This is a genomic window from Massilia sp. 2TAF26, assembly GCF_052115005.1.
Classification (GTDB): Bacteria; Pseudomonadota; Gammaproteobacteria; order Burkholderiales; family Burkholderiaceae_D; genus Telluria.
The window spans coordinates 54,103-109,198 of the sequence record NZ_JBFRFV010000006.1 but is presented as its reverse complement, the minus strand read 5'-3'; the positions used below and the strand labels follow the sequence as shown (position 1 = coordinate 109,198).

The 55,096-nt window shown below is 64.5% G+C and carries 56 protein-coding genes (2 of these 56 running past the window's edge); 36 read left to right on the top strand and 20 right to left on the bottom strand.

Translation table 11 applies throughout. The features are described 5' to 3' along the window. On the bottom strand, positions 1-3 hold the beginning of the coding sequence (locus tag AB4Z32_RS08465; RefSeq protein WP_442121399.1) for a hypothetical protein. Its footprint begins 390 nt before the window's first position; the window shows 3 of its 393 coding nt (coding positions 1-3); the start codon lies at positions 1-3; its stop codon lies off the left edge, out of view. A gap of 167 nt (positions 4-170) precedes the next feature. Here AB4Z32_RS08465 and AB4Z32_RS08460 point away from each other — a divergent pair, with 167 nt between their 5' ends. From AB4Z32_RS08460 to AB4Z32_RS08445, 4 genes are all read left to right on the top strand, one after another. Beyond that, on the top strand, positions 171-1,022 hold the full coding sequence (locus tag AB4Z32_RS08460; protein WP_442121398.1) for a DNA/RNA non-specific endonuclease: 852 nt from the start codon (positions 171-173) through the stop codon (positions 1,020-1,022). After that, positions 1,019-1,285 carry a hypothetical protein gene (locus AB4Z32_RS08455; RefSeq protein ID WP_442121397.1) on the top strand — a complete coding sequence of 89 codons (267 nt, stop codon included), beginning with the start codon at positions 1,019-1,021 and terminating at the stop codon, positions 1,283-1,285. Before AB4Z32_RS08460 ends, AB4Z32_RS08455 begins: the two co-directional genes overlap by 4 nt. Before the next feature lie 92 nt (positions 1,286-1,377). Next, positions 1,378-1,803 carry a YsnF/AvaK domain-containing protein gene (locus AB4Z32_RS08450; RefSeq protein ID WP_442121396.1) on the top strand — a complete coding sequence of 142 codons (426 nt, stop codon included), beginning with the start codon at positions 1,378-1,380 and terminating at the stop codon, positions 1,801-1,803. Positions 1,804-1,825: 22 nt separating this feature from the next. Then, positions 1,826-3,526: a DUF2382 domain-containing protein gene (locus AB4Z32_RS08445; protein WP_442121395.1), complete on the top strand. Its 1,701-nt coding sequence runs from the start codon at positions 1,826-1,828 to the stop codon at positions 3,524-3,526. Positions 3,527-3,599: 73 nt separating this feature from the next. On the opposite strand, the gene AB4Z32_RS08440 is transcribed toward AB4Z32_RS08445, so the two are convergent. The 3 genes from AB4Z32_RS08440 to AB4Z32_RS08430 form a co-directional block, all read right to left on the bottom strand. Beyond that, positions 3,600-6,452 (bottom strand): M16 family metallopeptidase, encoded by a 2,853-nt coding sequence (locus tag AB4Z32_RS08440; RefSeq protein WP_442121394.1) that lies wholly within the window; start codon positions 6,450-6,452, stop codon positions 3,600-3,602. An 84-nt stretch (positions 6,453-6,536) separates the two neighbouring features. After that, positions 6,537-7,520: a diguanylate cyclase gene (locus tag AB4Z32_RS08435; protein ID WP_442121393.1), complete on the bottom strand. Its 984-nt coding sequence runs from the start codon at positions 7,518-7,520 to the stop codon at positions 6,537-6,539. Positions 7,521-7,691: 171 nt separating this feature from the next. Next, positions 7,692-8,174, bottom strand: a complete 483-nt coding sequence (locus AB4Z32_RS08430) for a hypothetical protein (RefSeq protein WP_442121392.1) — start codon at positions 8,172-8,174, stop codon at positions 7,692-7,694. A gap of 159 nt (positions 8,175-8,333) precedes the next feature. Between AB4Z32_RS08430 and queE the strand changes: the two genes are divergently transcribed. The 9 genes from queE to AB4Z32_RS08385 all read left to right on the top strand — a co-directional run bounded on the left by queE (position 8,334) and on the right by AB4Z32_RS08385 (position 16,410). Then, positions 8,334-8,969, top strand: coding sequence for a 7-carboxy-7-deazaguanine synthase (queE, locus tag AB4Z32_RS08425; RefSeq protein ID WP_442121391.1), 636 nt, complete (start codon positions 8,334-8,336; stop codon positions 8,967-8,969). Positions 8,970-8,998: 29 nt separating this feature from the next. Next, a complete protein-coding gene (queD, locus tag AB4Z32_RS08420) occupies positions 8,999-9,445 on the top strand; it encodes a 6-carboxytetrahydropterin synthase QueD (protein WP_442121390.1) in 447 nt (148 codons plus the stop codon). Beyond that, positions 9,438-9,935, top strand: coding sequence for a tRNA adenosine(34) deaminase TadA (tadA, locus tag AB4Z32_RS08415; protein WP_442121389.1), 498 nt, complete (start codon positions 9,438-9,440; stop codon positions 9,933-9,935). The genes queD and tadA overlap by 8 nt, the downstream gene beginning before the upstream one ends. A 173-nt stretch (positions 9,936-10,108) precedes the next feature. Then, positions 10,109-11,032 (top strand): alpha/beta fold hydrolase, encoded by a 924-nt coding sequence (locus AB4Z32_RS08410; RefSeq protein ID WP_442121388.1) that lies wholly within the window; start codon positions 10,109-10,111, stop codon positions 11,030-11,032. Beyond that, the gene (gene ldcA, locus AB4Z32_RS08405; RefSeq protein ID WP_442121387.1) at positions 11,029-11,946 is read left to right on the top strand and encodes a muramoyltetrapeptide carboxypeptidase; all 918 of its coding nucleotides are present in this window, start codon (positions 11,029-11,031) and stop codon (positions 11,944-11,946) included. Before AB4Z32_RS08410 ends, ldcA begins: the two co-directional genes overlap by 4 nt. Before the next feature lie 118 nt (positions 11,947-12,064). Beyond that, the gene (locus AB4Z32_RS08400; RefSeq protein WP_442121386.1) at positions 12,065-13,666 is read left to right on the top strand and encodes an ABC-F family ATPase; all 1,602 of its coding nucleotides are present in this window, start codon (positions 12,065-12,067) and stop codon (positions 13,664-13,666) included. Positions 13,667-13,769: 103 nt separating this feature from the next. Beyond that, on the top strand, positions 13,770-14,912 hold the full coding sequence (gene nadA, locus AB4Z32_RS08395) for a quinolinate synthase NadA (protein ID WP_442121385.1): 1,143 nt from the start codon (positions 13,770-13,772) through the stop codon (positions 14,910-14,912). Next, positions 14,909-15,787, top strand: coding sequence for a carboxylating nicotinate-nucleotide diphosphorylase (gene nadC, locus AB4Z32_RS08390; protein WP_442121384.1), 879 nt, complete (start codon positions 14,909-14,911; stop codon positions 15,785-15,787). Before nadA ends, nadC begins: the two co-directional genes overlap by 4 nt. A gap of 170 nt (positions 15,788-15,957) precedes the next feature. Beyond that, the gene (locus AB4Z32_RS08385) at positions 15,958-16,410 is read left to right on the top strand and encodes an NUDIX hydrolase (protein ID WP_442121383.1); all 453 of its coding nucleotides are present in this window, start codon (positions 15,958-15,960) and stop codon (positions 16,408-16,410) included. 3 nt (positions 16,411-16,413) lie between these two features. Here AB4Z32_RS08385 and AB4Z32_RS08380 read toward each other — a convergent pair whose 3' ends face one another. The 6 genes from AB4Z32_RS08380 to AB4Z32_RS08355 form a co-directional block, all read right to left on the bottom strand. Continuing rightward, the gene (locus AB4Z32_RS08380) at positions 16,414-17,430 is read right to left on the bottom strand and encodes an alpha/beta fold hydrolase (protein ID WP_442121382.1); all 1,017 of its coding nucleotides are present in this window, start codon (positions 17,428-17,430) and stop codon (positions 16,414-16,416) included. After that, positions 17,427-18,329, bottom strand: coding sequence for an NAD-dependent protein deacetylase (locus AB4Z32_RS08375; RefSeq protein ID WP_442121381.1), 903 nt, complete (start codon positions 18,327-18,329; stop codon positions 17,427-17,429). The genes AB4Z32_RS08380 and AB4Z32_RS08375 overlap by 4 nt, the downstream gene beginning before the upstream one ends. Positions 18,330-18,425: 96 nt before the next feature. Continuing rightward, complete coding sequence (locus tag AB4Z32_RS08370) at positions 18,426-19,325, bottom strand: DMT family transporter (RefSeq protein ID WP_442121535.1); 900 nt, start codon at positions 19,323-19,325, stop codon at positions 18,426-18,428. Between the two features lie 141 nt (positions 19,326-19,466). Further along, entirely contained in the window at positions 19,467-21,095 is a 1,629-nt protein-coding gene (nadB, locus tag AB4Z32_RS08365; protein WP_442121380.1) for an L-aspartate oxidase, read from the bottom strand. 208 nt (positions 21,096-21,303) lie between these two features. Next, positions 21,304-22,470: a glycosyltransferase family 4 protein gene (locus AB4Z32_RS08360; RefSeq protein WP_442121379.1), complete on the bottom strand. Its 1,167-nt coding sequence runs from the start codon at positions 22,468-22,470 to the stop codon at positions 21,304-21,306. 18 nt (positions 22,471-22,488) lie between these two features. Beyond that, positions 22,489-23,730: a glycosyltransferase gene (locus AB4Z32_RS08355; protein WP_442121378.1), complete on the bottom strand. Its 1,242-nt coding sequence runs from the start codon at positions 23,728-23,730 to the stop codon at positions 22,489-22,491. Between the two features lie 192 nt (positions 23,731-23,922). Here AB4Z32_RS08355 and AB4Z32_RS08350 point away from each other — a divergent pair, with 192 nt between their 5' ends. The 4 genes from AB4Z32_RS08350 (at position 23,923) to AB4Z32_RS08335 (ending at position 26,895) form a co-directional block, all read left to right on the top strand. Beyond that, positions 23,923-24,423, top strand: coding sequence for a pyridoxamine 5'-phosphate oxidase family protein (locus AB4Z32_RS08350; RefSeq protein WP_442121377.1), 501 nt, complete (start codon positions 23,923-23,925; stop codon positions 24,421-24,423). 104 nt (positions 24,424-24,527) lie between these two features. Next, positions 24,528-25,172: a nicotinamide riboside transporter PnuC gene (gene pnuC, locus AB4Z32_RS08345; protein WP_442121376.1), complete on the top strand. Its 645-nt coding sequence runs from the start codon at positions 24,528-24,530 to the stop codon at positions 25,170-25,172. Then, complete coding sequence (locus AB4Z32_RS08340) at positions 25,169-26,476, top strand: Xaa-Pro dipeptidase (RefSeq protein WP_442121375.1); 1,308 nt, start codon at positions 25,169-25,171, stop codon at positions 26,474-26,476. Before pnuC ends, AB4Z32_RS08340 begins: the two co-directional genes overlap by 4 nt. Before the next feature lie 74 nt (positions 26,477-26,550). After that, on the top strand, positions 26,551-26,895 hold the full coding sequence (locus tag AB4Z32_RS08335) for a four-helix bundle copper-binding protein (RefSeq protein ID WP_442121374.1): 345 nt from the start codon (positions 26,551-26,553) through the stop codon (positions 26,893-26,895). Positions 26,896-26,915: 20 nt separating this feature from the next. Here AB4Z32_RS08335 and AB4Z32_RS08330 read toward each other — a convergent pair whose 3' ends face one another. The 4 genes from AB4Z32_RS08330 to AB4Z32_RS08315 all read right to left on the bottom strand — a co-directional run bounded on the left by AB4Z32_RS08330 (position 26,916) and on the right by AB4Z32_RS08315 (position 28,402). After that, the gene (locus AB4Z32_RS08330) at positions 26,916-27,302 is read right to left on the bottom strand and encodes a hypothetical protein (RefSeq protein ID WP_442121373.1); all 387 of its coding nucleotides are present in this window, start codon (positions 27,300-27,302) and stop codon (positions 26,916-26,918) included. A 13-nt stretch (positions 27,303-27,315) separates the two neighbouring features. After that, positions 27,316-27,594: a hypothetical protein gene (locus tag AB4Z32_RS08325; RefSeq protein ID WP_442121372.1), complete on the bottom strand. Its 279-nt coding sequence runs from the start codon at positions 27,592-27,594 to the stop codon at positions 27,316-27,318. A gap of 112 nt (positions 27,595-27,706) precedes the next feature. Then, positions 27,707-28,192 (bottom strand): MgtC/SapB family protein, encoded by a 486-nt coding sequence (locus tag AB4Z32_RS08320; protein WP_442121371.1) that lies wholly within the window; start codon positions 28,190-28,192, stop codon positions 27,707-27,709. 3 nt (positions 28,193-28,195) lie between these two features. Continuing rightward, positions 28,196-28,402 (bottom strand): DUF2252 family protein, encoded by a 207-nt coding sequence (locus AB4Z32_RS08315; protein ID WP_442121370.1) that lies wholly within the window; start codon positions 28,400-28,402, stop codon positions 28,196-28,198. A 324-nt stretch (positions 28,403-28,726) separates the two neighbouring features. Between AB4Z32_RS08315 and AB4Z32_RS08310 the strand changes: the two genes are divergently transcribed. Continuing rightward, complete coding sequence (locus tag AB4Z32_RS08310) at positions 28,727-29,890, top strand: tyrosine-type recombinase/integrase (protein WP_442121369.1); 1,164 nt, start codon at positions 28,727-28,729, stop codon at positions 29,888-29,890. On the opposite strand, the gene AB4Z32_RS08305 is transcribed toward AB4Z32_RS08310, so the two are convergent. Continuing rightward, positions 29,818-30,864 (bottom strand): DNA-binding protein, encoded by a 1,047-nt coding sequence (locus tag AB4Z32_RS08305; protein ID WP_442121368.1) that lies wholly within the window; start codon positions 30,862-30,864, stop codon positions 29,818-29,820. The genes AB4Z32_RS08310 and AB4Z32_RS08305 overlap by 73 nt on opposite strands. 672 nt (positions 30,865-31,536) lie before the next feature. Here AB4Z32_RS08305 and AB4Z32_RS08300 point away from each other — a divergent pair. Together AB4Z32_RS08300 and AB4Z32_RS08295 are read left to right on the top strand one after the other, a co-directional pair. Beyond that, positions 31,537-33,099, top strand: coding sequence for a DUF4331 domain-containing protein (locus tag AB4Z32_RS08300; protein WP_442121367.1), 1,563 nt, complete (start codon positions 31,537-31,539; stop codon positions 33,097-33,099). Positions 33,100-33,123: 24 nt separating this feature from the next. After that, entirely contained in the window at positions 33,124-33,702 is a 579-nt protein-coding gene (locus tag AB4Z32_RS08295) for a PEP-CTERM sorting domain-containing protein (RefSeq protein WP_442121366.1), read from the top strand. Between the two features lie 88 nt (positions 33,703-33,790). On the opposite strand, the gene AB4Z32_RS08290 is transcribed toward AB4Z32_RS08295, so the two are convergent. The 3 genes from AB4Z32_RS08290 to AB4Z32_RS08280 all read right to left on the bottom strand — a co-directional run bounded on the left by AB4Z32_RS08290 (position 33,791) and on the right by AB4Z32_RS08280 (position 36,719). Further along, positions 33,791-34,924, bottom strand: coding sequence for a HupE/UreJ family protein (locus AB4Z32_RS08290; RefSeq protein WP_442121365.1), 1,134 nt, complete (start codon positions 34,922-34,924; stop codon positions 33,791-33,793). A 20-nt stretch (positions 34,925-34,944) separates the two neighbouring features. Further along, entirely contained in the window at positions 34,945-36,120 is a 1,176-nt protein-coding gene (locus tag AB4Z32_RS08285; protein ID WP_442121364.1) for a tetratricopeptide repeat protein, read from the bottom strand. Positions 36,121-36,338: 218 nt separating this feature from the next. Beyond that, positions 36,339-36,719 (bottom strand): hypothetical protein, encoded by a 381-nt coding sequence (locus AB4Z32_RS08280; RefSeq protein WP_442121363.1) that lies wholly within the window; start codon positions 36,717-36,719, stop codon positions 36,339-36,341. A 129-nt stretch (positions 36,720-36,848) separates the two neighbouring features. On the opposite strand from AB4Z32_RS08280, the gene AB4Z32_RS08275 reads away from it, so the two are divergent. Genes AB4Z32_RS08275 through AB4Z32_RS08245 form a run of 7 tightly spaced genes read left to right on the top strand, consistent with a single transcriptional unit; the run spans position 36,849 to position 42,329 of the window. Continuing rightward, a complete protein-coding gene (locus AB4Z32_RS08275; protein WP_442121362.1) occupies positions 36,849-37,748 on the top strand; it encodes an ROK family protein in 900 nt (299 codons plus the stop codon). Further along, a complete protein-coding gene (locus tag AB4Z32_RS08270) occupies positions 37,741-38,472 on the top strand; it encodes a copper homeostasis protein CutC (RefSeq protein ID WP_442121361.1) in 732 nt (243 codons plus the stop codon). Before AB4Z32_RS08275 ends, AB4Z32_RS08270 begins: the two co-directional genes overlap by 8 nt. Before the next feature lie 49 nt (positions 38,473-38,521). Further along, a complete protein-coding gene (locus tag AB4Z32_RS08265; RefSeq protein ID WP_442121360.1) occupies positions 38,522-39,181 on the top strand; it encodes an amino acid ABC transporter permease in 660 nt (219 codons plus the stop codon). 11 nt (positions 39,182-39,192) lie between these two features. Further along, complete coding sequence (locus AB4Z32_RS08260) at positions 39,193-39,864, top strand: amino acid ABC transporter permease (RefSeq protein ID WP_442121359.1); 672 nt, start codon at positions 39,193-39,195, stop codon at positions 39,862-39,864. Position 39,865: 1 nt separating this feature from the next. Beyond that, positions 39,866-40,600, top strand: coding sequence for an amino acid ABC transporter ATP-binding protein (locus AB4Z32_RS08255; RefSeq protein ID WP_442121358.1), 735 nt, complete (start codon positions 39,866-39,868; stop codon positions 40,598-40,600). Then, entirely contained in the window at positions 40,597-41,523 is a 927-nt protein-coding gene (locus tag AB4Z32_RS08250) for a N(4)-(beta-N-acetylglucosaminyl)-L-asparaginase (RefSeq protein WP_442121357.1), read from the top strand. The genes AB4Z32_RS08255 and AB4Z32_RS08250 overlap by 4 nt, the downstream gene beginning before the upstream one ends. Before the next feature lie 11 nt (positions 41,524-41,534). Beyond that, entirely contained in the window at positions 41,535-42,329 is a 795-nt protein-coding gene (locus AB4Z32_RS08245; RefSeq protein WP_442121356.1) for a transporter substrate-binding domain-containing protein, read from the top strand. A gap of 11 nt (positions 42,330-42,340) precedes the next feature. Here the strand turns inward: AB4Z32_RS08245 and AB4Z32_RS08240 are convergent, their stop codons facing one another. Next, complete coding sequence (locus tag AB4Z32_RS08240) at positions 42,341-43,624, bottom strand: hypothetical protein (RefSeq protein WP_442121355.1); 1,284 nt, start codon at positions 43,622-43,624, stop codon at positions 42,341-42,343. A gap of 119 nt (positions 43,625-43,743) precedes the next feature. Here AB4Z32_RS08240 and AB4Z32_RS08235 point away from each other — a divergent pair, with 119 nt between their 5' ends. The 7 genes from AB4Z32_RS08235 to AB4Z32_RS08205 all read left to right on the top strand — a co-directional run bounded on the left by AB4Z32_RS08235 (position 43,744) and on the right by AB4Z32_RS08205 (position 51,634). Further along, a complete protein-coding gene (locus AB4Z32_RS08235; protein WP_442121354.1) occupies positions 43,744-44,208 on the top strand; it encodes a hypothetical protein in 465 nt (154 codons plus the stop codon). After that, complete coding sequence (locus AB4Z32_RS08230) at positions 44,208-45,116, top strand: DUF2145 domain-containing protein (RefSeq protein ID WP_442121353.1); 909 nt, start codon at positions 44,208-44,210, stop codon at positions 45,114-45,116. The genes AB4Z32_RS08235 and AB4Z32_RS08230 overlap by 1 nt, the downstream gene beginning before the upstream one ends. Before the next feature lie 32 nt (positions 45,117-45,148). Further along, the gene (locus tag AB4Z32_RS08225) at positions 45,149-46,528 is read left to right on the top strand and encodes a serine hydrolase domain-containing protein (protein ID WP_442121352.1); all 1,380 of its coding nucleotides are present in this window, start codon (positions 45,149-45,151) and stop codon (positions 46,526-46,528) included. 48 nt (positions 46,529-46,576) lie between these two features. Next, positions 46,577-46,927, top strand: a complete 351-nt coding sequence (locus AB4Z32_RS08220) for a hypothetical protein (RefSeq protein WP_442121351.1) — start codon at positions 46,577-46,579, stop codon at positions 46,925-46,927. A gap of 88 nt (positions 46,928-47,015) precedes the next feature. Continuing rightward, positions 47,016-49,301, top strand: coding sequence for an FdhF/YdeP family oxidoreductase (locus AB4Z32_RS08215; RefSeq protein ID WP_442121350.1), 2,286 nt, complete (start codon positions 47,016-47,018; stop codon positions 49,299-49,301). A 17-nt stretch (positions 49,302-49,318) separates the two neighbouring features. Continuing rightward, on the top strand, positions 49,319-49,570 hold the full coding sequence (locus tag AB4Z32_RS08210; protein WP_442121349.1) for a DUF6582 domain-containing protein: 252 nt from the start codon (positions 49,319-49,321) through the stop codon (positions 49,568-49,570). A gap of 93 nt (positions 49,571-49,663) precedes the next feature. Next, complete coding sequence (locus AB4Z32_RS08205; protein WP_442121348.1) at positions 49,664-51,634, top strand: peptidase U32 family protein; 1,971 nt, start codon at positions 49,664-49,666, stop codon at positions 51,632-51,634. Positions 51,635-51,646: 12 nt separating this feature from the next. Here the strand turns inward: AB4Z32_RS08205 and AB4Z32_RS08200 are convergent, their stop codons facing one another. Next, on the bottom strand, positions 51,647-52,096 hold the full coding sequence (locus AB4Z32_RS08200; RefSeq protein ID WP_442121347.1) for a pyridoxamine 5'-phosphate oxidase family protein: 450 nt from the start codon (positions 52,094-52,096) through the stop codon (positions 51,647-51,649). A gap of 319 nt (positions 52,097-52,415) precedes the next feature. On the opposite strand from AB4Z32_RS08200, the gene AB4Z32_RS08195 reads away from it, so the two are divergent. Beyond that, positions 52,416-53,750, top strand: coding sequence for a sigma 54-interacting transcriptional regulator (locus AB4Z32_RS08195; protein WP_442121346.1), 1,335 nt, complete (start codon positions 52,416-52,418; stop codon positions 53,748-53,750). A 285-nt stretch (positions 53,751-54,035) separates the two neighbouring features. After that, positions 54,036-55,096, top strand: the beginning of a protein-coding gene (locus AB4Z32_RS08190) for a hypothetical protein (protein ID WP_442121345.1). It continues 1,183 nt past the right edge of the window; only the first 1,061 of its 2,244 coding nucleotides appear in the window; it begins with the start codon at positions 54,036-54,038; its stop codon lies off the right edge, out of view.

Genomic DNA, 55,096 nt, shown 5'->3' with positions numbered 1-55,096 from the left:
CATTACCAATATGTTTGCTCAAATGCACTTTAGCTTTTGGAAAGCGGGAATTCTATAACATTCCAGTTGGAAAGGCGTTTTCTATCGTGCGCGGCCCTGCACAGATCTTCTGACGCCCCGCAAGAGCTACTCGGCTACAATGGCGGCACGTTTGATCTTTGTACATCGCCATGCTTCAGAAGTTGTTCGCTCCGCTCGTTTTATCGTCCAGCCTCTTGATCCTCGGAGCCTGCGACCGGCACGCCGCGGACACCCACCGCACCGGCGCGCCCGTCGCGTCCCAGTCCGAAGCGCAGCGAGGGCCGGCGTCCTGCGCCGACCATTACCTCGACGGCCGCGCACCGCAGATCCAGAATCCCAAGCTGGCCCCACAGACCACGGAGTTGTGCTTCAACGTGTTCAGCGTGATGCATTCGGGTATCACGCGCACGCCGCTGTGGTCGGCCGAGCACCTCGAAGCCAATGAAGTGGAATCGGCCCAGCAGCTGACCCGCGAGAATTCCTTCCACGCGGAGCAGCGCCTGCCTGCCGGCCAGCGCGCCGAACTCGCCGACTACGCCCGCAGCGGCTACGACCGCGGCCACATGGCGCCGAATGGCGACATGCCCGACCGCGACAGCCAGCGCGACAGCTTCAGCCTGGCCAACATCGTGCCGCAGGACGGCGAGAACAACCGCCACCTGTGGGCCGGCATCGAGGGCGTGGTGCGCAGGATGGCGAAGAAGGAAGGCGACCTGTACGTGGTAACCGGCCCCGCCTTCCTGGGCAGCAACCTGCGCAAGGTCGGCAACGTGCTGGTGCCGACCCACCTGTATAAACTCGTATACAGTCCGCGCCAGAAGGCCGGCGCCGCCTGGTTCGTCGAGAACACCGCCGACGCCAAGCCGAACGTGATCCCGATCCCGGAACTCGAACGCATCATCGGCATCAATCTGCTGCCCGCCCTCAGCGACGAGGAGAAGGAACGCATGCTGAAACTGCCGAACATCCGCCAGAACAAGGGCGACAGGAGGAATTCATGAGCAAGAAAGAGGACGCACCCGCCTTCGTTCCCTACGCAAACGAAGCCGATGTGATCGAAATCGGCCGCCTGATGCTGGAAAACCGCCTCGACCGCATCACCATTTCCGGCGACGTCGACCTGACCGCCGACAAGCACGGCCTGGAGGCGGCGCGTCGCCTGCATGCGCTGCTGGGACAGGTCGTCGCCAGCCTCGAAAGCCGGGATCTGCCGGACCAGTTACCGCCACCGCCGGTGGAGACAGTCGATAATCCATTCGCATGATTGACGTTTGTAGATAGTCAATGGTGCGCGGGTTCAGACACCTTTTGCGGTAACCTCGATTGCTCTAGCGTCGTGATTCGAGGAGATCAACTGTGCAAATTGACCAAGCGCAACCAAACGGACAGGAGCCACTCAAGGTGCCGGTGGTCCGCGAGGAAGTGCAGGTCGACAAGCGGGTTGTCGATACCGGTCGCGGCGTTCGCATCCACAAGACGGTCGCCGAGCTTCCCTGCCACATCGACGAACGCCTGACGCGCGACGAGGTTGAAATCAGCCACGTCCCGGTGGACCGCATCGTCCCGCTCGACGCTGCGCCCGCCACGCGTTACGAAGGCGATACCCTGGTGGTGCCGATCCTCGAAGAAGTCCTCGTGGTCGAACGCCGCGTGCGCATCAAAGAGGAAGTCCGCATCACCCGAACCCGGCGCGAGGAGCACCACGCGGAAACCGTCATGCTCAAGTCCGAGCAGGTCAGCGTGGAGCGCTTCGACGAGGCCGGCGACCGCCCACCTGAATGATATGTCAATCGGAGGATCTATCATGCAACATACCCTAGTAGCGGTTTTCGACAACCGCAGCGACGCGCAGAATGCAATGGACGAACTGCTGGCCTCGGGCTTTACCCGCGCCGACGTCAACGTCTCCAGCGCCGATCCGACCGGACAGACCGACAGCCTGACCGGCACCACTCCCCATACCAGCGAAGTGCACGAGGGCTTCATGTCCCAGATCAAGCACTTCTTCACCGGCCTGTTCGGCTCCGACAACGGCGACCACGTCGAGCGCTATTCGGACGCCGTCACCCGCGGCCACCACGTGCTGACTTTCGTTACCCAATCGGAACCGGAAGTCGAGCGCGCGGCCGACATCCTCGAGCGCTTCGGCCCGGTCGACCTGGACGAGCGCCACGACCTGACCGGCTCTGCCAGCTCGCTGAACCCGGCGATGCTGGCGGCCGGCGCCACCTCGGGCAGCGGCATCCAGAAGTCCGCGCCGATCTCCTCCCAATCGGGCGAATACCACGAACCCTCTTACGGCGCCGGCTCGCTGAGCGGCGAAACCGGCGACCGTGTCCCCTTCGGCACCCAGACCCTCAACGATTCGGTGCCGGGAGGCCAGACCTACCAGGAGCCGATGCCCCGGACGACCTTGCGCTCGCATTCGATGCAGGCCGGTAATCGGCTGCGGGAAGGCGAATCCCTGCAAGGCAGTTCCTCTATCCGCGACGAGGAAGACGCTTCGCTGGGCGGCACCATCCAGACCGGCTCGATCCAGCGCGACGCCGGCCAGACCGGTTCGATGCAGCGCGACATGGGCGAAATGCTCAACGAACAGCGCAGCACGGCGATTCCGGTCGTGCAGGAAGACCTGCAGGTCGGCAAGCGTGAAGTCCAGCGCGGCGGCGTGCGCGTGTTCTCGCGCGTGGTCGAGACCCCGGTCAATGAAAGCGTCAACCTGCGCGAAGAACACGTGAACGTGGAACGCCGTCCGGTCGACCAGCCGATCTCGCCGTCCGACTCGACCGCCTTCAAGGAGCAGTCGATCGAGATGCGCGAAACCGCCGAGGAGCCGTTGATCCAGAAGACCGCCCGCGTGGTCGAGGAAGTCCTGGTCGGCAAGGAAGTCACCCAGCGCCAGCAGAACATCAGCGACAGCGTGCGCCATACCGAGGTGCAGGTCGAATCGCTGGACCAGGACCGCTCGTCGATGCGCGCGTCCAACCTGGAAGACGACGACAGCTACTACCGCAACGACTGGAACAAGAATTACTCCAGCCTGGGCGGCAGCTACGACGACTACGCGCCGGCCTACCGCTACGGCTCCGAGATGCGCCGCAACGCGAAGTACGGCAACCGCGACTGGAGCGACGTCGAGAACGACCTGCGCAGCGATTGGGACACCCGCTACAGCAATAGCGGTGTCTCGACCTGGGACAAGATGAAGGCCGCCATCCGCCGCGGCTGGGACAAGATCACCCCGGATACGGACAGCGACAGCGCCTACCGCAGCCACTACGACAGCAACTACGCCAGCTCGGGCAGCAGCTACGACGATTACGCGCCGGCCTATCGCTACGGTACGGAGATGCGCAGCAACGACCTGTATCGCAACCGCAACTGGAACGACGTCGAATCCGACCTGCGCAGCGACTGGGATACCCGCTACAGCAGGAACGGCGTCTCGACCTGGGAGAAGATGAAGGCGGCGGTGCGCCACGGCTGGGACAAGGTCACTTCGTGATCGGGGGCTAGTCCCATGAAAAACGCCGGCCGAGGCCGGCGTTTTTTTCGTCCGAAACGTCCGAACGGAGCGTTTACTGCGCAAACACCTGCACCGCCGGCGTAATCTTGACCGCCTCCGGACGAATGCCCAGCTTCATCGCGCCGATCGCCTTGTCCTCGTCCAGCAGGGCCTGCGGCTTGGTCGCGTCGTAGCTGATCGGCGAGAAGGCATCGCTCACCAGCTTGTCCTTCAGGCCGGCCGCATCCTTGGTGATGAAGACCACCGACAGGTTTTTCGCCGACAGGTGCTTGCGCATCGCGGCGTTGACGTCGGCCGCGCTCAGCTTCGACAGGCCGTCACGCATCATCTGCGTGAATTCCGGCGTGCGGTACCACTGCGAATCCAGGGCGTAGCCGAGCTGGGCGTCCTGGGTCGCCGTCATCACGAACACGTTCTTCATCAGGTAGTCGCGGGTGGCTTCGAACTGTTCCTGGGTCAGGCCCTGGTCGATCAGCTTGCCGAGTTCGGTGAGCGCGATGCGCAGCGCCATGTGGGCGTTCTGCGGCGCGACCGGACGGATCCAGATTTCGAAGATCTGCGACTTGCGGCCCAGGTTCGGGCTCGGGAAAAAGCCGAACATGCCGCGTGGGAAGGCTTCGATGTAGGCGTAGTCGCCGTAGTTCATGCCGCGTACTTCGCGGATCCGCTGGTACAGGTAGGAGTTCGAGGCGCGATGCTCGCCCAGCCAGGTCTTGGCCAGCCACAAGGCCGCGAAGTCCGGGTGTGCACGGTTGACCTCGATCGGCAGGCCGAAGGAAATCGCGGTGGCGCGGGTGTTCTTCTCGATGATCTCGACTTCCAGGCCTTGCGGCATGCGGCCCTGGGGCTTGGCGATGCGCGGCAGGCCGGCGCCTTCCGGCAGGCCGGCCAGGCGGGTCTTCAGCTGGGCGGTCATCTCCGGGCTGACGTCACCCGAGATGCCGACGCGCAGCGCGCCCTGCGCATAGGCCTGGCGGTAGAAGTTCTTGACGTCGTCCAGGGTGATCGAGTCGATGCCCTTGACCGTGCCCAGGACCGGATGCCCGTAGGGCGTGCCGGCGAAGATATTGGCCTGCAGGCGTTCTTTGCCGAACTCTTCCTCGTTATTGTCCTTCAAGTCCAGCACCAGTGCGTTCTTCTGGGCATCCTTCAGGCGGCGGAAGTCGTCCTCACGGAAGCCCGGCGTGAGCAGCTGGGGCAGGGCGATGTCGAGGAACTGGTTCCAGTTGTCCTTGTGGATGGTGCCGGTGAAGGTGGTCATTTCCTTGTCGGTCAGCTCGCCGAAGCCGCCGGCGATCGGGAACAGGGCCTTGGTCACCTCGTCGTACTTGCGATCAAAGGAGCCGGCGCGGGCGACCATGGCCGCGGTCAGGGCGGCCAGGCCTTCCTTGCCGGCAGGGTCCTGGCTAGCTCCCGCTTCGAACAGCAGCTTGAAGCGCACCTGCGGCAGGGCAGTCTTCTGCACCAGCACGTCGAACCTGGCGTCGGTGGCCTTGGGCGCCATGTCGGCCAGCTTCGGCAGGGCCTCGATGCCGGCCGGGAGGGCGTCGTGCGACAGGGTCGTCACCACCATCGCGTCGTCGACCAGGTATTTGCGCGCCGCCGCCTGCAGGTCGGCCGGCGTCAGGGTGTTGATCAGGCGGTAGTAGCGGTTGATGGTGCCGTAGGAACGGTCGTAGTGTACGTAGGAAGCCAGGGTCTGGGCGATGGTGTCGGTATTGTCCAGGCTGCGGATCAGGCCGTATTTTTCCGAGGACTGGGCATCTTCCAGTGCCTGCCTCGTGACCGGGACGTCGCGCAGCTTGGCCACCGTCTCGAGGATGGCATTGCGTACGTACAGTGCGTCTTCCGGCTTCTTGACGCGGGCGCCGATGGTCACCAGCGACGGGTCGACACGTGCCGGGGTGTAGTCGAACAGCTGGTCGACCTTCTGCTCGTCCTGCACCAGGCGTTTATACAGCGGCGAGGTGCGGCCGAACGACAGCGACAGCAGCATCGACAGCGCGGCCTGGTCCTTCTTCGTATCCGAGAAGGCCGGAGCGCGGAAGGCCACCGTCACCAGCGGCAGGGTCGGGCTCTGCCAGCTTACGTGGCGGTATTGCGCTCCCTGTGCGGCGGGCTCGGCCGGGACCGCGACGTTGTAGGAGCCGCGGCGCCAAGCGCTCCAGTATTTCTCGACCAGCGCCACCGCGTTCTTCGGATCGACGTCGCCGGCGATGATGATGGTGGTGCGCTCCGGGCGGTACCAGCGGTCGAAGAAGACCTTCGAGTACTGGTACTGGTTGGGCATGTCCTCGATGTCCTTCAGGAAGCCCATCGTGGTGTGCTTGTAGGTGTGGGTGTTGAAGGCGGCATCGCGCTGGACCTCGAACAGCTTCTGCATCGGATTGGCGCTGTTCTTGTTGTACTCGCCCAGCACGGCGCGCGATTCGGTCTTGAACGCGGCTTCGGAGTAATCCAGGTGCTGGAAGCGGTCGGCCTCGACCTTCAGCACGGTTTCGAGGTCCTGCTTGGCGAAGGTCGTGTAATAGTTGGTCAGGTCGTCGCTGGTGTAGGCGTTCTGGCGGGCGCCGGCCTTGGTGATGATCTCCTGGTACTTCTCGGGCGGGTAGGCCTTGGTACCGCGGAACATCATGTGTTCGAAGAAGTGGGCGAAGCCGGACTTGCCCGGCTCGACTTCATTGCGCGAACCGGTCTGCACCGGAATGGTGACCGAAACCAGGTTCGGGAAGCCGGTCGGCACCACGATCACCTTGAGGCCGTTGGGCAGCTGTTTTTCAGTGGCCTTGAACGGGAGGACGTCGGATTTCGATGGCGCCGAAGCGGGCGCGGCCAGGGCCGGCAGCGCCATGGACAGGGCCATGGGCAGGGCTGCCAGCGGGACGAACTTGGACAACTGAGTCACGCGATCTCCTTGGGAAAAATACTGTGCGCGACAGCATAGAGTATTCCCAAGGAAAGATATAGGACAATCAAGTATGTATGCGGCTCAGGCGGGTTCCGACTGCGGCAGGCTGATCCGGTTGCGGCCCATGTGCTTGGCGCGGTAGAGGGCGGCGTCGGCGGTGGCCACCAGGTCGGATGCGGAGGTATCCGGCGACGCCAGCGCGGTGGCGGCGCCGATCGAGACCGTCACGCGCTGGCCGGCCGCCAGGCGGTTCGGCACCTGCAACTGCTCGACCCGGGTGCGGATGCGCTCGGCCACGCTGGCGGCGCCCTTCAGCGACTGGTTCGGCAGGATCACGGCGAACTCCTCGCCGCCGTAGCGGGCCACCAGGTCGTTGGCGCGCATCTCGCTGGCGACGGCGGTGGCGATGCGCTTCAGGCATTCGTCGCCGCCGAGGTGGCCGTTGGCGTCGTTGAAGGCCTTGAAGTTGTCGACGTCGACCATCAGCAGCGACAGCGGCTGGCGCTGGCGCAGCGCGCGCGACCATTCGGCCTGCAGGGTGTCGTCGAAGCAGCGGCGGTTGGCCAGGCCGGTGAGGCCGTCGCGGATGGCCAGCTGCTCGAGGGCGATCTGGGCCATCTTTTCGGCGGTCAGGTCGCGCAGGGTTTCGACCACGGCGGCGAGGCGGCCGCGCTCGTCGTAGATGGGGCTGGCATCGGCGGCCAGGTAGCGGCGCCGGCCGACGCGCGGCATGTCGAACCAGCTTTCGGCCGACACATGGCTGGGCTGGCCGGAAGGGATGCCGTAGCCCTGGCGCGGATGGATGCTGGGAATCTCGCCGGCGCGGTCCTGCACCACCATGTCGGCCAAGGTGGGGCGCTGCTCGTCGAAGAAGCTGCGCCAGTGCTCGCGGGTGCCGACGACTTCACTGGCGGGCACGCCGGTCAGGTGCTCGCAGGCACGGTTCCAGATCATCACGCGGCAACTGGTGTCGAGCACGAATACGGGAATCGCCAGCATTTCCATGAGCTGGTGCGCGAAGGCGCGTTCACCGTTCGCGCTGGCGCCGTCCATGAGCCGTGGCATTGTCGTCGTGCCTGTCATAAGCCGTCCTCTGATCTGTCTGTTGAGCAATAAATTGATTGCTGACAAGATCCGATTGTGCGGGACGGCACTTCGCGCCCTATTGATTAAAGGCAAGAAGATTTCTAAGCAGGAATTTTCCTAGAAATGCGCGGCATGAGTCTGCCGCTGCTGTCACCCGGGCTCGGCGGCCCGGGAATTGCTGCGCAGGCTGGTGCCGAGGCGGTCGAGGCGGGTGCGCAGGAGTTCCAGGCGGCTGCGGATCGCCTGGTCGGCGGCGCAGCGCTGCTGGATCTGGGTCAGCTCGGCCTGTATGACGACCAACTGGCCCTGCGGATCGCCGGCGCAGTCGCCGCTCGCGCGTGCCGCCATGCGGGCCAGCAGCAGGTCGGCTTCCGCGAAAGCCTGGTCGGACCGGGTACGGGCCGATTCTTCGCGGCATAGCGCGGCCTCGAGGCCGGCGATCCGGTCTTCGCTGCGGACCCGCCGGAACAGGGCCGCGTACAACACGGCCATGCCCAGCAGGAGGACGGCGCCCGCACGCAGACGTTCAGGCAGCATGGCGTCGGCACCGGCGCCGGCACGCCACAGTCCCGCCAGCAGCAGGATGGCGCTCAGGGCGTAGACGGCGTAGCGGGCGTGTTGCATTGTCTTCATGGTCGGCCTCCTAAGGTCGTAGGAACTTTCCGCCATGAAAAGATACGACTTTCCGAACGGATATATTTTGCCGATAGTCAATAAATTCGGGGTCTACTGCAGTTGTACCCGCGCGCGGTATAATGGAAGGTTGACGAGGGGCTTAACCGGACTTTTACCGTGACTTACAGCATCAAAGAAATTTTCTATACCCTGCAGGGCGAAGGCGCGCACGCCGGCCGTCCGGCGGTGTTCTGCCGCTTTTCCGGCTGCAACCTGTGGACCGGGCGCGAAAGCGACCGCGCCAGCGCCGTCTGCCAGTTCTGCGATACCGATTTCGTCGGCACCGATGGCGAGCGCGGCGGCAAGTTCAAGGACGCGGCGCTGCTGGCCGACGAAATCGACGGCCTGTGGCCGGCCAGCTACCCGGCCAGCAAGTACGTGGTCTTCACCGGCGGCGAGCCCCTGCTGCAGCTCGACAAGGCCCTGATCGACGCCATGCACGCGCGCGGCTTCACCATCGCGATCGAGACCAACGGTACCCTGCCGGTGCCGGAAGGCGTCGACTGGATCTGCGTCAGCCCGAAGATGGGCTCGAAGCTGGTGGTCGAAAAGGGCAATGAAATCAAGGTGGTGATCCCGCAGGCCGGCCAGGATCTGGCTGCCTACGAACACCTCGACTTCGAGAATTTCTACGTCCAGCCGATGGACGGCCTGCTGGCCGCCCAGAACACCCGCCTGGCGATCGAGACCTGCCGCCGCAATCCGAAGTGGAAGCTGAGCATCCAGACCCACAAACTCCTGCAAATCCCCTGAGCGCTCCCGCGCCAGTACTGCCCACATTTATGCTGACCATTACCCGCAAGCTCGAATTCGATGCCGGCCATCGCATTCCCGACCACAAGAGCCAGTGCCGCAACCTGCACGGCCACCGCTACACCCTCGAGATCACGCTCACCGGCGCCGTCATCGATTCGGAAGGCAATTCCGACAACGGCATGATCATGGACTTCTCGGACATCAAGGCGCTTGCCAAGGAACACCTGGTCGACGTCTGGGACCACGCCTTCCTGGTCTACGAAAAGGACGAGAAGGTGCGCGATTTCCTGGCCAGCCTGCCGGGCCACAAGACCATCGTCATCGACCGCATCCCGACCGTCGAGAACCTGGCGCAGGTCGCCTGGAACATCCTGAAAGCCGCCTACACCGACCGCTACGGTACCGGCCTGCGCCTGCAGAAGCTGGTGCTGCACGAAACCCCGAACTGCTGGGCCGAGATCACCGATGCCTGATTCCTTGCCGCCGGAGCCGGCCGCAGGCGCCCGCGACAGCGCCTACATGGCGCTGGCGCTGCGGGAAGCGCGCAAGGCCTGGGAGGCCGGCGAAGTGCCGGTCGGCGCGGTGGTGGTCAAGGATGGTGAAGTCATCGCCACCGGCTTCAACCAGCCGATCGGGCGCCACGACCCGACCGCGCATGCGGAAATCGTCGCGCTGCGCGCGGCGGCCGAAAAGCTCGGCAATTACCGCCTGCCGGGCTGCGAGCTCTACGTGACGCTCGAGCCCTGCGCCATGTGTTCGGGCGCGATGATGCACGCACGCCTCGCGCGCGTGGTCTACGCCGCCACCGATCCCAAGACCGGGGTGTGCGGCTCCGTGCTCGACCTGTTCGCGCACGAGGAACTGAATCACCACACCGAAGTCGTCGGCGGCGTGCTGGCCGAGGAGGCCGGCGCCATGCTGAAGGGCTTCTTTGCCGAGCGCCGCGCGGCGCGCAAGGGCTAGTTCCGCCTCGTTCCGCCACATCGCGTAGCGCCCACTATCTGCCGAAAATGGTATGCTGGATCTACGCCACCCGCATAGTGGCGCGGAGACTCACGTGGACCATTCGAACGTCGCCCAGCACCCCCTCCGCTTCCGTTCCTTGCGCGGGCGATACCGGCGCGAGTGTTGCCGCCATGCCTAGCCTGAACGCCAACGGCATCCGCATCGCCTTCGACACCGCGGGCGATCCGAAAGCCGTGCCCTTGCTGCTGATCTCCGGCCTCGGCCTGCAGCTGACGGCCTGGCCGGACGAGTTCGTCGAAGGCCTGGTCGAGCTCGGCTTTTACGTGATCCGTTACGATAATCGCGATACCGGCCTCTCCACCAAGTTCGAGCATGCCGGCACCCAGAACCTGGTCCTGGCCTGGCTGAAGTCGCTGCTGCGCTGGCCGATCCGCCCTCCCTATACCCTGGAAGACATGGCCGACGATGCGGTCGGCGTACTGTCGGCCCTGGGCGTGGCGCGCGCCCACGTGGTCGGGATGTCGATGGGCGGCATGATCGCGCAGTTGATGGCCGCCAAATATCCTTCGCGCGTGCTGAGCCTGACGTCGATCATGTCCAGCAGCGGACGGCGCGGCCTGCCCGGACCGGCGCCCGCCGTGAAGCGCGCCCTGATGCGCCGACCCAAGCCGAACGATGCCGATGCGATGGTCGAGCATGGCGTCCAGTTGCTGCAGGCGATCGGCAGCCCGACTTATCCGACCCCTGAAAAGGAATTGCGCCGCCGGGTGGCGCGCGCACTGAGGCGCAATTGCTGCCCAGGCGGCGTGCTGCGCCAGATCCTGGCCGTGACCGCCAGCGGCGACCGCAGGACGCAACTGCACACCATCGTCGCCCCGACCCTGGTGATCCATGGCGCCGCCGACCCGATGGTGCCGCTGGCCTGCGGTGCGGACACCGCCGAGGCGATTCCGAACGCCCGCCTGGAAGTGATCGAAGGCATGGGTCACGACCTGCCGACCCAATTACTGGAGAGGCTGCTTGCCTTGATCGACGCCCATGCCCACGGTAAGATGACGCCCGACTCAACACCGCGGCTTTTCGTCAAACAGTGATCACTCCGAAAATTGGCATCGCGCTGGTCGCGCCGGGCGGCTACGCGCCCGATGCCGAAACAGTAGCACGCGGCATCGCCCGCCTCGAATCCCAGGGCATCCTGGTCCATAACTACTACGAGCACGACAAGCGCCACCTGCGCTTCGGCGGCACCGACGAGTCGCGCCTGGCGCAGCTGAACGCGGCCGCCGCGGATCCGGACGTGCAGCTCGTGATCGCGCTGCGCGGCCAGTACGGCATGACCCGCCTGCTGCCGCACATCGACTTCGACCGCATGGCCGACAGCGGCAAGATTTTCGTCGGCTTCTCGGACATCACCGCCTTCCACATGGCGCTCTACGCCCGGCGCGGCGCGATCAGCTACGCCGGCCCGATGTTCGCCGGCGATTTCAGTGCGGCGGAGCCGGACGAGTTCACCCTCGGCGATTTCTGGCGCTGCCTGGCGGGCCCGACCCACAGCGTGACAGGGGAGGGCAGGGAAAATCCGGCGCTGGACGTGAACGGCACGGTGTGGGGCGGCAACCTGGCGATGATCATGTCGCTGGCCGGTACTGACTACTTCCCGCGTATCGATGGCGGCATCCTGTTCCTGGAAGACATCGCCGAACACCCCTACCGCGTCGAACGCATGCTGCTCCAGCTGATGCAGACCGGCGTGCTGGCGCGCCAGCGCGCGATCGTGCTGGGCGATTTCTCGGGCTACCGGCTGGCGCCGGCCGATAACGGCTACAACTTCGACGAGATGCTGGCCTATCTGCGTGCGACCCTGCCGTGTCCGGTGCTGACCGGATTGGAGTTCGGGCATATCCAGCGCCGCGTGACGATTCCATTCGGGGCGCAGGGGCATCTGGTGTCGGCCAAGTCCGGCTGGCGCCTGACGATGTCCGATTATCCGACCGTTCGCGTCGGTTGAGAGGATTTCCCCGCCTTCATAGTGGCGGGCTGCTCACTCTGTAGCTACGCAATGGTAAAATGCACGGTTATTGAATAGAACCGCGCATGTCGCGTTAACTCCGCAGGAAGGTTACCAAGTGCTATCTACAGCCAACATCACGATGCAGTTCGGCGCCAAGCCGCTGTTCGAGAACATCTCCGTCAAATTCGGCGACGGCAACCGCTACGGCCTGATCGGCGCCAACGGTTGCGGCAAGTCGACCTTCATGAAGATCCTTGGCGGCGACCTCGAGCCGTCGGGCGGCAATGTCTCGCTCGACCCGGGCGAGCGCCTCGGTAAGCTGCGACAGGACCAGTTTGCCTACGAAGACGTGCGCGTGCTGGACGTCGTCATGATGGGCCACACCGAACTGTGGAACGCGATCGCCGAGCGCGACGCCATCTACGCGAACCCGGAAGCAAGCGACGACGACTACATGAAGGCCGCCGAGCTCGAAGGCAAGGTCGCCGAATACGACGGCTACTCGGCCGAAGCGCGTGCCGGCGAGCTGCTGCTGGGCCTGGGTATCGGCACCGACCTGCACCAGGGCCCGATGAGCGCCGTGGCGCCGGGCTGGAAGCTGCGCGTACTGCTGGCCCAGGCCCTGTTCTCGGATCCGGACATCCTGCTGCTGGACGAGCCGACCAACAACCTGGACATCCACACGATCAGCTGGCTGGCGGACATGCTGAACCAGCGTAACTCGACGATGATCATCATCTCGCACGATCGTCACTTCCTGAACTCGGTCTGTACCCACGTCGCCGACATGGACTACGGCACCCTGAAGGTCTATCCGGGTAACTACGACGATTACATGGAAGCCTCGACCCAGGCCCGCAACCAGCAGCTGGCGAACAATGCCAAGGCTAAGGAAAAAGTGGCCGAGCTGCAGGACTTCGTGCGCCGCTTTTCGGCCAACAAGTCGAAGGCCCGCCAGGCGACTTCCCGCCTCAAGATGATCGACAAGATCAAGATCGAGGAATTCAAGCCGTCCTCGCGCGCCTATCCCTTCGTGCGTTTCGAAGGCGAGAAGAAGCTGCACCGTCTTGCCGTCGAGGCCGAGGGCTTGACCAAGTCCTACGACCGCACGCTGTTCAAGAACTTCTCGATCATGGTCGAGGCCGGCGAGCGCATCGCCATCATCGGCGCCAACGGCGCCGGCAAGACGACCCTACTGCGCTCCATCGGTGGCCACGAAGTCACCGGCATGGACGCCGACACCGGCCGCATCAAATGGGCCGAGAACGCGAACCCGGGCTATATGCCGCAGGATCCGACCGAGGAATTCGCCACCGACCTCAACCTGACCGACTGGATGGGCCAGTGGACCAAGGAAGGCGACGACGACCAGGCCGTGCGCTCGATCCTGGGCCGCCTGCTGTTCGGCGGAGACGAGGTCAAGAAGTCGGTGCGCGTGCTGTCCGGCGGCGAGAAGGGCCGCATGATGTACGGTAAGCTGATGCTGGGCCGTCACAACGTGCTGATGCTCGACGAGCCGACCAACCACATGGACATGGAATCGATCGAGTCGCTGAACATTGCGCTGGACAAGTATGCCGGCACCCTGATCTTCGTCTCGCACGACCGTGAATTCGTGTCCTCGCTGGCGACCCGCATCCTCGAGGTGAAGGAAGACCGCGTGGTCGACTTCCAGGGCAATTACGAGGATTACCTGAAGAGCCAGGGCCTCGAATAAGTTTTCGTGACGCGAACAAGAAATAACGTGGGCACGGTGCGCCTACCCTACATTGCTTCGTAGGGTGGGCACACCGTGCCCACGAAACCATGGTGACATTGATATGAATACCATTGCTCCAATCAAAACCTTCGAGTACGACCGCCCCGTAGGCGGCGTGTGCTCGACCTCGGAAGCCTGGGCGCGCGCACCAATGCCCGTCGAGGCGGCCGAGAAGGAAGCCCTCAAGGACCGCATCCGGCGCCTGCTGAAGGAAAAAGAAGCCGTGCTGGTCGCCCACTACTACGTGGACGCCGACCTGCAGGACCTGGCCGAGGAAACCGGCGGCTGCGTCTCGGACTCGCTGGAAATGGCGCGCTTCGGCCGCGACCATCCGGCAAAGACCCTGGTCGTCGCCGGCGTGCGCTTCATGGGCGAGACCGCGAAGATCCTCAGCCCCGAAAAGACCATCCTGATGCCGGACCTGGACGCGACCTGCTCGCTGGACCTGGGTTGCCCGGCCGACGAGTTCGCCGCCTTCTGCGACCAGCACCCGGACCGCACCGTGGTCGTCTACGCGAACACCTCCGCCGCCGTGAAGGCGCGCGCCGACTGGATGGTGACTTCGTCGATCGGCCTGGACATCGTCGATTACCTGCACAAGCAGGGCAAGAAGATTCTGTGGGCGCCCGACCGCCACCTGGGTGCCTACATCCAGAAGAAGACCGGCGCCGACATGCTGCTGTGGCAGGGTTCCTGCCTCGTGCACGACGAGTTCAAGGGCATCGAACTCGACCTGCTGCGCGCCCAGTATCCGGACGCGAAGGTGCTGGTGCACCCGGAATCGCCGGCCAATGTGGTCGAACAGGCAGACGCGGTCGGCTCGACCACCCAGCTGATCGACGCCGCCCGCACCATGGATGCGACCACCTTCATCGTCGCCACCGACAACGGCATCCTGCACAAGATGCGTGCCGCCGCCCCGGGCAAGCACTTCATCGATGCGCCGACGGCCGGCAACAGCGCCACCTGCAAGAGCTGCGCCCACTGTCCGTGGATGGCGATGAACGGCCTGGTCAACCTGGCCGCCGTACTGGAAGCGACGGACGGACGCAACGAGATCCACGTCGATCCGGAAACCGGCCGCCAGGCCAAGCGCGCCATCGACCGCATGCTCGATTTCGCCGCCGCCAAGAAAGCCAAGGCCCTGCCGACCGGTTCGCTGGAGCAGGAAAGCAAACTGTTCTCTGGAATCGGACCCGCATGACGACCTTACGTAACCCATTCGCGGAAGAAGGCGGTGCCTTCAACGAAAAGCTGCAAGCCGCGTTCGAACAGAACCTCCTTGCCGCGCTGCTGGAAGACGTCGGTACCGGCGACCTGACCGGCAAGCTGGTGCCGGACGAGCCGCGTGCGAAAGCGCGCGTGATCGTCCGCGAAGAAGCCGTGCTGTGCGGCGCCCCCTGGTTCGAGGGCATCATGCTGGCGGTCGACCAGGACATCGAGATCGACTGGCAGTACGCCGAAGGCGACCTGATGGCCGCGGACAGCGTGGTCTGCACGATCGAAGGTTCGCCGCGTTCGCTGCTGACGGCCGAGCGCGCCGCCTTGAACTTCCTGCAGCTTCTGTCCGGCGTGGCAAGCGCCACCCGCAAGTACGTCGAAGTCGTGGCCGGCACCCGCGCCAAGATCCTCGACACCCGCAAGACCCTGCCTGGCCTGCGCCAGGCGCAGAAGTACGCGGTGCGCGTGGGCGGCGGCGCCAACCAGCGCATGGCACTCTACGACGGCATCCTGATCAAGGAAAACCACATCGCGGCGGCCGGCGGCATCACCGCGGCCCTGAACGCCGCGGCGGCATTGAATGCCGGCGTGACGATCCAGGTCGAGGTCGAGTCGATCGCCGAACTGCAGGAAGCGCTGGCGGCCGGCGCCGTCTCGATCCTGCTGGATAACTTTGATCTGGACATGATGGCCGAGGCCGTGCGAATCAACGACGGCCGTGCGCTGCTGGAAGCCTCCGGCGGCATCAATATGCAGACCGTGCGGGCGATTGCCGAAACCGGCGTCGACCGCATTTCGGTCGGCAGCCTGACCAAGGATGTGCGGGCGACCGACTATTCGCTCAGGATCGTCGGCTGAGCGGTGTGATTCATCATCCCTGCCGCAACGATGACGGCGAACTGGTCGTCATCCACCGGCCCAGTTCGCCCACCGCCCTGACGCATTGGGCGGACTCCGGCGCACAGGCGCTAGCCGTACCCGCTTGCGCGATGCCGGCCGAACTGAATGGGGTCGTGCTGGCACCGTGCGTGCTTCCAGTTGGCGCTGGCGACACGGTCGAGGAGCCTGAATTCATCCTGCCGCCCGGCATGAAGGCCGCGGCCGGCGCGGTGGTCGTCGAGGATGACGGCCGCGTCTGGCTTGTGTCGCCAACCAACGGCTTCGGCGGCTACAGCGCAACCTTTCCGAAAGGCCGGGTGGACCCGGGCGCTACCTTGCAGCAAACGGCAGTGCGCGAAGTGTTCGAGGAATCCGGCCTCGCCGTGCGCCTGGAAGCCTTCCTGCTGGACGTCCGGCGCACACAAACCTATACCCGCTACTACCTCGCGAAACGCATCGGCGGCTGTCCCTCGGCCATGGGTTGGGAGACCCAGGCGGTGCACCTGGTGCCCGCCGCACGCCTGGCCGGGATTGCCGCGCATCCGAACGATGCCGCGATCATCCGCGCCCTCCGCGACTGGCTGAGCGTCCGCCGGGGCTGAGGCTCAGACCCCGCTCTCGCTGGCCCGCGCCATCGCCTCCGCCTGCGGCGTGCGCATGAGCACCGGCTCGCCCACCCGCGCCGCGATCGAATCGACTGCCGCCATGACCTGGTCCGGATGCGCGTAATGCGTCATGTGGCCGACGCCTGGCTGCAACTGCAGCTCGCTGTCCGGAACCCGCTCGCTCAGGCGCTCGGAATTGTGGCCGAAGTCGACGATCTGGTCCTGGGTACCGGCGAGGATCAGGGCCGGCACCTTCAGCTCCGGATAGCGCTTGGCCAGCGACATCGCCGCCGGCACCATCAGCGCGCTTTCGGCGGCGCTGGCGCGCAGCTGGCTCGGGCGCAGGGCCATCCAGGGCGGCAACCGGCGGAACGAATCCGCCACCGGCATCGGCGCGAAGGTTTTCTTGATCAGCGGGCGCCACAGCATGCGGGTCATCAGGGGCAAAATCGTAAACCGCATCAGGTCGCCGACCACGGGGATGGCCGGGCCCGACATCAGCGGCGCATCGAGGCGCAGGCTCGGGTAGTAATAGCCCGACAGCAGCACCAGGCCGCGCACGAAATCCGGCGCCTCCAGCGCCATCGACAGCGCCACCATCGTGCCCCAGGAGTGGCCGAGGACGATGGCGGACTCGACGTCCAGCTCCTGCAAGGCATGGTGCAGCAGCCGGGCCTGGGCCTGCGGCGTCCACACCTTGCTGCGCGGACGTTCGCTGTAACCGAAACCCGGGCGGTCGAAGGCGATCACGCGGTAGTGCTCGGCGGCGCGGTCCAGCAAGCCGCTGTGCTCGAAATCGTTGGCCATCACGCCGTTACCGTGCAGCAGGACCAGCACCGGGCCTTCGCCGCGCTCGATGTAGTGCAGGCGCACGCCATCGACCTTCACGAAGCGTCCCTGCGGCGGATTCTCGGCCTCGGCCTGTTTCGTTTTCGCGCGCACGTAAAAGAAGGATGCGGCCAGTCCCAGCCCGGCCGCGGCGGCGCCGATCTGCCAGCCTTTGATGTTATTCGTCACAATGTTCCCCCGTCGAGTTGAATGGATGGCGTGACTCTTTCAGATCCAGCCCCAGTCCTTGCGAGCAGCTCGACCACGAGGGGCAATACCCGCTCGCTGGATTCTTCGATTTTTATGTCGAGCAGGTCGTCGGCGCGCGTGCGGCCGAGATTGATCGCGGCGATCGGCTTATCGCTGGCGCGCGCCATGCGGGCGAAGCGGAAGCCCGAATACACCATCAGCGAGGAACCGACCACCAGCAGGGCGTCGGCGCGCGCCATCTGGTCGAGGGCGATGGCGGTGCGCGCGGGCGGGACGTTATCGCCGAAGAACACGACGTTCGGCATCAGGGTCCCGGCGCAGCACACGCACTGCGGCAGGCGGAAATCCGCCAGCTCGGCCGGCTCGACCGACGCGTCGCCGTCCGGCAGCGGGGTCGCGTCCGCATGCAGCATGTGCGGGTTCAGGTCGGCCAGTTGCCCCTGGACGAAGGCGCGCGGAAACAAGGCCGGGCAGTCCAGGCAGACCACCGCGTGGATATTGCCGTGCAGTTCGAGCACGCTGTGGCTGCCGGCCTGGCCGTGCAGGCCGTCGACGTTCTGGGTCAGCACCGAGCCGATCTTGCCCAGCTTCTCCAATGCTGCGATCGCAACATGGCCGGGATTCGGCCGCGCCCTGGACAGCACCGGCCAGCCGATCATGCTGCGCGCCCAGTAGCGTTTCTGGACGTGGTCATATTTGCGAAAATCCGGCCCATGGATGGGCGGGCGGCCGCGGCGGGTGCCGTCGCGGTCGCGGTAGTCGGGAATGCCCGACGCGGTGGACAGGCCGGCGCCGGTCAGCACCAGGGCGCGCGGGTGGCGGTCCAGGAATTCGGCGAGCCGGGCCGCGTGGTCGTGGACGGTAAAACCTTCAGCCATTGTGGTGGTTCCTCGTTGTCTTCCCTCGGGATCGTAACACCCTTACTGACGGGACGGACACACGATACCGGCTCTTGCGCCGCGCTGCAGCATTGCTCAGCGCCGGCTGGAAACGACGATGCCGCCGACGATCAGGGCGAAGGCCAGCCCATGGTAGGCGTGCGGCAATTCGCCCAGGAAGGCCGAGGACAGCAGGGCCGCGAACAGCGGAGTCAGGTTGACGAAGAAGGCGCCAATGCCGGGCCCGGCGCGGCGGATGCCGGCGCCCCACAGCGCGTAGGCCAGCACGGCCGGACCGACGGCGACGAACAGCAGGCTTGCGGCCAGTGTGCCGCTCCAGGCGATCGCATGCGCATCGACGGCCCATTCGACGCCGGTGAACAGTGCCGACCACAGCAGGCCATAAGCCACCTGGGTCGCCAGGAAGGCCGCCCAGTCCGCGCGCAGCGCCGGCGTGTCCTTCGGCTGCAGCAGCATCCAGCTATAGAATGACCAGGCGATGGTCGCCAGGATCATGTAGAGGTCGCCGGCTACGAGCCTAAGGCTCAGCAACTGGTGAATATCGCCGCGGCACAGCACCACCAGCACGCCGAGGATGGACAGCACGGCGCCCGCCACCTGCCGGGGCCGCACCGGCACCTTGAAGAACAGCCGCCCGACCAGCATCATCCACACCGGCATGCCGGACGCGACCAGGGTCACGTTGATCGGCGTGGAACTCTGCAGGGCCAGGTATTGCAGCGAGTTGTACAGGCCGACCCCGGCCAGGCCCAGCAGCGCATAGCGGCGCCAGTTGGCCAGCACGCCGCTGCCGGGTTTCAGCGCGGCGCGGCCCAGCGGAAGCAGGATGAGGAGCGCGATCGTCCAGCGCAGCAGGTTCAGGGTCATCGGCGGCACGGCCTCGCGCACCAGGCGGCCGACGATGGCGTTGCCGGCCCAGAGCAGGGGCGGGACCGCCAGGAGCAGGATGGTGGAGGGGGTGAGTTTTTGGTTCATCATCAAGGCCGCGAACGAAAAACCGTCATCCCCACGAAAGCGGGGATCCATACCGGGCTCATGAAACCGTTCAGTTGGCAGCCAGGCGATGACACCACGGTCCGTGACCCGGCATGGATTCCCGCTTCCGCGGGAATGACGTTAACGGCGCCGCGGCGTCAACACACTCGGCAGCGCCTTCGGCAAGGTATCCGGATAATCCCGCGAATAATGCAGCCCGCGGCTCTCCCGGCGCGACAATGCGCTGCGCACGATCAGGTCCGCCACTTCGACCAGGTTACGCAGCTCCAGCAAGTCATTGGTGACGCGGAAGTTGCGGTAATACTCGTCGATCTCTTCCTTCAGCAGGCGGATGCGGTGGTGCGCGCGTTCCAGGCGCTTGGTGGTGCGCACGATGCCGACGTAATTCCACATGAAGCGCCGCAGTTCGTCCCAGTTGTGGGCAATGACGACCTCTTCGTCGGCATTGGTGACCCGGCTTTCGTCCCAGGCCGGCAGGTCCGGCAGCTCGGCCGGCGGCGCGGCGGCGATCTGGTGGGCGCAGGCGCGGCCGACCACCAGGCATTCCAGCAGCGAGTTGCTGGCGAGGCGATTCGCGCCGTGCAGGCCGGTGCACGCGGTCTCGCCGACCGCGTACAGGCCCGGGATGTCGGTGCGGCCGGCCAGGTCGGTCACCACGCCGCCGCAGGTGAAGTGCACGGCCGGCACCACCGGAATCGGCTGCTGGGTGATGTCGATGCCTAATTCTAAGCAGCGGGCATGAATGGTCGGGAAGTGCTCCTTGATGAATTCCGGGCTCTGGTGGGAAATGTCCAGGTGGACGTAATCCAGGCCGCGCTTCTTCATTTCGAAGTCGATGGCGCGCGCCACGACGTCGCGCGGGGCCAGTTCGCCGCGCTCGTCGTGGGCCGGCATGAAGCGAGTGCCGGCCGCGGCGCCGGCTTCGGGCGGCAGCTTGAGCAGGCCGCCTTCGCCGCGTACCGCCTCGCTGATCAGGAAGGACTTCGCGTAGGGGTGGTACAGGCAGGTCGGGTGGAACTGGATGAATTCCATGTTCGACACCCGGCAGCCGGCGCGCCAGGCCATGGCGATGCCGTCGCCGGTGGCGGTGTCGGGATTGGTCGTGTACAGATAGACCTTGCCGGCGCCGCCGGTGGCCAGCACGGTGTGTTCCGCCTCGAAAGTCAGCACCTTGCCGCTCTGCTCGTCCTGCACGTAGAGGCCGTAGCAGCGCGGCTGGCCAACCAGGCTCGGGGCGCCGCCGTGCACACCGCCGGCGCTCAGCTTGTCGGAAGTGATCACGTCGATCGCGCTGTGATGCTCGAACAGCGCGATGTTCGGATGCGCGCGCACCTTCTGTTCCAGCGTGACCTGGACCGCGTGGCCGGTGGCGTCGGCGGCGTGGATGATGCGGCGCTGGCTGTGGCCGCCTTCGCGCGTCAGGTGGAAGCCGAGTTCCGCGCTTTCGTCGCGGGTGAAGGGCACGCCTTGCTCGATCAGCCATTCGATGGCTTCACGGCCGTGCTCGACGATGAAGCGGGTGGCGGCTTCGTCGCACAGGCCGGCGCCGGCCACCAGGGTGTCGGCAATGTGCTGGTCGTGGCTGTCGCCGGAATCGAGGACGGCGGCGATGCCGCCCTGCGCCCAGTTGCTGGCGCCGTCGAGGAGTTCGCGTTTGGAGATGATGGCCACCTTGCGGGTCTGCGCCAGGTGGAGGGCAACCGACAGGCCGGCCAGGCCGCTGCCGACGATTACAACATCGAATTTCATAATGGTGGAGGCTTGATCAACCTGCCGAGGGTCTCAAGCCCTTTTAGTTTTGTAGAGAGGCATCACTATAGACGATTTGCGGCCGCCTTGTTGGAACGGCATTGGCGGCGATCGGCGTAAACATCCGCGCTTGGCGATGAACGACAGTGTCCTGCATGCGCTTCAGCAGACACAGCCCGCCGAGCTGGCCGCCGCCCGTCTGGAGAGCTTAACGTGATGCATCACGTTTATTGAGGACCATTTCATAGAGACGCCGGTAGCGGGCCGCCGTCAACTCCCAGCTGCGCCGCGTGCTCATGAAATCGCGCGCCGCCGCACCCAGCCCATCGATGCGCCAGGGTTCGGCCAGCACCTGCTCGATGGCCTTCACCAGCGACGCACGCCTGCCGGCCTCGAACAGCATCCCGCTATGCCCGTGCACCAGCAGCTCACGGTGGCAGGGCAGGTCCGATGCGACCACCGCACAGCCCTGCGCCAGTGCGTTGAGCAGGTGCCGTGACGGCTGCAGGGAGGGCTTCAGCCCCAGCGCCGGAAACACCGCGATATCGGCGCGCGCCAGCACATCGGCCGCACGCCGGTAAGAGAGCGGACCGGCGAACACGACGTGGCCGCGCAGTCCCGGCCGGGCCAGCAGCTGCTCGAAACAGGCCTCGCGTTCGCCGCCGGCGGCGACCAGCAGCCGCAGCGCCGGATGCTTGCGGCGCAGTTGGCCCAGGGCCGTCAGCAGCAACTCCAGACCGTCGTCCGGCTCCAGGCCGCCCGCATAGGCGAGTAGCGGCGCCCCCACCAGGTTCGTCATCCTGGCGCTGGCCGGCAAGCCCGGCACCAGGTCCGGCGCCGGCGGGATCACGGCGATCGACCTGCCGGCCAGGCCCTCCGCACGCAAGGCGGCCCGCACCTGGGCTGTCCCAGCCGCGATCGCATGGGCCGCGCCCAGGGCCCAGCGTTCCGCGCGCGGGAAGGGATAGGCAGGCGCGGCCAGTCCACGGCGCTCGGCCTCGACCAGCAGTGCAAGCTTGTGCAGGCGTGCCACCGGCCACGCGGCCACCGCGTTCGCACTCGGCAGGTGCACGTGGATCAGGTCCGGCCGCGTCAGCTTTGCCACCTGGCGCAGGCGCAGCGCCAGGGCCGCCGTCGATGCCGCCGCGCCGAGACGGGAATCCGGCGCCGCCGTGCGGACGAAAGGGAGGCGCCGGCCCAGGGCCACGGTGCGGTAGAAATGCCAGCCTTCGCCATGCACCTGCGTCGCCGGGTGGCCGGTGCCGGTGAGCTGGACGGTCTGCACGCCCTGGTCGCGCAGCCCTTCCAGCAGGGCCTGGGCACGGCGGCTGTAATCGCTGCGCCGCGGCGCGGAATGGTCTAGCAGGTGCAGCACGCGCATCGCCTGTTCCGCCTAGGTTTCGAAACCCGTCAGCGCATCGTAGACGGCCAGGTAGTCGCGCGCCATTGCCGGCATGCTATGGCGGGCGATCACGTGGCTGCGGGCGCGCGCGCCGTGGCGGGCCGCCATCTCGGGGATGCGGCAGTAATCCGAAACCGCCGCCGCCAGCAATTCGGTCGAGGTCGGCGGCACCAGGATGCCGGTGAAGCCGGGGTGCACGAGCTCGGCATTGCAGCCGACCGCGCTGGCGACCACCGGCAGGCCGCTGGCCATCGCTTCCAGGATCGCGTTCGCGCGGTCCTCGGTCAGCGAGGGCAGCACGAACAGGTCCATCGCGCGCAGAAGCTGGGCGATATCGCTGCGGGCTCCGGGCAGCCAGGCGCGGGCCGCGGCGCCGGCGCGGTTCAGCATCGCCTGGCATTCGGCGCGCGCCGGCCCGTCGCCGACGATCATCAGGCGCAGGCGCTGGTGGGCCGGATGCGGCGAGGCGATCAGCCGCAGGAAGGCCTCGACCAGCAGCGTATGGTTGGCGCCGTCGTCCATGCGCCCGATACTGCCGATGACGAACACGCCGTCGTGCATGAAACCGGCCGGCCCGACCGCCGCCGCCGGGCCCAGGCGCGGGTGGAATTGCACGCTGTCGACGCCGTTCGCGATTTGCGAGACGCGCGCCGGCTCGGCGCCGATCGCCCCCACCAACCATTGTTCGAGGTCGCCATTGGCGGTGATGAAGTGGTCGATCAGGGGGCGCAGCAGGCGGCGCAGCGCCCGTCCGCGAAAGCTGGGAGCGCCGTCGGGGCCCAGGTCGCGCCCGTACTCCGCATGCACCCGCAGCCGCACGCCGGCCAGCGCCGCCACCAGCTGGGACGGCAGCCCGGAACGGTTACGGGTATGGATCAGGTCGGGCTGCAGGCCGCGCAGCACGCGGTAGAGGCGCAAGTAGTGAAGCAGGCCGCGCTCCTGCTGGTGCAGGTTGACGATCTCGACGCCTTGTTCGCGCAGGCCGGCTTCGTAGTCGCCCTGGCCGCGCAGGCAGACGATGGCATGGCGGTAGCGCTCGGCCGGCAAATGACGGATCAGGTTCAGCAGGCCGGTTTCCGTTTGGGCGCTGGACAGCGCTTCCACGACGTGCACCACCAGCCGCGCCGGTCCGGCGGCGGGAAAGGAATTCGCCATGGGTGAGGCGGCGGCATGCTTCGCGCCCAGGCCGGCGACGTCCGGAAACGGCTGTGCACGGCGGTGAGTGGAAGGCATTCGCAACGGACTCCATGCTCGTTAACGGCGGCTGACACGCGATTATATTGCCGCCCAAACCCGGGTTCTCTTCGCTTTCCGGCATGGTTGACGAGGCTCAAAAAAGCGCTGCGCGGATGTTCGCTTGCGCACCGACCCGGCATCCGGCTGGCGCTAGGATGCACGGACATCAGCCATTCACGAGGACTGCCCATGACCACCCACCACGCCGCCGAAGTGGCCAAACTGCACGACAAGATCAAGGACGTGCGCTTTCCGATGTTTACCTGGCAGGACCAGCATGGCCACCTGCTGAGCCAGCCGATGACCCAGCAGCAGGTCGACGCCGATGGCGGCATCTGGTTCTACACCTCGACCCTGACCGCGCTGTGGGATTGCATCGCCCACCGCCCCCAGGTCAACCTGGGCTTTGCCGACCAGGACGGCAGCCTGTATGTATCGGTGAGCGGCACCGCCGAGCGCGTGGTCGACCGCGAGCGCATCCGCGCGATGTGGAACACCGGCGTGCAAGCCTGGTTCCCGGCCGGCCCCGAGGACCAGCACGTGGTGCTGATCCGCGTCGACCCGCACTCGGCCGAATACTGGGACTCGAACGACAGCAAGATGGTCCGCATCTTTGCCATGGCCAAGGCCGCCATCACCGGCGACAAGCCCGACCTGGACAGCGAACACAAATCGATCCGCCTCGACTAGCGCCTAGAAAATTCCAGCCTTGCAATAAACCGGCCCGCTGACGTACAGTACACGCTTCTTCACGAAGGGGCGGCAATGGAACTGGAAGGGCAGGGCCGGGAGCAATGATCGCGCTGCAGGAACTGGCGGCCGACGTCTATACGGCGCTGAGTGCGACCGCGCCGCTCGAACTGGCGGCGAACGTCTTTACGGCCATCGCCATCGTGCTGGCCGGCCGCAACAATATCCATACCTGGTGGACCGGCGTGGCCGGCACTCTACTGTTCGGCCTGCTGTTCGCACAGAACCGCCTGTACGCCGACGTTGCCCTGCAGCTGTTCTTCGTGGTCACCGGCCTGATCGGCTGGTGGAAATGGCTGCGCGGCCGGCACGGCGAAGCGCTGCCCGTCACTCACGCGGGCATGGCCAGCATGCTGTGGATCCTCCCGCTGGGCGTGGGCGCCACCGTGGCCTACGGCGCCATGCTCCACCATTTCACGAACGCTTACGCGCCTTTCCCCGATTCCGCCGTGCTCGTGTTCAGCATCATCGGCCAGATGCTGATGATGCAGCGCCGCGTGGAAAACTGGGGCTTCTGGCTGCTCGTCAATACGATCGCGACGCCGCTGTATTTCAGCCGGGGGCTGCACCTGACCGCCGTGCTGTATGCCGGCTTTTGGATCAATGCCCTGGTTTCCTGGCGCAGCTGGCACAAGCTGGCTGCGCTTCCATCCACCGATAGCATCCCCACCGAAAGCATCCGTCCATGAAACTGAAAGCAGTCGCGGCCTCGCTGGCCATCCTGGGCATCGCCGCCTCCGTCCACGCCGAATCCAGCGGCGCCGCCCAGCATGTGGTGGCCGTACGCGCCGGCAAGCTGGTCGACGTGGTCGCCGGCAAGGTGCTGGACAACCAGACCATCCTGATCAGCGGCGATCGCATCACGGCTGTCGGTCCCAGCGGCAGCATCACGGTGCCGGCCGGCGCCGAGGTGGTCGACCTGTCCGGCGCCACCGTGCTGCCGGGCCTGATCGACGCCCATACCCACCTGACCGGCGATCCGCACCAGCACGGCTACCAGTCGCTGGGCGTGTCCGACATCCGCGCCGCCATGTACGGCGCCCATGCGGCCCAGGTGACCTTGAACGCCGGCTTCACCACCGTGCGCAATGTCGGCGCCAGCGGCTTCGGCGACGTCGCCCTGCGCGACGCCATCAACGAGGGCGAGCTGCCGGGACCGCGCATGCGCACGGCCGGCTACGCGATCGGCATCCAGGGCGGCCACTGCGACAACAACCTGCTGCCGCACGATTTTCATTACACCGAGAACGGCGTGGCCGACGGTCCGTGGGCGGCGCGTGCCAAGGTCCGCGAGATGGCGAAGTACGGCGCCGACGTGATCAAGATCTGCGCCTCGGGCGGCGTGCTGTCCAAGGGCGACGAGCCGGGCGCCCAGCAGCTCACGCTGGAAGAGATGAAGGCCATCGTCGAAGAAGCGCACAAGCTGGGCCGCCGCGTGGCCGCCCACGCCCATGGCGCCAGCAGCATTCGCGACGCCATCCTGGCCGGTGTCGATTCGGTCGAACACGCCAGCCTGGTCGACGACGAAGGCATCCGCCTGGCGCGCGAGAAGGGCACTTACTTCGTCATGGATATCTATAACGACGACTACATCCTGCAGGAAGGCGCCAAGGCCGGCATGCTGCAGGAGTCGCTCGACAAGGAACGCGCCCTCGGCCAGCTGCAGCGCGACAACTTCCGCAAGGCCTTCAAGGCCGGCGTCAAGATGGCCTTCGGCACCGATGCCGGCGTCTACCCGCACGGCGACAACGCGCGCCAGTTCCACTACATGGTCCAGTACGGCATGAGCCCGATGCAGGCGATCCAGGCGGCCACCATCAATGCCGCCGACCTGCTGGGCTGGAAGGACCGCATCGGTTCGGTATCGGCGGGCAAGTATGCCGATTTGATCGCCGTCGCCGGCGACCCGCTGAAAGACCCCGCCGAGCTCACCCGCGTGAAGTTCGTAATGAAGGGCGGGGCGGTAGTGAAGGGCGCCCAGGCAGCCCGCTGAGGCCGGATCCATTCGTACGAGAGCATTCTCCATCGCGTGCTAGCCTGAACGTCGACCCACCGATGGAGGATACGATGTCCAATTTTCAGCACCCGGAATACCAGGCCTGTATCGACGCCTGTTACGCCTGCGCGGCGGCTTGCGACAATTGTTCGACCGCCTGCCTGCGTGAAGACGACGTCAAGATGATGGCGCGCTGCATTGCGCTCGACATGGATTGCGCCGCCATCTGCCGGATCGCGGCGGCCTACTTGGCCCGCGGCAGCGACTTCGCCGCACAGATGTGCCGGCTCTGCGCCGAAATCTGCACGGCCTGCGCCGCCGAGTGCGGCAAGCACCAGATGGACCACTGCCAGGCTTGCGCCCAGGCCTGCACGCGCTGCGCCGAGGCCTGCGAAGCCATGATCGGCAGGGCCTGAGCGGCTCGTCTGTTGCCGCGTTATTGTTGGTAGGGCGGCGCCAGGTCGCCCTCGGACTGGTTGCCGCCGGTTTCCGGCGTGCCGAGGCCGGTCGGATTGATGCCGGCTTGCCGGCTGTGCGTGTCCTGGGCGCCGCGGACGGTGGCGGTGGCCGCGGTGCCGGCACCCTCGGTTTCCGACGCAGTGTCCACCGCGTGCTGCATGGCGTCGCCCTGGTTCTTGTTCGGCTCGCCGGACGGCCAGTGGCCCTCGGTCTCCTCGTTGTGCGGCTTGGTCAGCGCCTCGCCGCCGCTGCCGCCGGTCTCGGCCATGGTTTCGTGGCCCGGCGTGGCGCCGGCTTCGCCGCTGGTGAGATTGCCGACGCCGATGGTTGGCGCATCGCTGCTCTTGCCCTGTTGCGTGCTCATAAAACCTCCTGTTTCAGACCGGAATCTGGGATTCGCCGCCGCCGGCGCTGCCGAAGCTCTGCAGCTGGTCCAGCGTCAGCCGGCGGTCGTTGAGTGCCGCGACGATCGCCTTCAGCTGCTCGGGATCCGGCTGGATATAGATCATGCGCTGTTCGAGCTGGTGCTCCCAATAAGGCGTGTAGGGGACATCGGTTTCGGACATCACCTTGGCCTTGAAGCTGCCGTCCTGCAGTTCGCCGACCAGGGTGATGCGGGTCGTGTCCGGGGTCGTGTTCTTTACCGTGATGTTCATGGCGCTCCTCGTGTCGTCCATTCGTTCCGGTGTATTGTCCCGTACGTTCGGCCGGAGCGCCAACACGGTTCGAACGGCCCGCCAAACCACCAGGGCGACACCGTAGGCGCTCTCACTCGTCGTGCAGGCTGATCTCGTGCTGCTCGTCGGTCGGCTTCGTCAGCCAGCGCCGGTGCAGCGCGCGCTCCAGTGGTTTGCCGAGCACGAACAAGAGGAAGACGAAGGCGAGGGCGATGCAGGCGATCTGCCAGGATCCCATGCCGCACAGGATACCGAGGATGGCGGTAATCCAGATCGAGGCTGCGGTGGTGAGGCCGCGAATGCGGTCGTTGCCGTCCTCGTGGACGATGACGCCTGCGCCGAGGAAGCCGATGCCGGTGACGAGCCCCTGTATCACGCGGCTGACCGCCGCGGTATCGACCTGCCCATGCGCTGTCAGCATGTTCATCCCGGCCATGGTTGCCAGGCAGGCGCCGAGACTGACCAGACCGAGGGTCCTGATCCCGCTTGGTTTGCCGCGCAGGTTGCGGTCCAGCCCGATCAGGCCGCCGATCAGGACCGAAGCACTCAGGCGCAGCAGAATGTCCGGATAGTCCATGGTTTATTCTCCGGCAGGGCGCTGGAACTGTCCGGCGTCGCAAGCCGCAGCGCAGGCGGCCCATCCGGAGGAGGCGAGGCGGCCGTAGAACAGGTGGCAAGTGCCGCGCAGAAAAGGGAAGGGCCCGCTGCGACGGAAAACGTATCTCATGGCCAGGCGTTCCGGGTCGCGTCGCCGGTTGGCCTTCAGGATGCGCTTGACGATGTTCATCGATACCTTTGAAAAGGAGAGCCGGATGGGCTGTCAATCATACATCGCCGAACCGCCACCGGTCTTGGGAGCTGGAAAGGGTCCCGCCACCGGGAGCGGACCCGACCTGGCAGAAGAGCAACCGTTCCGGTGTCGCCTTGCCTGGGGCGGCCGTGCCGGGGATGCAATCGGGACCAGCCCCTAAACCGGACACGGTTTTGACGCGGTTTTCACGCACATCTTTAACTCGACATTACCAAATATATTGTCGACTTTAATTCGCGAACAGGCAAAATGCTATACTGTACATAGATACAGCCCTTTTCAGCAGCCGCAGCCAGAAACATGCCGAACTTTACCCCAATCGACCTGGGCCCGTCAGCACCGGAAGAGATCACAAGCGGTCCGAGCAGCCGCCTGCACGTGAAGATGTACCGCCTCGCCGACGATGCGATCACCGAGGCCACCACCGACATCGACCTGGCACGCGAATTCATCGCCCACGGCGAACTGAGCGCGAAGTCGATCCAGAACTCGCAAAAGGAGCTGTACCGCTTCCTGACCTGGTGCCGCGAGGAAGCGAAAAAGACCCTTTCCCAGCTGAACGTTGCCGACCTCAATGCCTACAAGGAATTCCTCAAGAATCCGCCGCCGGAATGGATCTCGAAGACCAAGTGGCCGCGCACCGATCCGCGCTACCGGCCATTCACGGGGCCCTTGTCCGATCCCAGCCGGCGCCAGGCCATGATCGCCGTGAAGGGCCTGATGGGCTTTGCCGAGCAGACCGGCTACCTGCGCCGTAACCCGGGTGCGCTGGTGCGCAACGTCCGAGCGCCATCAAGCAGCCGGATTACGCGCTATTTGACCCAGGGCGCGATCGCGCTCGCGCTCGAAACGGTTTCCAGCCGCCCGGCCGACACGCCGGCGGCATTCAGGCGCCGCGCGCGCGACCGTTTCCTGCTGGTCGCCTTTGCGCACACGGGCGCCCGCCTGAACGAGATCGTCAGCGCCTCGATGGGATCGATCTACACCGAAGGCAACGGCCGCTGGTGGCTGGACGTCCTTGGCAAAGGCAACAAGCCGCGCCGCCTGCCGGTGCCGCCGGACATGCTCGAAGCCTACCACGCCTATCGCCAGGCTTTCGAACTCCTGCCGCAGACCAGCCGCACGGACCGCACGCCGCTCGTGCTGTCGAGCCGTTCACGCGAGCCGGCGCGGATCACGGACGAAGCGGCGTCGGAAGCGATCAAGGCGGTGTTCGCGGACGCCGCGCGCGCCGCCGATGCGAAAGGCGACCAGGATACGGCCGCCACCTTGCGCCAGGCCTCGGCGCACTGGCTGCGGCACAGCATGCTGACCAACCACGCGAACAACGGGGTGCAGTTGAAGACCCTGCAGGACACGGCGGGGCACGCAAATATCGCCACCACGGCGGCTTATCTGCACAAGACCGATAACGAACGGCATGACGAGATCATCCGGTCGGCGAACGGGAAGAGCATCGTTTGAGCTTGTGCTGCCCCTTGCGGGGTGGCTGTACGAGTATCGTATTTGACATAATATAGATTATGCGCGATCTGAAGCCGGTAGCCCGACCCATGAATCGGAAAGCTCTCAGACGTAAATTTGACACTTCTTTGGAAGTACATTTGATAGATGCACCTGGTCGCATTTTTATAACAAAGCTTGGCCAGACGTTCTTCCAACGCGATCGCAGATTTCGCACCGTCCAACTGGCCCTCGAGCAATGCCTTTTGCTGCCGAAGTTCGTTGCAAAGCTCCGTGGCCCGCACCGATGCTTCCTCGGCCTGCGCTAACCTGGTTTGGCTGTGCGCAAGCTGAGCTTCGAGTATGACGAGGCGCGTCTCAACGGCCTGCGACTGCTTCACCTTCTGGGTTAGGTTCCGCCCGGATTCCCTTTCAAGGTAAAGGGCTTGTTTGATGGTACCGAGTTCCGTGGCGAGCGCAGCGGCTTCCTTGTGCCGCTCCGCCTCTGCAAGTCTCGCGGCCAGATCGCGGCTATGTTGCTCCGCGGTATGCCTCGCAATTTGTTCAACACCTAGTTGATCCTTCAGCGCCTTGAGATTGCGCTGCCTTGATTCCAGTTGCCGGGAAGTCGCATCCAACACTTGCCTGATGTCGGCAAGCTGCGCTTTCAGCCCAGACTTGGCTCGCTCGTGCGCGCCCTGCTGTCGAGTCACCTGGACACGCATCGCCTCAACCTCGGTAGCGGCCTCGCCCTGGAGCCGTTCCGCAGGCTGGGTTACCAATGCCAGGATCGCCTCAGTGACGGGCGCTCTCTGACCACCCTCCTCGACTTCGATCTCGCGTAAGTACCTGTGGATGGTCGTCTTCGAACCAGTATTACCGAGAGCCGCGCGCACGGCGTCGATTGATGGATGCCACCTTTCGGCAAGCAACGCGTCACGCGCGCGTTTAACGTTAGAAAAATATATGCCGGCCTGTGCTATAGCGTTCCTCACGAAATAGCGTACTAAGTTACATACTGCTGAAATACATACTAGGCCGAGTGGTTTGTTCGAACCGTCCGCCTCACTCCTTCATATTTGATAAGGCGGTAAAGATTGCCGAGGTTACGAAACCATCAGCCCAGCGGTAATCAGCCAAGTCCCCGAGTGTGTTGGGTCCCGTTTGGCCGTACATGCGTTTCGCAAATAGCTCAGGGTTCTTTTCTCGCCATTCCTTGGACGACTGGACGGTGTCTTGCTATCGATTGCACGTCGCCGGTAGTCGCACCCCGCCGCCATTCAATGGAACAGTCGTTTTGCTATCGCTAATTCGATTTTAACGAAACATTCTTGACTTCTAACTTTGCTTATCCGAATATCCAAAAGTCGCCATATGTATTTACGATTTAATCGGCAAGATTTCTGGCATTAGTTGATATTTTTCATGTGTGTGAGGAATGTTCCGGGCAATGTGTCGAATCGGCACGAAAAAGCCCATGAATTAGCCGAGTTCAGTTGACTTGGCGAAATCGGTCGGCGCGCTTTTTTGATCATGATGGGCATTGCTTTTCTAAAGAATTCGATGAGGAATCGATAAAATCCTTTTCTTTGCACGAGTTATTTATTCCGGATTTCGATATCGCTGTATCTATCGGAAATAATAATCAGCTGTTGAGGAGATTTATCATGATTGTTAAGTTCCAGCGCAGAATCAAGTTTCGGTCTGCACTTGTCATGGTTTGCTGTACTTCAATGAGTATGATTGCCACCTTGTCGGTGCAGGCATCAAGCCATAGAGAAGCGCCATTCATAACGACGCAGCCGAAGGTCGATGGGACGGATCTTTATGCTTTCAATAGCTACGAGAACGGTAGGGCTGGTTACGTGACGCTCATTGCTAACTATCAACCCTTACAGGATCCGTACGGTGGACCGAATTACTTCAAGATGGACCCAAACGCCATTTATGAAATTCATATCGACAACAATGGTGACGCCAAGGAAGATTTAACCTTCCAGTTCCGGTTTCAAAATATCCTTAAGTCAATCGCGCTACCAATAGGATCGGCAAGCGTGCCGATTCCGCTTACCCAGGCCGGCACAGTGAACACCCCGAACTCCCCCGCCTTGAATGTTAACGAGAAATACACGATCACGCTCATCAGGGGAAACCGTCGCACGGGACAAGCGACGCCAATTAAGCAAGTGGGTACGGGTTCCGCTACGTTTGACAAGCCCGTCGATAACATTGGAACAAAAACCATTCCTGACTATGCGGCGTATGCGGCCCAGCATATCTATCCAATTTCCATCCCGGGTTGCGCTACGCCGGGCAGGGTATTTGTTGGACAGCGCCAAGAAGGTTTTGCTGTCAATCTCGGTGCGGTTTTCGACCTGATCAATGCACCCTTGTCGGTGCTTACCAATCCCGCGTTGATCAATGCGGTGCCGAATACGCTGGCGGACAAAAACATTACATCCCTGGCGCTCGAGATACACAAGAGTTGCTTACTGTCTACGGCCACTGCCGATCCTGTGATCGGTCTCTGGACCACAGCTAGCATCCGGCAAAGCCAGCTTGTCAATCCGAATCCGCCTTCAGGACATCAAACGACGGTCAATGTTGGTGGTGGTTTTGTACAGGTATCCCGCCTCGGTATGCCATTGGTCAACGAGTTGATCATCGGCTTGCCGGACAAGGACAAGTTCAACGGTTCTCTGCCACAGAACGACACCCAGTTCGCTACCTACGTCAGCAACCCGACGCTGCCAAGGCTGGTCGAAATTGCCATGGCACTTCAACCCGGCAGCGCGGCACCCCGCAATCTGCCGCGACAAGACTTGGTAACGACATTCCTTACCGGCATCAACAAGATAAACCGTCCGCTCAACCCTACTCCATCGGAAATGTTGCGCCTTAACACTTCCATTCCGGCAGTGCCGTTCGCACAGCAAAACCGCCTTGGCATCGTGGGGAATGTGCTTGCGGGTGGATCCGATAACGCAGGCTATCCGAACGGCCGGCGCCCAAAGGACGACGTTGTCGACATTTCTCTCGTCGTGGCGATGGGCGGCCTGTGCGTGGCTAACGGGAACAATAATGCTTTTGGCTTCGGTAGCGACTGTAATCCCAGCAAGGTGCCATTGGGAACGACGGTTTTCAAACTACACGATGGCGTCGACCAGGCAGTCCAACATTTCCTGCCGGGCTTTCCTTATTTGAATACACCGCTTCCGGGTGCCAAATAATCATTATTTGCTGGAGGAAAGATCATGCATAAGCTGATTCGTGTCCTTGCAACAGCCATAGCCATCTGCGCGGCTCCATTTGGCTATGCCGCAACCCTTAACTTCGATACGCCAAGCGTAATTACAATCGACAATGCTTCTAACCAGGCACTCTACCAGGAAGCGGGATTTAATCTCACCGGCAATGCAGCTGCCTTCCTGACCATCGATGGGATAGGAAGTGACAGGACGGGCGGCCTTGCCCTCTTTGCCGGTAATACTGTTAGCTTAACGGTAAGCAACGGCGGCACATTCAGTTTTTTGGGGCTCGATGCCGGGCTGCTAGCGCCGGCAAGTATGGGCGCACTGACCATTACCGGCATTTTCAATGACAACAGTCAGCGTGCTACCGTGCTAACCTTGTCGGCCTTGGGGCCTCTGTCGTTGACTGCCTGGACCGGGTTGAGCGGGCTTCGCTTTTCGGGGAATTCCGACCTTGTACTCGACAACGTAATGGTAAGCGTCTCACCCGTTCCCGAACCCGGCTCGATCGCCATGTTTCTGCTCGGGATTGGCTCCTTGGTAATAATACGGCGGGTAAGGGGTGAGAAATCCCGATACTGACGGTGAACGTCGCGCAGACCGGAGGCAGCTTTTAGCTGCCCCCGATTAGCGCTTGTCGCCTGCCCTCAGGTCACATTTCAGCGTTACTTCAAGTCCAAAGACGAACGTTCAGTCCACTTTCCGTCAACCACACCAGCGCCACCAAGGCAATCACGAATGAGCCGCCGCCTAGAACCCCTCTGCGGTAGATTAGCGAATGACGGGACAGGAAGGCCAGCGGCAGGAACAGCGCCACGATGGTGATCTGGCCGATTTCGACGCCGAGGTTAAAACCGACCAACGACAACAACAGCGACGATTTTGGCAAGCCGAGGTCGAGCAGGACGCTGGCGAAACCGAAGCCATGGATCAGGCCGAAGGCAAAGGCAACCAGTGCACGCCGTCCATGAAACAAGGGCCACAAGTTGTTTAGCGCCGCAACTACCACCGAGGCGGCAATCGCTGACTCGACCAGCCGCGACGGCAGCGACACCATGCCCAAGGTGGCCAGGGTCAGCGTCATTGAATGAGCGAGCGTGAAAGCGGTAACAATCTTCAGCACGTCGAACGCGGCCGAGCGAAATGTGGCCCTCGCCTGCCATTGGCGGTCGTGATACACCAGCACTGCGGGAAGCAGAAGCGATAGCAGGAACAGGATGTGGTCGTACCCAACCCAGATATGCCAGATACCGTTACGCACATAGTCACCAAACTGCCGCAGTGCGGATGCGTCAGCCACGCCTAGTGCCTGGTGGCCTCGATCGGGGTCGAAGATAGCGGTCGAGACCTGGCCAGCATGTCGCAGCTGAAGCAGCCCCTTGTGCTGAGGGTCGATGTCGAATAGGAGTGCGTAATCGACGTCGAGGGTCCTTACTTCAGCGGTGCAGATGCCGCGAAGGCGCAGCACCGCATAGGCGCCATCGCTATGATCGTCGAGCAGGAGGCCCGTTACCCGCATCGGACAGGCGCTGCCACCGCTCGTAAGCTTGAGGCGTGATAGCGCGTAGGCCGAAATCAGGCCTTCGTGGGCGCGCACCTCGTTCCAGGTCAGCTCGCCATTGCCGTCCTGATCAAGGCCAATTGCCATGTCGAGGTCGCGCAGCGCGATATCCCACTGGCCGTTGACCTGCTTGCCAGATACGTCGAGCGTCAGGTAACTGTCGCTCGGCTTGTGCGCGTGGGCCGGCGTGGCCAGCAGCAACGCTGCACTGAACAGCCAGAAGCACTGCAGGCAAGGCTTCATGAGGCACTTCACACGCCGACTCATGCCGCCACCTTCAACCGTGCCGCGATGGCCGCAACCCGACGGTCCTCGATATGTGAGCTGCGCAGCCAATCGAGCACCATCCGGGCTGCCTCGCGGTCGCCGCTGGCGAGCGCGCTTTCGGCCAGGATGCGCAAGTCGGCTGGTTCCTTCTGGATGAGCCAGTTGGCCTTGGCCAAGCGCACGGCCTCGGCGGGATTATTGCGTAGCACCAGTTCAAAACGCGCCTGCTCGCGCTGGTGGACGGTATCGCCGCGCAGCATGGCGGCGTCGAAGCGTGCACGTAGCGCCTCGCTCTGCTTGACGACGTCGGCTGCACCGGTGGCCCGCAGGGCCAGCGCATAGCGCAATAGCAAGGCGTCGACCCGGGTCTTATCCTTCAACAAGTGCACGACTTCGAGCGCTCGGCCATGGTCGAGCAAGAAGTCTGCATACGCACCCAGCAAATAACTGTCCGGATCTTCAGCGGCCATCGCCTTGCGAAAATGTGCTTCCGCCGCGGCATCGTCGCCACCACGCGCCGCCATTTCCGCCAACAGTGTGTCGACCCAGACTCCTATGCCAGGCGAATTCAGGGGATACCGAGCCTGCGTCTCCACCAGTTGATGGTAGCTGGACGCGGCTTGGCCGTTGATGCTGCCGACGCTCGACAAACAAGTCTGGACCACCAAGGCTGGCGCACGGGCGTATAGGCGCATGCAGCTCTCGCGCGCCGCGCCGTAGTTTCCGATCACCGTCTGGACCGTGGCCCGCGTCAGCCACGCCTGCGCGTTGCCGCTGTCGCGCTTGACGACCTGGTCGAGGTCAGCCAGAGCGGCGGAAAACTGGTGAGTACTCTGGCGCAAAGTGGCGCGTAGCACCAGCACCGGGTCGGGTGGCGCAGGCTGGTTCCACCACGGCCGCAGCGCGGCTTGGGCATACCCGAGATAGCGTGGGTCGCCTTCGGCGCGGGCCTGGTCGATATAGCGTTGCGCCAGCGTCACCGCAAGGCTGATGTCGTCCGGATTCGCGCGGAGTTCGCTCCGCAGCCGGCGCAGCTCGCGCTGAACCGGAGCCGAACGGCTGGGCAGGCGCTCGACAACCTGGTTTCCGTCTACGGGGATATGGGGGGCCGCCACCGCCGCGCCGAGCCATACGAAGGACAGCAGCAAGCCCGGCAAAGAACCACGTGTCATGGATGCCTCCAGGGTGGGCAGGAAAACGCGGGCACCGCCGGGAAGCACCATCAGCACCCGGCAAGGGCTGCGCCGCGGTGTTTCAGGCGCCGTGACGCGGACGCCGTCGGCCGATAACGGCGCCGACGTCTCATCCTAGGATGCCACACTTTGCGTTCCCACCGAAATGAAGCCATCGGTCACGCAAGCTGTCGAACAGCCCGAACCTGGACTTTTGGCTATACCTTTTCCTCCAGCCACAGGATCGCCTGCGCCATGTCGTTATAGAAAACCCGATACGCGCCCTCACCGAATTGTCCAAAAGCGATTCGCGCCAGGTAGGCGATACGTGTATTTGGAACCAGAATGGCTCTGCGCAGCACAATGGGGCCCAGCCGTTCCTTTGCTTCGGCGTCCATTTTGTCTTGCAACAGCGCCATGTCTACCGTAGGGTCTTCCAACTCCAGTGCGTCGTACAACACTTTCACCTGATGGGTATCCTTCACGAGCTCGAAGACACGGCGCTGACACTCTTTCAATATGTCCTCGTCGCACCGGCCACGCAGGCGCGCCAGCACGAGTGCGCCCACCGGTTCCACCCAAAGCTGCTGATTCATCATTTGTCACTAATATCCATGGCAAGAATTGACACTCTATCAGACGCGCCGAATTGGACTGCATGACCCAGCCTGGCCTGATGTGTCGGTCGGTCTGGCGCCTCGCCAGCATTTCCCCTTATCATCGATGCCATGATTACCTGTTTCGATATCGGCGGCAGCGCCATCAAATGCGCGGTCGCCAGCGCCGACGGCCGGATCGGCGAACTCCAGCGCGTTCCGACGCCCGCCCGCGACTTCGCGGCCTTCAGCGCCGCCATGCGTGCGCTGATCGATGCCGGCGGCCCCTCGCGCGGCGTCGCCATCTCCATTGCCGGCGTCATCGATCCGGCTGACGGCCGCATCAAATGCGCGAATATTCCCTGCATCGACGGCCGCATCTTGGCCGCCGACCTGTCCGCCGCCCTCGGCCTGCCTGTCTGGATCATCAACGACGCCGACAGCTTCGCCCTGGCCGAAGTCCAGGCCGGCGCCGGCCGCGGCCACGCCAATGTGTTCGGCCTGATCCTGGGCACCGGCGTCGGCGGTGGCCTGGTGATCGGCGGGCGCCTGATCGGCGGTCCCGGCGGCTTTGCCGGCGAATGGGGCCATGGTCCGGTCCTTGCACAGTCCGACTTGGCGCGCTTCCCTTGCGGCTGCGGCCAGACCGGCTGCCTGGACACGGTCGGCGGTGCCCGCGGCCTGGAAAGGCTGCACCTGGCGCTGCACCGGCAGGCCCTGGACAGCCGCGACATCATCGCCGCCTGGCAGTCGGGCGACGCCGATGCCGACCGCACGATCGCCTGCTGGACCGGGCTGCTGAGCGGGCCGCTGGCCATGCTGGTGAATGCCGTCGGCGCGTCGATCCTCCCGGTCGGCGGTGGCCTCGCCAACAGCGCGCCGCTGATCGCAAGGCTCGACCGGGCCGTGCGCGCCGCCATCCTGCGCAAGACGGACACGCCCATCATCGTGCCCGGCCAGTCCGGCGCGGAACCGGGACTGATCGGCGCGGCCTGGCTGGGCCTGGAAAAGCTCGGAGTCCAGCATGGTTGAAGCGATCACGCTGGAAGTCTGCGTCGACAACGTCCACGGCCTGGCCGCCGCCCTTGCCGGCGGCGCCGGCCGCATCGAATTGTGCAGCGCCCTGGACATCGGCGGCCTGACGCCGACGCCCGGACTGCTGCGCGCCGCGTCAAGCAGCCCGGTACCCGTGGTCGCCATGATCCGTCCGCGCGGCGGCGACTTCTGCTTCGACGAGGCGGAAACCCGGTTGATGCTGGACGAGATCGACGCCGTCGCCGCGGCCGGCCTGCAAGGCGTGGTGCTGGGTGCATCGATGCCTGACGGCCGCCTGGACGAAGCCACGCTGGAAAAGCTGGTGCGCAGGGCCCGGGGCCACGGCCTGCGCTGCGTACTGCACCGGGCCATCGACCTCTGTCCGGACTTGGCGCAGGCCACCCGCCAGGCCGTCGATCTCGGTTTCGAACGCATACTCAGCTCCGGCGGCGCCCGCAGCGCGTCCGAAGGACTGGACGGCTTGCGGCACTGCTTCGAGGCCGCCGCCAATCGCATCGCCATCATGCCCGGCGCCGGCATCTCCGCCGAGAACGTGCACCTGCTGCGCGACAGGCTGCCGCTGACCGACGTCCACGCATCCTGTTCGGAGCCGCTGCCCGCGGCGTCGCCGCAAGTCCTGGCCCTCGGCTTCGATTCGGGCGGGCGCCGCCAGACCAGCCGCACTAAAGTCGCCGCTTTGCGTACTAAACTACTGGCCTGACCATGTCTTTTGCTTGAAATGCAAGTTGGCCTGTGTGACACTCGGCCGGATGACGTTCGATCTTGCACCACTGGCACCGTATATTGGCGAGCTCGCGGCCGGCGCACGGCTGACCGCCCTCGCCTGCGCGCTGGCCCTGGCCGGCGGCCTGGCCCTCGGCATCGTCGCGGCCCTGATGCGCACCGCGGCCTTGCCGCTGGTCCGGCGCGCGGCCGACGTCTACGTCGACGTCTTCCGCAACCTTCCCTTCATCGTCCAGCTGTTCTTCCTGTTCTACGGCCTGCCCGAGATCGGGGTCCGGCTGAGCGCTTTCGGCACCGGCGTACTGGCGCTCTCGCTGGCCGGCGGCGCGTTTACCTCGGACGTGATCCGCTCCGGCATCCTGGCGATCGAACCGGGCGTGCTCGAGGCGGCCCAGGTCAGCGGCCTGTCGCGGCTCGCCATCTACCGCCGCATCGTGCTGCCCATCGCGCTGCGCAGCGCCGTGCGTCCGCTCGGGTCGGTGTTCGTCAACCTGGTATTGACTTCGTCGATCCTGTCCGCGATCACCCTCAATGAGCTGACCGGCAGCGCCAAGATCGTCGCCGCCGACACCTTCCAGCCTTTCGAGGTGTACGCGGTGCTTCTCCTGATCTATGCGGTGATGACCTGGCTGGTATCGCTCTCCAGCGCGGCGCTGCATCGCCGCCTGAATCGACGAATGAACTGAAAGCGGGGCTGATGCGATACACAGATTTCACGCCGCACGACCTGATCCTGCTGCTGCAGGGCCTGGGCGTTTCGCTTGCCCTGTTCGCCGCCACCACCGCCATCGGCCTGGCGATCGGGCTCGCCTGGGCGATGCTGCGCTACTACCGCACGCCGCTGCTGTCGCCGCTGGCAGCCGTGCTTGCCGAGCTGTTGAAAAATTCGCCGGTGCTGGTACAGCTCTTCCTGGTGTTCTTCGGCTTGCCGGTCCTGCTGGAGACGGAGCTGACGCCGGTGCAGGCCGCCGTCATCACGCTGTCCGGGAATACCGCCGCTTTCATCTATGTGATCGCGGTCTCCGCCATCGAATCGGTGGGACGCGATCAACTGGAAGCGGCGCGCGTGTCCGGCTTGAGCCGCTGGCAGATCCTGCGCCGCATCGTCGCGCCGCAGGCGGCCGCTTTCGCGCTCGGACCGCTGACCGGGCTGCTGGTCAACCAGTTGCAGGTGACTTCGCTGATCTCGGTGATCGGCGTGGTCGACCTGACCAAGGTGGGCGCGATCCTGAACCTGCGCACGCTGAAGCCCTTCATCGTCTGGACCGTGATCGGCCTGCTGTACTACCTGATGGCGCGGCTGATCGCCAGAGCCTGCGCCCGCGTCGAGACGCGGCTGCGCGCACACAGTGAATGGAAGGGTTTATAGGGTGATTCATATCGAAGGCGTGGCCAAGCGCTTCGCCAGCAACACGGTACTCGACGGTGTCGACCTGCGCATCGCGCCGGGTGAAGTGGTGTCCATCCTCGGCGCCAGCGGCTCCGGCAAGTCGACGCTGATCCGCTGCATCAACGGCCTCGAAAAACTCGATGGCGGTGTGATTTCCGTCGACGGACACCGGGTCGACGATCCGAAACAGCTGCGGCTCGCGCGCCGCTGCTGCGGCACCGTGTTCCAGCTGTTTAACCTGTACCCGCACATGACGGCGCTGCGGAACATCACATTGGCGCCGATCGAAGTCCTGAAAGTGCCGCGCCGCCAGGCCGAGGACGAGGCGCGCGAGCTGCTGGCCTCCGTCGGCCTGCTCGAACGCGCCGACGCCTATCCGGCCCAGCTCTCCGGCGGACAGCGCCAGCGCGTGGGCATCTGCCGGGCGCTGGCGATGAAGCCGCGCTACCTGCTGCTGGACGAAGTCACCAGCGCGCTCGATCCCGAGATGACGGCCGAAGTGCTGTCCATCCTCGCCAGGCTGGCGGCGAACGGCACCACGATGCTGTTCGTGACCCACGAAATCGAGTTCGCGCGCCAGATCTCCAATCGCATCGTGTTCCTCGAGCGGGGCAGGCTGCTGGCCGACCTGCCGACCACGCAATTCTTCGCTGAGGACGGCGGCCTGGCGCAGCCGCGCATCGCCCAATTTTTATCGAAAATGAGCAAATCATGAGAATGCTGTTAGCGAACGCCGAAGCCTGGCCCGGCTTCGACACCACCGTCGAGCTGTTGAAACAAGGCGGGGCGGGCATCGATGCGATGGTCAGTGGCATCGCCAAGGTCGAGCGCGAGGCCAAGGTCCGCAGCGTCGGCTACGGCGGCTGGCCGAACATGGTCGGCGAGATGGAGTTCGACGCCGGCGTCATGGACGGCACCACGCGCGAGGTCGGCGCGGTCGGCGCGGTCCCAGGCACCCTGCCCGTCTCCAGGCTGGCCCACGAAGTCATGAAGCACCTGCCGCACGTGATGCTGACCGGCGCCGGGGCGCGCCGCTTCGCCACCGAGCGCGGTTTCGATGTCGACGAAGTCCTGCACCCGGACAGCAAGCGCGTCTGGTGGGAGCGGTTGCAGAAGGAGATGTCGCCGGAACAGCTGGCGGCCTTTCCCGACATTCCGCTGGCCCCGCTCAGCAATACCATCACCGACCCCGAACGCGTGCGCGACACCACGGTCTTCCTGGGCCGCGATGCCGGCGACAATATCGGCGTCGTCACCTCGACCTCCGGCTGGGCGTGGAAGTATCCGGGGCGCCTGGGCGATTCGCCGATTCCCGGCGCGGGCTTCTATGCGGACAGCCGCTACGGCGCCGCCGCCTGCACCCACACCGGCGAAATGACGATGCGCTGCGGGACCTCGCGCAGCATCGTGCTGGCGCTGCGCCTCGGCCACAGCCTGGAGGACGCGGTCAAGTTGGCGGTGGAGGAGCTGGCGGAGCTGAAGACCGGCTTCCTGGCCGGCGTCGTCATCCACGCGATGGACGCCAGCGGCAATCACCGGGTGGTCAACTTCCGCTGCGACGAAGAGATACGCTACTGGTACTGGGACGAACGCATGGGCGCGCCGGAGCTGCGCCTCGCATCGGCCCTCAAACCCTGAAAGGACAGAACATGCAGCCAATCCTGACACGCTGTGCCGCCGCTGCGGTATTGATGCTGGCCGCAAGCGCCGCCATGGCCGGCCGCATCGAGGACATCAAGGCGCGCGGCTACGTGCGCATCGGCGTCTCGCTGGGCGGCGAGCCGGTGGGTTTTCGCAACGCCGGCAATGAGCCGGTCGGCTACGACGTCGACGTCGCCAAAGCCCTGGCCGCGAAGCTCGGCGTGCCGGTGCGCTTCTCGGACGTCTCCAGCGACGCCCGCATTTCGATGCTGATGTCGAAGCAGCTCGACCTGGTGGTCGCGAACGTCTCGATCACGCCGCAACGCGCGCGCGTGGTGGATTTTTCGATCCCCTACAATGTGGCCGGCCTGCGCGTGATCGCGCAGAAGAGCGCCCACGTCAAGACGCTGGCGGACCTGAACGGCAAGCGGGTCGTGGTCGGCCGCGGCACCACGGCCGACGCCTTCCTGCGCAAATCGGCGCCGCAGGCCGTGCCGGTCTACACCGACAACTTCGCGCCGGACGGCGTCCTGCTGCTGCAGCAGAAGCGTGTCGACGCCGGTATCGAGGATTCCTCACTGCTCGATTACCTGGCCAGCAAGAACGATCAACTGGAGACACTGCCTGCGATGTACGGCAATACGCCGATCGGGATCGCGATGGCCAAGGGCGATCCGGAGATGCTGAAGTTCGTGAATGGGTTTGTGGCGAACTACGTCAAGTCCGGGGCGTATGCCGCCAACTACAAGAAGTGGTGGGGTCCTAAGGCAGTGCCGCCGGTGTTGACGGCACAAGAGCGTTGACTTCCTTATATTTAACGGATGCTCGAGCCCGACGCCGCGCCGATTTGAGTGCAAGCCTTCCAAGTCGCGTCATTCGCATCGACGGTTCCCCAAGCCAATACTTCTGATTTGGGGATCGGAACTTTAATAGCCAACTGCGGGGTAATTTGGTCCTTGCTCGTCATAGACTTCGGGACGGCTTGACCAGGTACCCGTAAAACGAGCAGGTATTCATTTCCAATGCGATTCGCCAGAGTGTGGGGACGTATGCAACCGGCTGTCTCAGAAGCCACATCGCAAGCACCCGGCACCAGAAGATTTACCGCGTCGCAGGTCTGCCGCTTGACAACAAATCGACTGCTGCCGAGGTCGCCGATGGCAAGTGAAGAAAACACGGCACGTGTGATACTTAAAGTATTCGATGGCATGCTCAAATACAACACCATGAGCATTGTTCCCATTAGCGGGAAGATCAGGTAGGACTTCGGGGAATGGAAATTGGTAACGGCCAGTCCGGTATTTACGACGATTAACGCGATGGTAAAGCCCAAAACCCAAAGATGACCTGCCATGTCATTCTCGCGAAGCTTCCCAACTGCAAGCAGGAGCAACAGGAGATAGCCTGGATATAGGATGACCCAAATGAAAATCGAAAAGAAATGCTGGGCCTTTCTACTATGTCCTCTGCGGCCGTCCTCGCCTGCGTTGTCGCGCTCATCCATTCGCTTCCATAGGAAATCTACTCCCGCGAACCCTGTGATTAAAAGGCCAGTTCCACCACCACTCAAAGCGCGGACGAAGAAACGATATCGCTCGTGGGTGTCGTCAATAAAGAAACTTGCGATGAACATCCACGCAAAAAACGCCATCAAACCGTGGAATAGACACAGAACCAAGAACGGTATCCGGCGGCGGGCTTCCATTTCGCTGGTTACACGTATCTGCATTTGGCTTGCCTCGACGGGCCGATGCAAGAAATAAGGCTTCCAGATTTCATTCCTGATTAACACGCTCGGCAGCACCATAACGGCCGCCAAGATCGATACCAATGACACCCCCGAAAGCGCAATTCCAAGCAGAAATGAAGACGCGGTCTTGATATCCAGATCGGGAAAATAGCCGATTGATGCAAATTGGGCGAAAGTAATCAGTCCGCCTAAAATTAGTACCACGTTCCATAGCACCAAAAATGGATTCTTCAGGAAGTAATCCATGAGCTTGGACCAACCGCCGGAAGCGTTGGCGGGTACGGTTGTTAGATCGCGCTCTTCCATATGGGTTTTAGTTTCCTTGGGGAAATTTTTATGGTAGCCCATAATGTTCATTTGGCCAAGACGTGGATAACCTGAGTTGCAGCTCAGTTCGCAGGTACACTGTGCAGCGAGATCTCATGCATGTACGATACGCGTCATCGCTTCACTCACGAAAACTACCTATGTTCCAATCCATACTTCCCCGCGCTCTCGCCATCGCCGCACTGGCCGCCACCTGCGCCATCCCGGCCCACGCCGACAGCGTCGCCTCCTCCGCCTCCAGCGCCGGCTCGGCCTCCAGCGCCAGCATCTCCGACTCGATCGGCGGCTCCAGCAACAGTTCGAACCGCGATCGCCGCGTCACCGCCGGTGATTACAAGGTGATCGACATCGCCCAGGCGCCGGGCAAGGCCGAGACCACGCGCCTGACCCTGCGTCCGGTCGCCGGAACGCCGGCCCAGGAATTCACCCTCGACCTGCCGAACCGCGCCCTGGCCGCACGTGCCGTCGATGCCGGCGCCATCGTCCACGTGAACGAGCGCGTGTACGGCTACGAATTCGCCCACGCAGACACGAAACAGCCCTTCTTCCTGGCCCTGCAGGACGACTGGTACCGCGAACTGAATTCGCGCCAGGTCACCATCTGATGCTGTCCCGCCTCGCGGCCATCGGCTTGGCCGCGTTGAGCCTCGGCGCGAGCGCAAGCGCCTGGGCCGGCATGCCGGTGTTCTGCGAGCGCGGCAAGGAAGTCGGCGCGGCCGAACAGGACCGTGTGCTGCGCTTTGCCGGCACCGTCAAGCGGGAATTGGACCACTCCGGCGAAGGCGTCGCGCTGATCTCGCGTGCGGGACTGGACCTGAGCCGCTTCAAGCTGCTGTATTCGCACGCCGGCGTCGCGCTGAAGGACGACAGGGACGGCACCTGGACCGTGCGCCAGCTGTACTACGCCTGCGACGAAGCGCGGCCGCGCCTGTTCGACCAGGGCGTGGCCGGCTTCGCGCTGGGTGCCGATGCGCCGGGCCAGGGCCACGTCTCGCTGGTGTTCCTCGACGACGGCAATGGCGCCCGGCTGGAGCAGGCCGCGCGCGACAAGCCGCTGGCGCTGGCCCTGCTGGCCGGCCGCTACAGCGCCAACGCCTACGCCTTCGGCACCCGCTACCAGAACTGCAACCAGTGGGTGGCCGAGATCCTGGCCAGCGCCTGGGGCGGGCTCCACGATCGGCAGGCCGCGCGCGAGCGTGCGCAGTCCTGGCTGCGCGAGCAGGGTTATACGGCCGGGCCGGTGAAGGTGCCTTCGCACTGGCTGATGTTCGCCGGCCAGTTCGTGCCGCTGCTGCACGTGGACGACCACCCGGTCGACGACATCTACGCGCTGGCGCTGCATGTCAGCGTGCCCTCATCGATCGAGGACTTCGTCCGCCGCCGCGCGCCGCAGGCCCGGAGGATCGAGCTGTGCCACGACACCCGCCACATCGTCGTGCACCGCGGCTGGGAAGCCCTGGGGCCGGGATGCACGCCGATGCCCGACGATGAAGTGATTCCTTTCGACTCCTGATTAACGTGATGCGTCACAGGAAAATCATCGCCATGCTCGCCGCTTCCGTCACGATCGTCGCCGGTTCAGCCCCGGCAGCGCCGCTGCCCGAACCCCGGGCGACCGCCCTGACGCGGCAGTTGCAAGCCATCGTGGACGACCCCGCCATGCCGCTCCCGGGCCTGGCCGTGGTCGCGATCCGCCACGGGGAAATCGCCTACCGCCAGCACTTCGGCAGCAAGCGTCTGGCCGGCGGCGGTAAACCGGCCCAGCCGATCGACGGCGACACGATGTTCCGCATCGCCTCGGTCTCGAAATTCGTGACGGCACTGGGCGCGATGAAGCTGGTCGAGCAAGGCAAGCTCCAGCTCGACGCGGACATCGGCGACACGCTCGGCTACCGGCTGCGCAATCCGCATTTCCCGGACCAGCCCATCACCCTGCGCATGCTGCTCACGCACACGTCCTCGCTGCGCGACGAGGGCGGCTTCAAGTTCGCTCCGGAAGTCGACCTGAAGGACGTGCTGCTGCCGGGCGGCCGCCAGTACGGCAAGGGCGCGATGTGGGACGGCGCGCATGCGCCAGGCGCCTGGTTCGAGTACGTGAATTTCAACTGGGGCTTGATCGCTACCGTGATGGAGGCCGCTACCGGCGAGCGCTTCGACCGGCTGATGCGCAGGCTGATCTTCGATCCGATGGGCCTGAAGGCCGGCTTCTACCTGGCCGAGTTTGCGCCGGCGAGAATAGACGACGTCGCGACCCTGTACCGCAAGCGCGAAAAGGATGGCGACGAGGCCTGGGACCCGAAGGGCCCGTGGATCGCCCAGGCGGACGATTTCGGCAACGAGGCGCCAGCCGCGCCGCCGGGCCTCGCTGCCTACAAGGCAGGCGGCAACGGCACGATCTTCGGCCCGCAGGGCAGTCTGCGTATCTCGACCGGCGATCTGGCGCAGATCATGCTGATGCTGATGAAGCGCGGCCAACTCGACGGCAAGCAGATCCTGGCGCCGCAGACGATAGACACCATGTTCAGCCGCCAGTGGACCCTGCATGCGGGCGGCGCGAACGGCAGCGCCAACGGCGACGGCGGCAGCTATCGCGGCCTCTACCACGCCTGGGGCCTGGGCAACCAGCAATTTACGGATACCAGCATCGTCAAGGACGGCCATGCCGGCGGCGACCGCCTGGTGGAGGACGGCGGCTTCAAGGGCATAGGCCACCTCGGCTGGTCCTGGGGCCTGAACGCGCTGTTCGTGTTCGACCCATCGGCGAATGACGGCATGATCTACGTGAGCACCGGCGTCGGCGCCGATCCGGACCGGCAGCCCGGCCAATTCTCGTCCGAGGCGCGCTTCCAGGAACGCATCACCAACGCCTTGTACTGCGGCGCGATCGTGACGCGTCACGGAATGTCGCAGTGCAGCTTGCCTTAACGTAACGCATCACGAATAATGTGATCTTCCTGTCAAGCGCTCACATCCATGAAACAACCGGAAGACCAACGCACCATCGAACTGTCTCTCGAGGCCGCCACGGCCCGCAAGCGCGGCCGCCCGCCCAAGGCCGACAAGCTCAGCGACGCCGAACGGGCCCGCCGCTACCGGGCGCGCCAGAAGATGATGCCGAAGGACGACTGGAACTACGAGCAGTTGACCGCCCTCACCCGCGCCGAGATCCTGCGCCTGACGGATGGCGCGGCCGCCAGGCCGGCCTCCGAGGGCGAACTGGTGGCCAACTGGGCCTACGGCATGTTCCTGCTGTGGGACCGCACCACCGCCCAGTGCCAGCGCGCGGACGACCGCAGCGAATTACTGGCGATGGTCAACCCCTGACATGTGAACTTCCGAACAGACGGCTCCGCACGACGGTCCTATGCTGGCGGCTTCGCGTTTCGACGGCGCGTCATCGAGGGCGACCAGAATGGACAAGGAAGGCAGCAGCCACGAACCCGGCATTCCATCCGGCGGATGGGGCTCCCTGAAGGAAGTTGGCAGCATCCTGCTCGAGGAAAGGGTGCCGCCGCAGCGGGCCGCACTCCTGCTCAAGCAGAACAAGCCCGACGGTTTTGCCTGCGTCAGCTGCTCGTGGGCCAAGCCGGCGCATCCGCATCCGGCCGAATTCTGCGAGAGCGGCGCCAAGGCAACGGCCTGGGAAATCACCAGCAAGCACGTCCACGCGGAGTTCTTCGCCCGCCACACGGTGCGCGAGCTCGAGCGCTGGCATGACCACGATCTCGAAGACGCCGGCCGCCTGACCGTGCCGCTGCGCTACGAAGCCGCCTCGGACAAGTATGTCGAGATTTCCTGGGAAAAGGCTTTCAGCGAGATCGGCGCCGAGCTGCGCAAGCTGGACCCGAAGAGCGTGGTGTTCTACAGCTCCGGCCGCGCCTCCTTGGAAACTTCCTATATGTACCAGTTGCTGGCGCGCATGTACGGCAACAACAATCTGCCGGACAGCTCGAATATGTGCCACGAAAGCACCTCGGTCGCGCTGCCGAAAAGCATCGGCGTACCGATCGGCACCGTGGTACTGGACGATTTCGCGCGCACCGACTGCATCTTCTTCTTCGGCCAGAACGTGGGCGTGAACAGCCCGCGCATGCTGCACCAGCTGCAGGACGCGCGCAAACGGGGCGTGCCGATCATCACCTTCAATCCGCTGCGCGAACGCGGACTGGTCAGCTTCATCAACCCGCAATCGCCAACCGAGATGCTGACCCACCATGAAACGGCGATCAGCACCCAGTACCACCAGCTCAAGGCGGGCGGCGACACGGCCGCGCTGATGGGCCTGTGCAAGGCGGTGCTCGAAGCGGACGATGCCGCGGCCAAGCAGGGCAAGGCGCCTGCCCTCGACAAGGCTTTCATTGCCGAACACACCCACGGTCTCGACGAATTCGCGGACAAGGTGCGCGCCACGACCTGGCAGGAGATCGAGCAGGAGTCCGGCCTCGACCGTGCGGACATCCGCGACGCCGCGCGTGTCTACATGGCCTCGAATGCCGTGATCGGCGTCTACGGCATGGGCCTGACCCAGCACCGCAATGGTGTCCAGAACGTGCAGATGCTGGTCAACCTGCTCCTGCTGCGAGGGAATATCGGCAAGCCGGGCGCCGGCATCTGCCCGGTGCGCGGCCACTCCAATGTGCAGGGCCAGCGCACGGTCGGCATCACGGAAAAGCCGGAGCTGGCGCCGCTCGACAAGCTGAAGGAGCTGTACGGCTTCGAACCGCCGCGCGACAAGGGCATGAACACGGTCGAGGCCTGCAAGGCCATCCAGGACGGCAAGGTGAAAGCGCTGGTCAGCCTGGGCGGCAACCTGGTGCGGGCGGTGCCCGACCACGGCAGGATGGACGCTGCCTGGCGCGCGCTGCCGCTGACGGTGCAGGTCTCGACCAAACTCAACCGCAGCCACCTGGTGCACGGCCAGGCCGCCTACATCCTGCCTTGCCTGGGCCGTATCGAGATCGACCGCCAGAACGGCGTCGAGCAGGCGGTGTCGATGGAAGACTCGACCGGCTGCATGCACGGATCGCGCGGCATGGCCGAGCCGGCGGCGACGACGCTGCTGTCGGAGCCGGCCATCGTGGCCGGACTCGCCAAGGCGGTGCTCGATCCCAACCCGAGGGTCGACTGGGATGCCTGGGTAGCCGACTATAGCAAGATCCGCGACGCCATCGCCGCCACCTATCCGGAAATCTTCCACGACTTCAATGAGCGCATGTGGACGCCGGGCGGCTTCCGCAAGCCGGTGGCGGCCGCCAAGCGCAAGTGGAACACGCCGACCGGCAAGGCGAATTTCACGGTGCCGGACAGCCTGACCGTCGATCCGGACCTGCCCGACCGCCCCGGCACCCTGCGCCTGTTCACGGTGCGCAGCGACGGCCAGTTCAACACCACGATCTACAGTCTGGACGACCGATTCCGCGGCGTCGAAGGCGACCGCATGGTGGTGTTCATGTCGAAGGCCGACATGGAAGCGCGCGGCCTGGAAGATGGCGTCCGCGTCAGCGTCCATACCGTTACCGACGATGGTGTCGAGCGCCGCGTGGATGGCCTGAAGGTGATGGCATACCCGATACCGCCGGGCTGCATCGCCGGCTACTATCCCGAATGCAACCCGCTGATCCCGCTTTGGCACCATGCGAAGGAGAGCTACGTGCCGGCGGCGAAATCGATCGCGGTGCGGATCGAAGCGGCGCGATGAAAATCTGAGGAGGCATCATGAGCAAGATCGACCAGGAAGACCGGAACGAGATGTCCGGCCGCGAGTTCGCGTTTCCCAAGCAGCGCAAGGAGCCGCTGGAAGACGCGAGCCACGTACGCAACGCCATCGCCCGCTTCGACCAGGTGGAGGGCGTGACCGACCACGAACGGGATGAGGCATGGGAACGCATCCGCTCAGCTGCCAGGAAATTCGGCGTCGAGGTCAACGAGAGCAGCTGGCGCGAGCTCGGCAAGAGCAAGAAACACTAGCGCCACGTTCGACCGGCGGTGACATAAACCCTTGATCTGGCTATAATTTCCGCCTTTCGGTCCCCGGACCCGCGCCATTAGCCAGGAAAGCCCATGTCACTGCTCGCCCACCAGCTCGAACTGCTGTCCCCCGCCAAAACCGCCGAGATCGGCCGCGAAGCCATCCTGCACGGCGCCGACGCGGTGTACATCGGCGGCCCGGCCTTCGGCGCCCGCCACAATGCCAGCAATCCGCTGGAGGACATCGCGGCCCTGGTCGAGTTCGCGCACCGCTACCATTCGCGCATTTTCGTGACCATGAACACGATCATGCACGATGCGGAGCTCGAGACCGCCCGGCAGCAGATTTGGGACCTCTACAACGCCGGCGTCGACGCCCTGATCATCCAGGACATGGGCCTGCTGGAGCTGGACCTGCCGCCGATCCAGATGCACGCCTCGACCCAGTGCGACATCCGCACGGTCGAGAAGGCGAAATTCCTGTCCCAGGTCGGCTTCTCCCAGCTGGTGCTGGCGCGCGAGCTGACCATCGAGCAGATCAAGACGGTGCGCGCGCAGGTCGACACGCCGCTCGAATACTTCATCCACGGCGCCCTGTGCGTGGCCTTCTCGGGCCAGTGCTATATCTCGCACGCCGACAACGGCCGCAGCGCCAACCGCGGCGACTGCTCGCAAGCCTGCCGCCTGCCCTACACGCTGTCCGACGGCCAGGGCCGTGTGGTCGCCTTCGAAAAGCATTTGCTGTCGATGAAGGACAACGACCAGAGCCGCAACCTCGAGGCCCTGGTCGACGCCGGCATCCGCTCCTTCAAGATCGAGGGACGCTACAAGGACATGGGCTATGTGAAGAACATCACCGCCCACTACCGCCTGTTGCTGGACGAAATCCTGGAGCGCCGCCCGGAACTGGCGCGCGCCTCCAGTGGGCGGACCGAGGTGCTGTTCACCCCGGATATCGACAAGAACTTCCACCGCGGCCATACCGATTACTTCGCCCAGGGCCGCCAGCAGACCATCGGCGCCTTCGATACGCCCAAGTACGTGGGCGTGGAGCTGGGGACCGTCGCGCGCATCGGCGGCGACAATTTCGACCTGGTGACCAATGAGCCGATGGCGAATGGCGACGGCCTGAACTACATGCACAAGCGCGAGACGGTCGGCATCCAGGCGAACACCGTGCAGAAACTCGGCGAGGATGCCGAAGGCCAGCGCTGGCGCGTGTTCCCGAACGAGCCGGTGTCGAGCCTGCCGGGCCTGAAAGTCGGCACCGCCATCAGCCGCAACCGCGATCACCAGTGGGAAGCGGCGCTGAACAGGAAATCGTCGGAGCGCCGGGTGGCGGTCGACTTGAAATTATCGGAATTACCGAAGGGACTGCGCCTGAGTATTACAGACGAAGACGGCATCGCGAGCCATCACGACGCGGCGCTGGCGCTGCAGCCGGCCCAGCAGGCTGAACAGGCCGAAGCAGGCCTGCGCACCAGCCTGGGCAAGCTCGGCAACACCATGTTCGAGGCCCGCGGCATCGATCTGCAGCTGTCCCAGCCCTGGTTCGTGCCCTCCAGCGCCATCAACGCGCTGCGCCGCGACGCGGTTGCCGCCCATGAAGCGGCGCGCCTGGCGAGCTGGCAGCGTCCCGAGCGGGCCCAGGCGGTCGAGCCGCCCGCAGTCTATCCGGAAGCCCAGCTCAGCTACCTGGCCAACGTCTACAACGAGAAGGCGCGCGCCTTCTACCGCAAGCACGGCGTGCAGCTGATCGCCGCGGCCTACGAGGCGCACGAGGAGCCGGGCGACGTCTCGCTGATGATCACCAAGCACTGCCTGCGCTTCTCCTTCAACCTCTGCCCGAAGCAGGCCAAGGGCGTGCAAGGCGTGCAGGGCCAGGTCAAGGCCGAACCGATGACCCTGGTCAGCGGCGAGGAACGTTACACCCTGAAGTTCGACTGCAAGCCCTGCGAGATGCACATCATCGGCGCGATGAAGCCGCACATCCTGAACTCGCCGCCGCCCTCGGCGATCCCCTACAGCCCCCTGGTGTTCCACCGCACGCGTCCGCGCGCCTGAAACGAGGCCATGTCAGGGGCTCACCAGCTCGGTGTGCCCGAAGCCCTTCGAATAGTCGATCACCGACATCATCTGCGGCCGGATCCGCACGAAGGCGACTTCGTGCGACATGTCCGGCCCGCACCATTCCTGCACCGCCGGAAAACGCTGTTCCAGGCAGGCGGCCGCCATCGCCGCTTCCTGCGGGTCGTCCAGCAGCTCGGCGGTGGCGCTCATCGACAGGCCGCGGATCTCGCGCCAGTCGTGGTACGGCAGGTTGACCGTCAGCGACACCTTGCCGTTGCGGCGGATGTTCTCCGCCTTCTGGCTGGCCTTGCCGATGCCCACGAAGATCGTCATGTCCCGGTGGGCGAAGCTGACGGTGGTCGCCTGCGGATAGCCATCCGGGCGGATGGTCGCGAGCGTCAGGTCCTGTGCGGTGTCCAGCACCCGCAGGACGAAGTCGTTCTGTATCTTATCCATCACACCTCCTTCACAATTTCGCGGCCGGAGGGGCGCTGCCAACGGTCGGATTTGTAACCACAAGATACCAACAGGAAATCTCACCCCGCAGGGGGTTCATGCCTTTTCTCTCTGAACGCGTAGATTGTATCGTCCGCCACTGTTCAGAAACGCCCGGCATAATATTGATTAAACGTCAATTGACGAATAAATATTTCCCGTGGGCTATTGAACTACTCAATTTCTTACAGATAGTTACACTCTACGGGACAGTTGCGCCGGTCTTCATGCATGTCAGCCGTGGTGAGGGGACCGGCCGACCGCTTTACATGGAGGATAGATGGCACATAAACGCCTGCTGTGCATCGCCCCCGAGCATATGGATGCCGGCGCGCTGCTGCGCGACACCATGCCGGACTGGGAGATCTGCAGCGTCACGAGCCTCGCCGATGCCGGGCGGGAACTACGAAACAGCCATTACCTTGTCGGTCTGCTGGTGCACGATCGCGAACAGCAGCGCCCGAGCGAAGTCGACGGCTTCCTGCGCCGCCACAGCCATATGCAGTGGGTCGGCGTGTTCAGGCCGCGCGACCTCGAATCGACGCCCTGCCGCGACCTGGTGGTCGAACACTTGTGCGACTACCACACCGCCCCGGTCGATCCGGTCCGCCTGTCGCACACCCTCGGCCACGCCCATGGCTGGGCGATGCTGAAGCGCCGCCGCCAGCAGCTGATCGACCATGCCCACGCCGACTCGCCGCTGATCGGCCATTGCGACGCGGTCGTGCGGCTGCGGGCCCAGGTCGACCGCGTCGCCAAGGTGGCCGCGCCGGTCCTGATCTGGGGCGAGAGCGGCAGCGGCAAGGAATTGACCGCCCAGGCCATCCACGCCCAGTCCGAGCGCGCCGCTGGCCCGTTCGTGCCGATCAACTGCGGGGCGATCTCACCTACCCTGATCCACTCCGAGCTGTTCGGCTACGAGCGCGGGGCCTTCACCGGCGCGACGCGCGGCAAGGCCGGACTGATCGAATCGGCCGACGGCGGCACTCTCTTCCTCGACGAGATCGGTGACCTGCCCAAGGACCTGCAGGCCAACCTGCTGCGCTTCCTGCAGGAGAAGACCATCTGCCGGGTCGGCAGCACCCGCCAGATCCGCGTCGACGTGCGCGTCATCGCCGCCTCCCACGTGCAGCTGCAGCAGGCGGTGGCCAAGGGCGACTTCCGCGAAGACCTGTACTACCGCCTGGCCGTGCTGCCGGTGACGGTGCCGCCGCTGCGCGAGCGGCGCGAGGACATCGTCGCGCTGGCGGAACACTTCTTCCACATCTATTCGAGCGAGAAGGCGCCGCGCCTGAAGGGCTTCTCGGAGCGCGCGATCGCCGCCATCCTCGACCATGACTGGCCCGGCAACGTGCGCGAACTGATCAACCGCGTCAGGCGCGCGATGGTGATGTCCGACGGCCGCCTGATCACCCCGGAAGACCTTGGCCTGAGCCGCGGGATCCCGGCGCCGACGCCGGCCGCGCTGGACGATGCCCGCATGCGGTCGGAGCGGGTCGCCCTGCGCGACTGCCTCGACCGCAGCGGGCAGAACGTCAGCCGAGCGGCGCGCGACCTTGGCGTGTCCCGCACCACGATGTACCGCTTGCTGAGCAAGCACGGGATGCGGCCGTGACCGCGGTTCATCTGTAACAAAAAGTGACACAGGTGTCAGCACCGGTAGGTTCGTTGCCGTACCAAAGTTGACACCTCTGTACCAAGCCTGAAACAGTTTGTCGATAAATTCGGCAAATCGTGCCAGAGAAATTCTGACGACGTCGTAGGACGATACGGACAAAGTCAACAAAAACATAGACTTAGCGAACAGTACAGTGAAGCTGGCATTGGTTGTGCATTAGACAAATGAGTCGGCGATACGGCCGACCTGTCACCAACCAATCAGACCCAGAGGGGAAATCGAATGAACAAGACTTTGCTCGTGACCGCCATCTCGCTCGCTTTCTCGCTGAGCGCGCAAGCCGATGATTCCAATGTGGCCCGCGGCGGTAGCACTGCTACGCAGACTACGACTCGTACCAACACAACCAACAACACCGACAACAGCCAGTGGACGCAAACGAATACCGACAGCAGCAATCGCAGCAACAGCAGCCTCAATGGGTCGCAGAACGACAACAGCAACCGCAGCACCAATACCACAACCAATACCACGAACACCGACAACAGCAACCGCAGCACCAACACCAACACCGACAACAGCAACAACAGCACCAACACCAGCGACAGCAGCAACAACAGCACCAACAACAGCCACAACACCAGCGACAGCAGCAACAACAGTACCAACCACACCCGTACTACCACGACCAACACCACCCGTGATTCGAACAACGACAACCGCAACATGAGCACGAATCACTCGAACAACACGAGCGATTCGCGCGATATGAGCATGCGTAATTCGAATAACGACAATCGCGACATGAGCACCACCGACAATTCGGACAACAGCACCCACGACAACCGTGACCAGAGCAACGGCAGGAACGGCGCCGCGCGCGCTACGGCCGCGGGCGCTGCTGCTTCGAATACCGGCAACGCGACCTCGAACATGTCGAACGCCTACAACACCTCGACCGCGAACTCCACCTCGAACCTGACCGGCACCGTGGCCAACAACCACGTGAACGGCATCGGCAACGTCGCCAGCAACACCGGCGACGCCAACGGCGCCGGTGGCGACGGCGGTGCAGGCGCCCGGGGCTCGGCTGGCGGCGTGACCGCCACCGGCGGCGCCGGCGCCTCGGCTGGCGATGCCAACGGCGGCCGCGGTGCGGCTGGCGGCTATGCCACCAACGGTTCGGCGAATGCCGGCGGCGCCACCTCGGGCGAGTCGACCTCCGGCAGGGGCGGCGCAGGCGGCAACAGCGCTGCCTCGACCACCGGCGCCGGCGGCGCGGGCGGCTCGGGTGGCTACGGCGGCGCGGGCGGCAATGGTGCCAACGGCGGCGGTTCGACGGC

What these genes read in the sequence shown, in the direction of transcription:
- AB4Z32_RS08460 (WP_442121398.1), top strand. Translation starts at nt 171, where the DNA reads ATGCTTCAGAAGTTGTTCGCTCCGCTCGTTTTATCGTCCAGCCTCTTG.
- AB4Z32_RS08455 (WP_442121397.1), top strand. Translation starts at nt 1,019, where the DNA reads ATGAGCAAGAAAGAGGACGCACCCGCCTTCGTTCCCTACGCAAACGAA.
- AB4Z32_RS08445 (WP_442121395.1), top strand. Translation starts at nt 1,826, where the DNA reads ATGCAACATACCCTAGTAGCGGTTTTCGACAACCGCAGCGACGCGCAG.
- AB4Z32_RS08435 (WP_442121393.1), bottom strand. Translation starts at nt 7,520, where the DNA reads ATGCCACGGCTCATGGACGGCGCCAGCGCGAACGGTGAACGCGCCTTC.
- AB4Z32_RS08430 (WP_442121392.1), bottom strand. Translation starts at nt 8,174, where the DNA reads ATGAAGACAATGCAACACGCCCGCTACGCCGTCTACGCCCTGAGCGCC.
- queD (WP_442121390.1), top strand. Translation starts at nt 8,999, where the DNA reads ATGCTGACCATTACCCGCAAGCTCGAATTCGATGCCGGCCATCGCATT.
- tadA (WP_442121389.1), top strand. Translation starts at nt 9,438, where the DNA reads ATGCCTGATTCCTTGCCGCCGGAGCCGGCCGCAGGCGCCCGCGACAGC.
- AB4Z32_RS08410 (WP_442121388.1), top strand. Translation starts at nt 10,109, where the DNA reads ATGCCTAGCCTGAACGCCAACGGCATCCGCATCGCCTTCGACACCGCG.
- nadA (WP_442121385.1), top strand. Translation starts at nt 13,770, where the DNA reads ATGAATACCATTGCTCCAATCAAAACCTTCGAGTACGACCGCCCCGTA.
- nadC (WP_442121384.1), top strand. Translation starts at nt 14,909, where the DNA reads ATGACGACCTTACGTAACCCATTCGCGGAAGAAGGCGGTGCCTTCAAC.
- AB4Z32_RS08375 (WP_442121381.1), bottom strand. Translation starts at nt 18,329, where the DNA reads ATGGCTGAAGGTTTTACCGTCCACGACCACGCGGCCCGGCTCGCCGAA.
- AB4Z32_RS08370 (WP_442121535.1), bottom strand. Translation starts at nt 19,325, where the DNA reads ATGAACCAAAAACTCACCCCCTCCACCATCCTGCTCCTGGCGGTCCCG.
- nadB (WP_442121380.1), bottom strand. Translation starts at nt 21,095, where the DNA reads ATGAAATTCGATGTTGTAATCGTCGGCAGCGGCCTGGCCGGCCTGTCG.
- AB4Z32_RS08355 (WP_442121378.1), bottom strand. Translation starts at nt 23,730, where the DNA reads ATGCCTTCCACTCACCGCCGTGCACAGCCGTTTCCGGACGTCGCCGGC.
- AB4Z32_RS08350 (WP_442121377.1), top strand. Translation starts at nt 23,923, where the DNA reads ATGACCACCCACCACGCCGCCGAAGTGGCCAAACTGCACGACAAGATC.
- pnuC (WP_442121376.1), top strand. Translation starts at nt 24,528, where the DNA reads ATGATCGCGCTGCAGGAACTGGCGGCCGACGTCTATACGGCGCTGAGT.
- AB4Z32_RS08340 (WP_442121375.1), top strand. Translation starts at nt 25,169, where the DNA reads ATGAAACTGAAAGCAGTCGCGGCCTCGCTGGCCATCCTGGGCATCGCC.
- AB4Z32_RS08335 (WP_442121374.1), top strand. Translation starts at nt 26,551, where the DNA reads ATGTCCAATTTTCAGCACCCGGAATACCAGGCCTGTATCGACGCCTGT.
- AB4Z32_RS08330 (WP_442121373.1), bottom strand. Translation starts at nt 27,302, where the DNA reads ATGAGCACGCAACAGGGCAAGAGCAGCGATGCGCCAACCATCGGCGTC.
- AB4Z32_RS08325 (WP_442121372.1), bottom strand. Translation starts at nt 27,594, where the DNA reads ATGAACATCACGGTAAAGAACACGACCCCGGACACGACCCGCATCACC.
- AB4Z32_RS08320 (WP_442121371.1), bottom strand. Translation starts at nt 28,192, where the DNA reads ATGGACTATCCGGACATTCTGCTGCGCCTGAGTGCTTCGGTCCTGATC.
- AB4Z32_RS08315 (WP_442121370.1), bottom strand. Translation starts at nt 28,402, where the DNA reads ATGAACATCGTCAAGCGCATCCTGAAGGCCAACCGGCGACGCGACCCG.
- AB4Z32_RS08310 (WP_442121369.1), top strand. Translation starts at nt 28,727, where the DNA reads ATGCCGAACTTTACCCCAATCGACCTGGGCCCGTCAGCACCGGAAGAG.
- AB4Z32_RS08300 (WP_442121367.1), top strand. Translation starts at nt 31,537, where the DNA reads ATGATTGTTAAGTTCCAGCGCAGAATCAAGTTTCGGTCTGCACTTGTC.
- AB4Z32_RS08295 (WP_442121366.1), top strand. Translation starts at nt 33,124, where the DNA reads ATGCATAAGCTGATTCGTGTCCTTGCAACAGCCATAGCCATCTGCGCG.
- AB4Z32_RS08290 (WP_442121365.1), bottom strand. Translation starts at nt 34,924, where the DNA reads ATGAAGCCTTGCCTGCAGTGCTTCTGGCTGTTCAGTGCAGCGTTGCTG.
- AB4Z32_RS08285 (WP_442121364.1), bottom strand. Translation starts at nt 36,120, where the DNA reads ATGACACGTGGTTCTTTGCCGGGCTTGCTGCTGTCCTTCGTATGGCTC.
- AB4Z32_RS08280 (WP_442121363.1), bottom strand. Translation starts at nt 36,719, where the DNA reads ATGATGAATCAGCAGCTTTGGGTGGAACCGGTGGGCGCACTCGTGCTG.
- AB4Z32_RS08275 (WP_442121362.1), top strand. Translation starts at nt 36,849, where the DNA reads ATGATTACCTGTTTCGATATCGGCGGCAGCGCCATCAAATGCGCGGTC.
- AB4Z32_RS08270 (WP_442121361.1), top strand. Translation starts at nt 37,741, where the DNA reads ATGGTTGAAGCGATCACGCTGGAAGTCTGCGTCGACAACGTCCACGGC.
- AB4Z32_RS08265 (WP_442121360.1), top strand. Translation starts at nt 38,522, where the DNA reads ATGACGTTCGATCTTGCACCACTGGCACCGTATATTGGCGAGCTCGCG.
- AB4Z32_RS08260 (WP_442121359.1), top strand. Translation starts at nt 39,193, where the DNA reads ATGCGATACACAGATTTCACGCCGCACGACCTGATCCTGCTGCTGCAG.
- AB4Z32_RS08250 (WP_442121357.1), top strand. Translation starts at nt 40,597, where the DNA reads ATGAGAATGCTGTTAGCGAACGCCGAAGCCTGGCCCGGCTTCGACACC.
- AB4Z32_RS08245 (WP_442121356.1), top strand. Translation starts at nt 41,535, where the DNA reads ATGCAGCCAATCCTGACACGCTGTGCCGCCGCTGCGGTATTGATGCTG.
- AB4Z32_RS08240 (WP_442121355.1), bottom strand. Translation starts at nt 43,624, where the DNA reads ATGGGCTACCATAAAAATTTCCCCAAGGAAACTAAAACCCATATGGAA.
- AB4Z32_RS08235 (WP_442121354.1), top strand. Translation starts at nt 43,744, where the DNA reads ATGTTCCAATCCATACTTCCCCGCGCTCTCGCCATCGCCGCACTGGCC.
- AB4Z32_RS08230 (WP_442121353.1), top strand. Translation starts at nt 44,208, where the DNA reads ATGCTGTCCCGCCTCGCGGCCATCGGCTTGGCCGCGTTGAGCCTCGGC.
- AB4Z32_RS08225 (WP_442121352.1), top strand. Translation starts at nt 45,149, where the DNA reads ATGCTCGCCGCTTCCGTCACGATCGTCGCCGGTTCAGCCCCGGCAGCG.
- AB4Z32_RS08220 (WP_442121351.1), top strand. Translation starts at nt 46,577, where the DNA reads ATGAAACAACCGGAAGACCAACGCACCATCGAACTGTCTCTCGAGGCC.
- AB4Z32_RS08215 (WP_442121350.1), top strand. Translation starts at nt 47,016, where the DNA reads ATGGACAAGGAAGGCAGCAGCCACGAACCCGGCATTCCATCCGGCGGA.
- AB4Z32_RS08210 (WP_442121349.1), top strand. Translation starts at nt 49,319, where the DNA reads ATGAGCAAGATCGACCAGGAAGACCGGAACGAGATGTCCGGCCGCGAG.
- AB4Z32_RS08205 (WP_442121348.1), top strand. Translation starts at nt 49,664, where the DNA reads ATGTCACTGCTCGCCCACCAGCTCGAACTGCTGTCCCCCGCCAAAACC.
- AB4Z32_RS08200 (WP_442121347.1), bottom strand. Translation starts at nt 52,096, where the DNA reads ATGGATAAGATACAGAACGACTTCGTCCTGCGGGTGCTGGACACCGCA.
- AB4Z32_RS08195 (WP_442121346.1), top strand. Translation starts at nt 52,416, where the DNA reads ATGGCACATAAACGCCTGCTGTGCATCGCCCCCGAGCATATGGATGCC.